The sequence below is a fragment of the Thiohalocapsa halophila genome (assembly GCF_016583825.1).
Classification (GTDB): domain Bacteria; phylum Pseudomonadota; class Gammaproteobacteria; order Chromatiales; family Chromatiaceae; genus Thiohalocapsa; species Thiohalocapsa halophila.
Genome location: NZ_NRRV01000045.1, coordinates 1 through 44,262, shown reverse-complemented (window position 1 = coordinate 44,262; position 44,262 = coordinate 1). Strand labels below are relative to the sequence as shown.

At 65.5% G+C, this 44,262-nt stretch carries 53 protein-coding genes and 1 pseudogene; 40 read left to right on the top strand and 14 right to left on the bottom strand.

Annotation, left to right across the window (positions count from 1 at the left end; genetic code table 11):
- Positions 1–215: 215 nt before the first annotated feature.
- A complete protein-coding gene (gene bioA / locus CKO31_RS17070) occupies positions 216–1,523 on the top strand; it encodes an adenosylmethionine--8-amino-7-oxononanoate transaminase (RefSeq protein ID WP_200239879.1) in 1,308 nt (435 codons plus the stop codon).
- A 112-nt stretch (positions 1,524–1,635) separates the two neighbouring features.
- Positions 1,636–1,791, top strand: a complete 156-nt coding sequence (locus tag CKO31_RS17065; protein WP_200239869.1) for a hypothetical protein — start codon at positions 1,636–1,638, stop codon at positions 1,789–1,791.
- 1,292 nt (positions 1,792–3,083) lie between these two features.
- On the opposite strand, the gene CKO31_RS17060 is transcribed toward CKO31_RS17065, so the two are convergent.
- Complete coding sequence (locus CKO31_RS17060) at positions 3,084–3,611, bottom strand: Uma2 family endonuclease (RefSeq protein ID WP_322789166.1); 528 nt, start codon at positions 3,609–3,611, stop codon at positions 3,084–3,086.
- Between the two features lie 2,146 nt (positions 3,612–5,757).
- Between CKO31_RS17060 and CKO31_RS17055 the strand changes: the two genes are divergently transcribed.
- The 13 genes from CKO31_RS17055 to CKO31_RS16995 all read left to right on the top strand — a co-directional run bounded on the left by CKO31_RS17055 (position 5,758) and on the right by CKO31_RS16995 (position 14,811).
- The gene (locus CKO31_RS17055; protein ID WP_200239865.1) at positions 5,758–5,961 is read left to right on the top strand and encodes a DUF2281 domain-containing protein; all 204 of its coding nucleotides are present in this window, start codon (positions 5,758–5,760) and stop codon (positions 5,959–5,961) included.
- On the top strand, positions 5,945–6,301 hold the full coding sequence (locus CKO31_RS17050) for a type II toxin-antitoxin system PemK/MazF family toxin (RefSeq protein ID WP_200239863.1): 357 nt from the start codon (positions 5,945–5,947) through the stop codon (positions 6,299–6,301). Before CKO31_RS17055 ends, CKO31_RS17050 begins: the two co-directional genes overlap by 17 nt.
- Before the next feature lie 357 nt (positions 6,302–6,658).
- Positions 6,659–7,843 (top strand): DUF2887 domain-containing protein, encoded by a 1,185-nt coding sequence (locus tag CKO31_RS27715; RefSeq protein WP_200239877.1) that lies wholly within the window; start codon positions 6,659–6,661, stop codon positions 7,841–7,843.
- Complete coding sequence (locus CKO31_RS17040; RefSeq protein WP_200239860.1) at positions 7,840–8,667, top strand: RpnC/YadD family protein; 828 nt, start codon at positions 7,840–7,842, stop codon at positions 8,665–8,667. Before CKO31_RS27715 ends, CKO31_RS17040 begins: the two co-directional genes overlap by 4 nt.
- Positions 8,668–9,054: 387 nt before the next feature.
- On the top strand, positions 9,055–9,399 hold the full coding sequence (locus tag CKO31_RS17035; protein ID WP_200239858.1) for a DUF1640 domain-containing protein: 345 nt from the start codon (positions 9,055–9,057) through the stop codon (positions 9,397–9,399).
- A gap of 54 nt (positions 9,400–9,453) precedes the next feature.
- Positions 9,454–9,756, top strand: coding sequence for a hypothetical protein (locus tag CKO31_RS17030; protein ID WP_200239856.1), 303 nt, complete (start codon positions 9,454–9,456; stop codon positions 9,754–9,756).
- Positions 9,757–9,993: 237 nt separating this feature from the next.
- On the top strand, positions 9,994–10,185 hold the full coding sequence (locus CKO31_RS17025) for a hypothetical protein (RefSeq protein ID WP_200239854.1): 192 nt from the start codon (positions 9,994–9,996) through the stop codon (positions 10,183–10,185).
- Entirely contained in the window at positions 10,173–10,394 is a 222-nt protein-coding gene (locus tag CKO31_RS17020) for a DUF4351 domain-containing protein (protein ID WP_322789165.1), read from the top strand. The genes CKO31_RS17025 and CKO31_RS17020 overlap by 13 nt, the downstream gene beginning before the upstream one ends.
- Before the next feature lie 128 nt (positions 10,395–10,522).
- Positions 10,523–10,765 (top strand): hypothetical protein, encoded by a 243-nt coding sequence (locus CKO31_RS17015; RefSeq protein WP_200239852.1) that lies wholly within the window; start codon positions 10,523–10,525, stop codon positions 10,763–10,765.
- An 844-nt stretch (positions 10,766–11,609) separates the two neighbouring features.
- The gene (locus CKO31_RS17010; protein WP_200239851.1) at positions 11,610–12,317 is read left to right on the top strand and encodes a PD-(D/E)XK nuclease family transposase; all 708 of its coding nucleotides are present in this window, start codon (positions 11,610–11,612) and stop codon (positions 12,315–12,317) included.
- Positions 12,318–12,838: 521 nt separating this feature from the next.
- The gene (locus CKO31_RS17005; RefSeq protein ID WP_200239849.1) at positions 12,839–13,120 is read left to right on the top strand and encodes a helix-turn-helix domain-containing protein; all 282 of its coding nucleotides are present in this window, start codon (positions 12,839–12,841) and stop codon (positions 13,118–13,120) included.
- 247 nt (positions 13,121–13,367) lie between these two features.
- A complete protein-coding gene (locus tag CKO31_RS17000; RefSeq protein ID WP_200239848.1) occupies positions 13,368–13,874 on the top strand; it encodes a DUF1640 domain-containing protein in 507 nt (168 codons plus the stop codon).
- Positions 13,875–14,358: 484 nt separating this feature from the next.
- Positions 14,359–14,811 (top strand): hypothetical protein, encoded by a 453-nt coding sequence (locus CKO31_RS16995; RefSeq protein ID WP_242475446.1) that lies wholly within the window; start codon positions 14,359–14,361, stop codon positions 14,809–14,811.
- Positions 14,812–15,031: 220 nt separating this feature from the next.
- Here CKO31_RS16995 and CKO31_RS16990 read toward each other — a convergent pair whose 3' ends face one another.
- Entirely contained in the window at positions 15,032–15,322 is a 291-nt protein-coding gene (locus CKO31_RS16990) for a hypothetical protein (protein ID WP_200239846.1), read from the bottom strand.
- Here CKO31_RS16990 and CKO31_RS27275 point away from each other — a divergent pair.
- The 11 genes from CKO31_RS27275 (at position 15,322) to CKO31_RS16940 (ending at position 21,815) form a co-directional block, all read left to right on the top strand.
- On the top strand, positions 15,322–15,453 hold the full coding sequence (locus CKO31_RS27275; protein WP_274607769.1) for a hypothetical protein: 132 nt from the start codon (positions 15,322–15,324) through the stop codon (positions 15,451–15,453). The genes CKO31_RS16990 and CKO31_RS27275 overlap by 1 nt on opposite strands.
- Positions 15,454–15,816: 363 nt before the next feature.
- Complete coding sequence (locus tag CKO31_RS16985; RefSeq protein WP_200239844.1) at positions 15,817–16,059, top strand: hypothetical protein; 243 nt, start codon at positions 15,817–15,819, stop codon at positions 16,057–16,059.
- A 5-nt stretch (positions 16,060–16,064) separates the two neighbouring features.
- Positions 16,065–16,235, top strand: a complete 171-nt coding sequence (locus tag CKO31_RS16980) for a hypothetical protein (RefSeq protein ID WP_200239843.1) — start codon at positions 16,065–16,067, stop codon at positions 16,233–16,235.
- Positions 16,236–16,443: 208 nt separating this feature from the next.
- Complete coding sequence (locus tag CKO31_RS16975) at positions 16,444–16,767, top strand: DUF2887 domain-containing protein (RefSeq protein WP_200239872.1); 324 nt, start codon at positions 16,444–16,446, stop codon at positions 16,765–16,767.
- The gene (locus CKO31_RS27710; protein WP_369075136.1) at positions 16,749–17,174 is read left to right on the top strand and encodes a DUF4351 domain-containing protein; all 426 of its coding nucleotides are present in this window, start codon (positions 16,749–16,751) and stop codon (positions 17,172–17,174) included. The genes CKO31_RS16975 and CKO31_RS27710 overlap by 19 nt, the downstream gene beginning before the upstream one ends.
- Before the next feature lie 142 nt (positions 17,175–17,316).
- The gene (locus CKO31_RS16965) at positions 17,317–17,568 is read left to right on the top strand and encodes a ribbon-helix-helix domain-containing protein (RefSeq protein WP_200239840.1); all 252 of its coding nucleotides are present in this window, start codon (positions 17,317–17,319) and stop codon (positions 17,566–17,568) included.
- 27 nt (positions 17,569–17,595) lie between these two features.
- Positions 17,596–18,009: a putative toxin-antitoxin system toxin component, PIN family gene (locus CKO31_RS16960; protein ID WP_200239838.1), complete on the top strand. Its 414-nt coding sequence runs from the start codon at positions 17,596–17,598 to the stop codon at positions 18,007–18,009.
- A gap of 1,037 nt (positions 18,010–19,046) precedes the next feature.
- Positions 19,047–19,253, top strand: a complete 207-nt coding sequence (locus tag CKO31_RS16955; protein ID WP_200239836.1) for a 2-oxoisovalerate dehydrogenase — start codon at positions 19,047–19,049, stop codon at positions 19,251–19,253.
- A complete protein-coding gene (locus CKO31_RS16950; RefSeq protein ID WP_200239834.1) occupies positions 19,250–19,492 on the top strand; it encodes a type II toxin-antitoxin system HicA family toxin in 243 nt (80 codons plus the stop codon). Before CKO31_RS16955 ends, CKO31_RS16950 begins: the two co-directional genes overlap by 4 nt.
- 57 nt (positions 19,493–19,549) lie before the next feature.
- Positions 19,550–20,404, top strand: a complete 855-nt coding sequence (locus CKO31_RS16945) for an RpnC/YadD family protein (protein ID WP_200239832.1) — start codon at positions 19,550–19,552, stop codon at positions 20,402–20,404.
- Positions 20,405–20,504: 100 nt separating this feature from the next.
- The gene (locus CKO31_RS16940; RefSeq protein WP_200239830.1) at positions 20,505–21,815 is read left to right on the top strand and encodes a hypothetical protein; all 1,311 of its coding nucleotides are present in this window, start codon (positions 20,505–20,507) and stop codon (positions 21,813–21,815) included.
- 144 nt (positions 21,816–21,959) lie between these two features.
- On the opposite strand, the gene CKO31_RS16935 is transcribed toward CKO31_RS16940, so the two are convergent.
- Positions 21,960–23,576, bottom strand: a complete 1,617-nt coding sequence (locus CKO31_RS16935) for a DUF6399 domain-containing protein (protein WP_322789164.1) — start codon at positions 23,574–23,576, stop codon at positions 21,960–21,962.
- A gap of 249 nt (positions 23,577–23,825) precedes the next feature.
- Between CKO31_RS16935 and CKO31_RS16930 the strand changes: the two genes are divergently transcribed.
- The 10 genes and pseudogenes from CKO31_RS16930 to CKO31_RS16885 all read left to right on the top strand — a co-directional run bounded on the left by CKO31_RS16930 (position 23,826) and on the right by CKO31_RS16885 (position 32,049).
- The gene (locus CKO31_RS16930; RefSeq protein WP_200239826.1) at positions 23,826–24,023 is read left to right on the top strand and encodes a type II toxin-antitoxin system HicB family antitoxin; all 198 of its coding nucleotides are present in this window, start codon (positions 23,826–23,828) and stop codon (positions 24,021–24,023) included.
- 12 nt (positions 24,024–24,035) lie between these two features.
- Positions 24,036–24,167: pseudogene (locus tag CKO31_RS27705) on the top strand (toxin-antitoxin system HicB family antitoxin); the annotation flags it as partial.
- 1,136 nt (positions 24,168–25,303) lie between these two features.
- The gene (locus tag CKO31_RS16920) at positions 25,304–25,507 is read left to right on the top strand and encodes a DUF2281 domain-containing protein (protein ID WP_200239822.1); all 204 of its coding nucleotides are present in this window, start codon (positions 25,304–25,306) and stop codon (positions 25,505–25,507) included.
- Positions 25,508–25,539: 32 nt separating this feature from the next.
- On the top strand, positions 25,540–25,848 hold the full coding sequence (locus CKO31_RS16915; protein WP_274607768.1) for a type II toxin-antitoxin system PemK/MazF family toxin: 309 nt from the start codon (positions 25,540–25,542) through the stop codon (positions 25,846–25,848).
- A complete protein-coding gene (locus tag CKO31_RS16910; RefSeq protein ID WP_200239818.1) occupies positions 25,824–26,222 on the top strand; it encodes an RpnC/YadD family protein in 399 nt (132 codons plus the stop codon). Before CKO31_RS16915 ends, CKO31_RS16910 begins: the two co-directional genes overlap by 25 nt.
- A 974-nt stretch (positions 26,223–27,196) precedes the next feature.
- Positions 27,197–27,619, top strand: a complete 423-nt coding sequence (locus CKO31_RS27270) for a pilin (RefSeq protein WP_200239816.1) — start codon at positions 27,197–27,199, stop codon at positions 27,617–27,619.
- Positions 27,620–27,723: 104 nt separating this feature from the next.
- Positions 27,724–29,718 (top strand): hypothetical protein, encoded by a 1,995-nt coding sequence (locus CKO31_RS16900; protein ID WP_200239814.1) that lies wholly within the window; start codon positions 27,724–27,726, stop codon positions 29,716–29,718.
- Positions 29,719–29,785: 67 nt separating this feature from the next.
- The gene (locus tag CKO31_RS16895) at positions 29,786–30,736 is read left to right on the top strand and encodes a glycosyltransferase family 2 protein (RefSeq protein WP_200239812.1); all 951 of its coding nucleotides are present in this window, start codon (positions 29,786–29,788) and stop codon (positions 30,734–30,736) included.
- 15 nt (positions 30,737–30,751) lie between these two features.
- Positions 30,752–31,282, top strand: coding sequence for a class I SAM-dependent methyltransferase (locus tag CKO31_RS16890; protein ID WP_200239810.1), 531 nt, complete (start codon positions 30,752–30,754; stop codon positions 31,280–31,282).
- The gene (locus tag CKO31_RS16885) at positions 31,279–32,049 is read left to right on the top strand and encodes a sulfotransferase family protein (RefSeq protein ID WP_200239809.1); all 771 of its coding nucleotides are present in this window, start codon (positions 31,279–31,281) and stop codon (positions 32,047–32,049) included. The genes CKO31_RS16890 and CKO31_RS16885 overlap by 4 nt, the downstream gene beginning before the upstream one ends.
- Before the next feature lie 24 nt (positions 32,050–32,073).
- Here the strand turns inward: CKO31_RS16885 and CKO31_RS16880 are convergent, their stop codons facing one another.
- From CKO31_RS16880 to CKO31_RS16870, 3 genes are read right to left on the bottom strand one after another with little or no spacing between them, the layout of a single operon-like run.
- On the bottom strand, positions 32,074–32,976 hold the full coding sequence (locus CKO31_RS16880; RefSeq protein WP_200239807.1) for a sulfotransferase family protein: 903 nt from the start codon (positions 32,974–32,976) through the stop codon (positions 32,074–32,076).
- Positions 32,973–34,154, bottom strand: a complete 1,182-nt coding sequence (locus tag CKO31_RS16875) for a polysaccharide biosynthesis protein (RefSeq protein ID WP_200239805.1) — start codon at positions 34,152–34,154, stop codon at positions 32,973–32,975. The genes CKO31_RS16880 and CKO31_RS16875 overlap by 4 nt, the downstream gene beginning before the upstream one ends.
- Positions 34,124–34,942 carry a polysaccharide deacetylase family protein gene (locus CKO31_RS16870; protein WP_200239803.1) on the bottom strand — a complete coding sequence of 273 codons (819 nt, stop codon included), beginning with the start codon at positions 34,940–34,942 and terminating at the stop codon, positions 34,124–34,126. Before CKO31_RS16870 ends, CKO31_RS16875 begins: the two co-directional genes overlap by 31 nt.
- Positions 34,943–35,256: 314 nt before the next feature.
- Here CKO31_RS16870 and CKO31_RS16865 point away from each other — a divergent pair, with 314 nt between their 5' ends.
- Entirely contained in the window at positions 35,257–36,207 is a 951-nt protein-coding gene (locus tag CKO31_RS16865; protein WP_200239802.1) for a Gfo/Idh/MocA family protein, read from the top strand.
- 14 nt (positions 36,208–36,221) lie between these two features.
- Positions 36,222–36,818, top strand: a complete 597-nt coding sequence (locus CKO31_RS16860) for an acyltransferase (RefSeq protein ID WP_200239800.1) — start codon at positions 36,222–36,224, stop codon at positions 36,816–36,818.
- Between the two features lie 1,223 nt (positions 36,819–38,041).
- On the opposite strand, the gene CKO31_RS16855 is transcribed toward CKO31_RS16860, so the two are convergent.
- From CKO31_RS16855 to CKO31_RS16840, 4 genes are all read right to left on the bottom strand, one after another.
- Positions 38,042–38,446 (bottom strand): cold shock domain-containing protein, encoded by a 405-nt coding sequence (locus CKO31_RS16855; protein WP_200239798.1) that lies wholly within the window; start codon positions 38,444–38,446, stop codon positions 38,042–38,044.
- A 292-nt stretch (positions 38,447–38,738) separates the two neighbouring features.
- Positions 38,739–39,167 (bottom strand): type II toxin-antitoxin system VapC family toxin, encoded by a 429-nt coding sequence (locus CKO31_RS16850; RefSeq protein WP_200239796.1) that lies wholly within the window; start codon positions 39,165–39,167, stop codon positions 38,739–38,741.
- Positions 39,168–39,180: 13 nt separating this feature from the next.
- Entirely contained in the window at positions 39,181–39,474 is a 294-nt protein-coding gene (locus tag CKO31_RS16845) for a hypothetical protein (RefSeq protein WP_200239794.1), read from the bottom strand.
- 310 nt (positions 39,475–39,784) lie between these two features.
- On the bottom strand, positions 39,785–39,982 hold the full coding sequence (locus tag CKO31_RS16840) for a DUF1294 domain-containing protein (protein WP_438874018.1): 198 nt from the start codon (positions 39,980–39,982) through the stop codon (positions 39,785–39,787).
- A gap of 414 nt (positions 39,983–40,396) precedes the next feature.
- On the opposite strand from CKO31_RS16840, the gene CKO31_RS27700 reads away from it, so the two are divergent.
- Positions 40,397–40,633 (top strand): YgiT-type zinc finger protein, encoded by a 237-nt coding sequence (locus CKO31_RS27700; protein ID WP_200239792.1) that lies wholly within the window; start codon positions 40,397–40,399, stop codon positions 40,631–40,633.
- A gap of 23 nt (positions 40,634–40,656) precedes the next feature.
- On the opposite strand, the gene CKO31_RS27695 is transcribed toward CKO31_RS27700, so the two are convergent.
- Entirely contained in the window at positions 40,657–41,058 is a 402-nt protein-coding gene (locus tag CKO31_RS27695) for a DUF433 domain-containing protein (RefSeq protein ID WP_369075135.1), read from the bottom strand.
- Between the two features lie 27 nt (positions 41,059–41,085).
- Here CKO31_RS27695 and CKO31_RS26915 point away from each other — a divergent pair, with 27 nt between their 5' ends.
- On the top strand, positions 41,086–41,322 hold the full coding sequence (locus CKO31_RS26915) for a hypothetical protein (protein ID WP_242475445.1): 237 nt from the start codon (positions 41,086–41,088) through the stop codon (positions 41,320–41,322).
- 510 nt (positions 41,323–41,832) lie between these two features.
- Here CKO31_RS26915 and CKO31_RS16825 read toward each other — a convergent pair.
- The 3 genes from CKO31_RS16825 to CKO31_RS26525 all read right to left on the bottom strand — a co-directional run.
- A complete protein-coding gene (locus tag CKO31_RS16825; RefSeq protein WP_200239789.1) occupies positions 41,833–42,270 on the bottom strand; it encodes a DUF29 domain-containing protein in 438 nt (145 codons plus the stop codon).
- A 217-nt stretch (positions 42,271–42,487) separates the two neighbouring features.
- Complete coding sequence (locus tag CKO31_RS16820) at positions 42,488–43,483, bottom strand: hypothetical protein (protein ID WP_200239787.1); 996 nt, start codon at positions 43,481–43,483, stop codon at positions 42,488–42,490.
- Positions 43,484–43,921: 438 nt separating this feature from the next.
- A partial coding sequence (locus CKO31_RS26525) for a DUF1294 domain-containing protein (protein ID WP_207148041.1) occupies positions 43,922–44,262 on the bottom strand: 341 nt, incomplete at its 5' end.

Genomic DNA, 44,262 nt, shown 5'->3' with positions numbered 1-44,262 from the left:
CCCCGGGAGCACCCGGCCCCCGCCGGCGCCACCGGCTTCATCGCCGAGCTCACCGTCGGCGACGGCCCGACGGTGCGTCATTACCGTTTCTGGGAAGGCGCTCTGGATGACGAGCCGGACATCCGCAACCTGGTGCGGGCGCTGGAGGTGCTGGGGTGAAAGACGCGCCGACGGGCCTGGGCACGGATGCCACGGCCGCCAGCCCCGGGGCGGATATCGAGCAACTGCTGGCCATCGACGCCGCCCACGCCTGGCACCCCTACACCTCCACCATCGACCGCGACCCGGTCTATCCGGTGCGCGCGGCGGCGGGCTGCGAGATCGAGCTCATGGACGGCCGCCGCCTGGTGGACGGCATGGCGTCCTGGTGGTGCGCCATCCACGGCTACAACCACCCGGTGCTGAACGCCGCCGCCACCGAGCAGCTCGGGCGCATGGCGCATGTGATGTTCGGCGGCCTCACGCACGCGCCCGCCGTGGGCCTGGTGGAGCGCCTGGTGCGCCTGACGCCGGCGCCGCTGCAGCATGTCTTTTTGTGCGACTCCGGCTCCGTCGCCGTGGAAGTCGCCATGAAAATGGCGCTGCAATACCAGCAGGCGGCGGGCAATACGGGCCGGGTGCGCTTCCTCACCGTGCGCAGCGGCTACCACGGCGACACCTTCGACGCCATGTCCGTCTGCGACCCGGTCAACGGCATGCACAGCCTATTCGAGCGGGTGCTGCCCAAGCAGGTCTTCGCCGCCCCGCCCGCCCCGCGCTTCGACGCGCCCTGCACGGATGCCGACATCGCCGAGGTCGCCGGCCTCATGGAACGGCATGCCGACGAGCTGGCGGCGGTGATCCTGGAGCCTGTTGTCCAGGGCGCCGGCGGCATGCGCTTCTACTCGCCGGAGTATCTGGCCCGTCTGCGCGCCCTCTGCGATCGCCATGGCCTGCTGCTGATTCTGGACGAGATCGCCACCGGCTTCGGGCGCACTGGCAAGCTCTTCGCCTGCGAGCACGCCGGCATCGCGCCGGACATCCTGTGCCTGGGCAAGGCGCTGACCGGCGGTTATCTCACCGGCGCCGCGACCCTCGCCACCGCGGACGTCGCCGCCACCATCTCCCGCGGCGAGCCCGGGGCCTTCATGCACGGGCCCACCTTCATGGGCAACCCCCTCGCCTGCGCCATCGCCAATGCCAGCATCGACTTGCTGCTGTCGCGGAACTGGCAGGGCGAGGTCGCCGCCATCGAGGCCGGCCTGCGCGCCGGGCTCGCGCCCTGCCGCGAGCTGCCCGGCGTCGCCGACGTGCGCGTGCTCGGGGCCATCGGTGTCGTCGAGCTGACCGAGCCCGTGCCCATGCGTGCGGTGCAGCAGGCCCTGGTGGAGCGCGGCGTTTGGGTACGCCCCTTCGGCCGGCTGGTGTACCTGATGCCGCCCTTCATCATCAGCCCCGAGCAGCTGGCGCAGGTTTGCAGCGCCGTCTGCGAAGTCGTCGCCGACCTCGTCGAGGGCCGCCTCACCGACCCGCCGCGCCGCTAGCCGCGGCCCAATGCGGGCCCGTGGGAGCGGCATCCTTGCCGCGAGAACGCAGCCAACTGGGCGCGCCCGATTCTGGCCCCGGACCAATTCCTCCACCTGTTGGAAGAAGACCATGACAGCGGCCCAAGAGGTGCCCGATTTCGCCGAATTCCTGTTGCGGCGCGAGGCCGCCCGTGAAGACCGTCAGCCCTGCGCGGCGCAGCATCCCGCCATGACGGACTGGGACAATGCAGAAGATGACGGCTGGAACGATGCTCCAGCCGTCTGACATCGCCCTGCTGCCCTGCCCGTTGTCGGATTTGTAGTCGCGTAAACGCTGTCCGGTAACGGTTCATGCTGAACGAGACGCTGATGCTCCACCGCATCGGCAGACTCACACCGGTCGCGACGGCGCGCAGACGCGATGCCAGCTGCGTGGACCTCGGTTGCCCCACCAAGGGGTTTGGCGCTTCGCCGGCCTGATCATCCCAATCCCAAACAAACGCGTCCGTGGGAGCGGCATCCCTGCCGAGACGATGCACCACCGCCGCTGCCCGACTCATCGCGGCCAGAGGCCGCTCCCACAGGCGCCAGTGTGCCCCTGGGAGCGGCATCCTTGCCGCGACGATGCACCACCGGCGCTGCCAGACTCATCGCGGCCAGAGGCCGCTCCCACAGCCGCCCGAGCGGCCCGTGGGAGCGGCATCCTTGCCGCGACGATGCACCGCCGGTGCTGGCTAGAGTCGTCGCGGCCAGAGGCCGCTCCCACAGCAGCCCGAGCGGCCCGTGGGAGCGGCATCCTTGCCGCGACGATGCGCCGCCGGTGCTGGCTAGAGTCATCGCGGCCAGAGGCCGCTCCCACAGCCGCCAGTGCGCCCTGTGGGAGCGGCATCCTTGCCGCGACGATGCACCGCCGGTGCTGCCTAGAGTCATCGCGGCCAGAGGCCGCTCCCGCAGCTGCCAGTGCGCCCTGTGGGAGCGGCATCCTTGCCGCGACGATGCACCACCGGCGCTGCCAGACTCATTGCGGCCAGAGGCCGCTCCCACAGCCGCCCGAGCGGTCCGTGGGAGCGGCATCCTTGCCGCGACGATGCACCACCGGCGCTGCCCGACTCATCGCGGCCAGAAGCCGCTCCCACAGCTGCCAGTGCGCCCTGTGGGAGCGGCATCCCTGCCGCGACGATGCACCGCCGGTGCTGCCAGAGTCATCGCGGCCAGAGGCCGCTCCCACAGCTGCCAGTGCGCCCTGTGGGAGCGGCATCCCTGCCGCGACGATGCACCGCCGGTGGTGCCAGAGTCGTCGCGGCCAGAAGCCGCTCCCGCTCTGGGATAGGCGCGCCCCGTCCATGCACTGACAGCTCGAAGGCGCTCGTCGCCGCGGCAGGCGACCGCTACGGTGCCGGGCCGAATCGCGGTCGGCCTCCACACCGCAAGCGCCTTTGGATCACGAGCCGTGAGGCTCGGTCTTGCCAAGCAACCTTTTCGAAGGCGAAGAAATGTACGACTGCAAGACGTGTCCCTTGCACTCGCAAGGGCAGCCTGCGTGAGGTCAGCTTCGCCGAGCGAGTGTGCGTCTACGACCTAAGCGAAATCCACGCCCTCGTAGATCGTCTCCAGCGGCAACGCCTCGTCGATACAGTCCAACGCCACCGCGCCGTCGCAGAATACCTCCGGCCTCCAGCCGCGCTCGCGATGGAATAACTCCACCTGCCGCAGCTCTTGTGAGATCAACAGGTAGCTGCGCAACGACGGCATCGACGTGTAGGCAAGGAATTTTTCGCGCCGATCGATGCGCCGTGTCTTCGCCGAGAGAATCTCGACCACCAGGCAGGGCGCCCGGCAATAGTCGCTCGCCCGATCGTCCGGATCGCAGGACATCACCAGATCCGGATAGTAGAAGACATCATCGCCAGCGATCTCCAAACGTACCTTCATGTCACTGATAAAGGCTTGGCAGTCGCCGCCCCGCAGCAGGGGGCGCCAAAACGCATGGATATTCCCAGCGATCAGCCCATGCACCCGGCTGGCTCCAGTCATCGCATAGACCTCGCCAGCAATGTACTCGTGTCGGATATCACTGACTTCCTCACCAGCCAGGTAATCTTCCACGGACAACCGCGACGGCATCGCTAACGCGCTCATAGTGCTCACCCTCTCGACATTCCAAACACAGTCCAAGTTTAATCTAGCCAGGCTCCGCGGACCTGGAAGCCTGGCTGCGCGACGGCCCTGAGCCCAAAGTCTGACTGTCCGCATCGGCGGCGCCGCATCGGCCCGTCCATCGCCGCCGGTCAAGTGCTCAACCGCTGCCGGAGGCCGCTCTCACAGCCGCCAGTGGGCCCGTGGGAGCGGCATCCCTGCCGCGACGATGCGCCACCGGCGCTACCAGACTCATCGCGGCCAGAGGCCGCTCCCACAGCCGCCAGTGCGCCCCGTGGGAGCGGCATCCCTGCCGCGACGATGCCCCGCCGGCGCTGCCAGACCCGTCGCGGCCAGAGGCCGCTCCCACAGCTGCCAGAGCGCCCCGTGGGAGCGGCATCCTTGCCGCGACGGGGCGCTCGCATCCAACGCTCGACGCACGGCAAACCGCCCGAAAACCGCATCACCGACAGAATGCTATGACGCCTCGCCGATGACGCCAACCTGGAGCGTACGGCCATGAGCGCCGCCCTCGACCTCTACGCCAAGCTCACCGAAACCACGGACGACAAGGAACGTGCCCGCCTCATCGCCGATGCCTTCGAGGCGCTCGAGGCCCGATTTCCGCAGCTCAATGACCTTGCCACACAGCGCCACGTGCGCGAGTCGGAGCTGCGCTTGCAGAAGGAAATCAAAGCGTCGAGCTTCAGATCCGAGAGGTCGAAGCGCGCCTCCAGGAGCAAATCAAAGGCGTCGAGCTGCAGATCAAGCAGGTGGAGGTCAGCCTGCACAAGGCCATGGCGGCACAAACCCGCTGGCTGCTCGGCGGCCTTGCCGTGCTCGGCGCCGTCTTCAAGCTCGCCGACCTGTTCATCGGCCCCTGATCTTCCAACCCGGCGCCAGACGCACTCAGCCCAGCGACGCCGACGCCAAACCCCAGCCGCCGCCACCCAATCCCCCGCCGATGATCCCGCCGCAAGCGCTGATTGCCTGCTTGTCCAGTGACCTGTGTGTTCTGCTCGCGGCGTGCTGCCGCCCAATCGACGTACCAGTCGATCCCGCGATCGCGGATACCGTCCTCGTGCTCCGACCCACTGGCTGCTCGGCAGCCTCGCCGTGCGCGACGCCGTGTTCAAGCTGGCCGTTCTGCTGATCCCCCGCCCCTTGGCACCGTGGGAGCGGCATCCCTGCCGCGACGAGCCGCCAGCGGCCGCGCCAATCGCATCGCGGCCAGAGGCCGCTCCCCCATCTGGCCAGGCGCGCTCCATCCATGCACTCACCGCGCGAAGGCACTTGTCGCCGCCGCGGGCGAGCGCTACGGTGCCGTGCAGAAACGATGTCGCCTCCGGATTCGGTCTTGCCAAGCAAGATGCTCAAAGCGGCAAAAAATGCGTGATTGAAAGACGTAACCCTTCGCACACAGTACCAAGGCGCGATGCTGAACGGTGTGACACTCCCGCACTCCACCCAGCCCGTCCGTGCGACTTCTGCCCGCCCCGGCCAGTCCTGGCCGCCGGCGGCCAGTTCGTCCCGCACGGCTGCTGCGATAGGGACAAGTATAAGCCGAGCGCGTCCCCCGGCGCCGCCGACTCCAGTCGGCCACTGGAGGCGCCGACTGCATCGCGGGTCGCCGAGCTGCTCGGCCTCGACCTCGCCGAGGTCGAGCGCATCGCCGCCGGCCAAGACGACGATGCCACGCGCAACGACCAACAGACCGGCTGACAGCGCTGCCAAGGCGCCGGAACGCCGCCGGCCAGGGGAAGCGCTGCGGCGCCTCTTCGCCCCTACAGCCAGCGCAACGACCTGCTGCCTGCTGCGCGGACTCGCCGTGCTCGGCGCCGTGTGTTCAAGCTGGCGGACTTGCTGCCCTGCCGCGACGATGCAACACCGGCGCTGCCGGATTCATCGCGGCCGGAGGCTGCTCCCACAGTTGGGCAGGCACGCTCCGTCCATGCACCCACGGCTCGAAGGCGCGTGTCGCCGCCGCGGGCGATCGCTACAGTGCCGGGCAGCGCCGAGCTTACAAAACCTGTCCCCCTTCGTACTGCGAGTCACAGATCGAGCCCGCGCTATTCTGAAGGCCCACACTCCCCACCATTTGCGCTGGAGATCCATCATGTCAGACGTCGCCGAGAAGCTGCTGGAATGTGTCGACCAATTGCCGGAGACAACAGCGCAAGAGGTGTTGGATTTCGCTGAGTTCTTGTTGCAGCGCGAGGCAGTCCGTGAAGACCGCGAGCTCAGCTGGGCACAGCAGCCCTCCATGACGGACTGGGACAACGCCGACGACGACGCCTGGAACCATGCCCCAGCCGTCTGACGTCGTCCTACTGCCCTTCCCGTTTTCTGACTTGTCGGCGCGGAAGCGCCGTCCGGTGCTGGTACTCAAGGCACCGAACGCACAGGGTGATTTCGTTGCCGCCCAAATCACGTCCCAGACACATCATCGCCCCGGTCTCGCCATTAGTGCTGCTGACTTCGACCTTGGCGCGCTCCCTAAGGCAAGCATCGTGCGTCTTGACAAGCTGTTTACGCTGAACGAAACGCTGATTCTCCACCGCGTCGGTCGACTCACGCCGACCTCAATGGCGCGCATACTCGAAGCGATCTGCCTTGAGCTCGGATGTGCCAGCAGGCGGCTTGGCGCGTCGCCGCCCTGATCATCCCAATATCACCAGGCACGGGTCTGTGGCAGCGGCATCCCTGCCGCGACGATGCCGCAACGCCGCCGCCACATGTATCGCGCCCAGAGGCCGCCGCTCCCACAGCTGAACAGGCACGCTCCGTCCATGCACCCACGGCTCGAAGGCGCTTGTCGCCGCCGCGGGCAATCGCTGCCGTGCCGGGCAGCAACGAGGTCGCCTCGGGATTCGGTTGCGCCAAGCAACATGCTCAACGCGGCGAAAGATGCGTGCTGGCAAGACCTGTCCCTCCGCACATGTCCCTTCGCCCAAAGAACACCGCATGGCGACGCTGTGCAAAAATTCGGCGCTCGACATGGTTAATCGAGCCCGCACATACACACGGACGCCCTCTTCTACCGCCTCTTCCAAGAGCGCCCGGCGACGGTCTTCGAGCTCACCGGCCTGGCGTACGATCAAAACGCCGGCTATCGTCTGAGCGCAGTCGAGGTGAAGCAGACAGCATTTCGGCTCGACGGCTTGCTGGCACCTTCGCAAGGGAAGACTGACGCACCACTGATCTTTGTCGAGGCGCAGTTCCAGCCCAAGCCGGACTTCTACGCCCGCTGGTTTGCCGCCATCTTCCTGTACCTGTTTCGCCACGACGTCACCCGGCCCTGGCGCGCCGTCGTTGTGTATCCCGACCGGGGGACAGACCAAGACATCCCGCCCGCCTACGCACCGCTGGCCGACGCCGGCCTGCTGCAACGCGTCTTTCTGACGGATTTCCTCAAGACCGAAGAGACCGCCGTCGGGGTCCGTCTCGCCCGGCTCGTCGTGCTGGACCGCGCAACGGCGGCGGCAGAGGCTCGGGCGCTGGCGACGACCTCACGCCCGAGCTGCTCCATTAGGGCTCGACCTTTACCGGCGCCACACCGACAAGCAGTGGGGACTAGTCGACTGCGTTTCCTTTGTCGTGATGCGTCAGAGGAAATGGACGACCGCGCTTGCTTTCGATCAGCACTTCATTCAAGCCGGTTTCGTCGTGCCGAAGCTGTGACGGCACGGTTCACGAGACCGTCAGCACCGCTCTCCGCCAAGCGTGATCCATACGCTCTGCTCACAATGACACCGACAGAAGCTCGCCCGCGGCCGCGACTGCGCCCCGTGGGAGCGGCATCCCTGCCGCGACTGGTGACGGGCAACCGCCAAGCACGCCGAAACAGCCGCGGCACTGAGTCCAGTGCAGCGCACTGGGAGCGTCGGCTTTCCAGCCGGCTCGCCGCCGTCGCAGCTCGATGCCGCGTCGGCGGCGTCAGCAGCCAGGATATCCGGGCAGACCCCCTGCCCGCTCGGCGGCCTTGCCGTGCTTGGCGCCGTATTCGAGCTGGCGGAGTTGCTGCTCCCCTCGCGCTTGGCACCGTGGGAGCGGCATCCATACCGCGCCGATGCCGCACCACGGTTAGGCCCGTCCTGCGCAACCGCAGCTCCCCCGGTACGCGAAAACGCCCAGACGGCTATGCTGTAGACTCCCCGTGCACGACAAGGATTCGCCGCGCGCTGGCCCAGACGCCGCCATGACCGCCAAAGACATCATCAGCCGCGACACGCTCAAGCGCCTGACCACCGATCTGGCTCAGCAGCTGCTCGGCATCGACGGCGAGGCCATCGAGCTGCTGGAAACCCAAAACCAGCGGGTCGAAGACCGCCGCGCCGACCTCGTCGCCCGTATGCGCGGAGCGAACGGCGAGGAATTTCTGCTGCACACCGAAACCAGCAACAACAACGCGACCGACATGCCGCTGCGCATGCTGCGCTACTACACTGATATCCGCCTGGCCGGACACACGGGACCCCTGCGCCAGTGCCTGATCTACATCGGCAGCGACCGGCTGACCATGCCCGACGGGATCGCTGAGGCGACGTTGCTCGACTATCGCTACCAACTCGTCGACATGCACCAAGTCAACTGCGCCGGACTCCTGGTGCAGGACAACCCCGACGCCCTGGTGCTCGCCGTGCTGTGCGACTTCGGCGACCGCGCCCCCGAGCAAATGGTGCACTATATTGTCAGGCGGCTCAAGGAGCTGCTCCGCCAGGACGACAAACGGTTTCGGGAATACATGTCTATGCTGGAAATCCTGTCGGAGAACCGGAATCTCCAAGCGCAGATCAAAGAGGCAGAAAAGATGCTGACTCAAGTAGACGTCAAGCGGCTTCCGTCGTATCAACTGGGCTACGAGGACGGCGAGGCCAAGAACCAACGCCAAGTCGTCCGCCAACTGCTCTGCCAGCTTGATGCATCCCGGGTCGCCGAGCTGCTCGGCCTCGACATCGCCGAGGTCGAGCGCATCGCCTCCGCCCAAGACGACGATGCCACGCGCGACGACCAACAGACCGATTGACAGCGCTGCCAAGGCGCCGCACCGCCCTCGGGCAGGGACAGCGCTGCGGCGCCTCGTCGCCCCTACAGCCAGCGCAACGAACTGCTGCCTGCTGGGCGGTGTGGTCCATGCTCGGCACCGTATTCAAGCTGGCGGACGTGCTGTTCCCCTGACGCTTGGCACCGTGGGAGCAGCATCCCTGCCGCGACGATGCACCCGCGGTAGTGCCAGTGTCATCGCGGCCAGAGGCCGCTCCCACAGCCGCCAGTGCGACCTGTGTGAGCCACGTCCCCGCCGCGACACGGCGCTCGAACGCCGCGGCCGACGCACAGCAAACCGCCCGAAAACTGCACGCCCGACACGATGCTATGATCCTCGGCCACTGGCGCCAACCTGGAGCGTGCGAGCATGAGCGCCGCCCTCGACCTCTACGCCAAGCTCACCGAAACCTCGGACGACAAGGAACGGGCGCGCCTCATCGCCGATGCCTACGAGGCGCTCGAGGCACGGTTTCCGCAGCTCAACGACCTCGCCACTCAAGGCCACGTGCGCGAGTCCGAGCTGCGGCTGCAGAAGGAAATCAAAGAAGTCGAGGCGCGCCTGCAGAGGGACATCAAAGACGTCGAGCTCCAGATCAAGCAGGTCGAGGTCAACCTCCACAAGGCCATGGCGGCCCAAACCCGCTGGCTCCTCGGCGGCCTCGCCGTCCTCGGCGCCGTCTTCAAGCTCGCGGACCTGCTCATCGGCCCTTGATCTTCAGCCCTGACCTTCAAGCCCTGACCTTCAAGCCCTGACCAGGAGCCCCACATGAGCATCGCCCTCCAAGTCTACATAGCGCTCACCGAGGCCAAGGACGACGACACCCGCGCGCGGATCATCGCCAATGGCTTCGAGGCATTGGAAGCGCGCTTAGCGCAGCTGACTGCGCACAGCACGCAAGCCGAGCCACCCGAGCCCGAGCTCGGCATGCAAAGCGCCAACAGTACGCCGGCGCGCGGCACCGCCCTCACCGGCACCCAGCACGGCGAGCCATCCGAGACCCCGCGCGACGTCGGCAACACGGCAGACCTGCAAGCCTGGCTGCACGAGCACCCTGCGCCCAAAGACTGACTGCCAGCACCGGCAACGCCCCCCCCGCGTCCATCGCTGCCGTCCCGGTCAATGAATGCAGCCGCCGCCGGGTACACCGACTTGGGTCGGCTCCCGGGCAGGCGGCCTTCAGGGCTGCAGCCCAGGCAAAGCCCGTCAACCCGGGCCCATCGGGATGCGAATCGCGGCGAGGGCGCCACTCCTACCAGCGACCTGCCGACCCCGGCGCCATGGACCGACCCGGCGCGATTCTCCGTCGTGCGTCTGGCGCATTATTGCCTCGACATTGCCGAACTGCTGAAGACCCGCCGGGTCGTGCCGATCGTCATCTTCCTGAGCGGCGGCCCAAACGAGCGTCGGCTCAAACTTGGCAGCGAGCAGACCGATTACCTCAACTTCCACTTCATCGCCGTGGCGCTGGCCGCCATGCCCTACAGGTGGAAATTCTGAAGACCTACTCTGAACGCATTCGCGACGAAGGTGTGCACCAAGGCATGCAGCAAGGCGAAGCGGTGTCATTGCTGCGGCTGATGCACCACAAATTCGGCGAGCTTCCGGCGGACATCCGCCACCGCATCGAGTCGGCCGAACCGGACACCCTGAGCCGCTGGTTCGATCAGGCCCTTGCGGCCGACAACCTCGACGAAGTCCTGCATTAAGCCGCCGCCCGCCGGCATCCCACCAGATGCTGGGTGAGTACGACATTGCGTGTGGGCAGATGCGCCTGCCGGAGGATCTGGAGCTGCAATAGACTGATGCCGTGTTTCGGATCGAGGAGCAGTTGAAGATGCCCTACCTCAGTTATGTAGAGCGACGCGGCGAGCGACGCGGTCTGAGCCTCCTCTTGCGGACCCAGCTTGAGCAACGCTTCGCCCCGCTGCCGGCGGCACTGATCGAGCGACTCGAGCAGGCCGACGCCGAGCAGCTCCTGCGCTGGGGCACGCGTCTCAACGACGCCGGCAGCCTCGACGAGGTCTTCGCCGATGGCGACGGACAACCACCAAGCACGCCGGAACAGCCGCGACACTGAGTCCGGTGCAGCGCACTGGGAGCGCCGGCTTTGCAGTCGCGTGCCATCAACGCCTGATCGTCGGGCCTCCTAGCGTCGGCCCGACCTACGCAGGGCATGCATGCAAGCAAGCACCAGCGGTGAATATCTGCCCAGTCTCTCCCGCGGTGTCACGCATCCACCGGCGCTCCGCGCCACGTCGCCGCGGCAACAGTAGCGCAGCTCAACGGGTGAAGTTCTTCAAAGAGGGCGCGGCGCTCGACCCGGAGCATCTGCCGCCCTGGATGAACACCCCCAAGATGAGGCAAGTCATGAGCACCCTGAGCACATTCTCCGAGAAAGACCGCGCCTACCACGCCTATCAAGCGCGGCAAGAATTCCTGCGCGTACAACCAACAGGCCACCGGCCACTGACCCGCCCGAGCCGCCGCGCCCCGTGGGAGCGGCTTCAGCCGCGAAACCCAGCCCGCACGCAACTCGTCGCGGCCAGAGCCCGCTCCCACACCCGCGAAGCTTCTCTCCGCCGCTGTCGACCCCTGCACGCTATCATCGGCGCCCCGGAACAGGAGTTTTCATCGCGTGTGACCCAGTCCAGCCCAGACGAACGCTCCTCGATCAGCGGCAAGAACCTCTTGCTGCTGGCATTCAACACCCTGCTCACCCCCGAGTACACCCATGCCGCAGTAGCGGAGCAGCCCCTGGGTACGCCGACTTCAGTCGGCCCCCTAACGCGGCTGATCTGCAAGCCTGGCTCGAACAACTCACATCCGGGCGCTGACCGCCGCGAGAACTCGCTAGGCGTAGCCATCGCCGCCGGGAGGCCGCTCCCACAGAACCGGCACCCGAAAACTGCTGCATCGACAGCGTGCTATGCTTCGGAAGCAGGGGCGCCGACGCTGAAATTCGCAGCGGGCGCATCGATCCTCGACACCCGCACCCGATCCGCCGCAACCGCATCGAGATGCAGGTGCGCCGCCTGCGGGGCTGGAGCGCGCGCAGCACCTACTACCTGGCAAAAGTCATCTGCGGCCAGCTTGTCGCCGGCGACACCTACGAACAGCTTTGTCCGGTCATCGGTATCCACCTGCTGGACTTCGACCTGTTCAGTGCCGCCGAGCACCGCGACCAGGCGCTCTGGTGCTTCGAGATGCGCGACGCGCAACGCCCGAGCGTGCGGCTCGGATCAGAGCTACAGCTGAACATCGTCGAGCTGAAGAAGGCCGAGCGCCTAGGCAAACTGCCACCCGCCTTGTCCGCCTGGATCACCCTGTTCGAGCATTGGCAAGAGGAAGACAGCATGTCCAACATCACCGACGCCGACACCCGCCGCGCCTACGACAAACTCAAGTCCCTCAGCGCCGACGACGAGGCGCGCCGACTCGCCTTCGTGCGCGAACGCGCCCTGCACGACGAGGCCCAATTACTCCTCGAGGCCCGCGAAGAAGGCCACGACAACGCCCAGCGCCAGATCGCCATCAACATGATCCGCCAGACCAGCCTCGACGACGCCGGCATCAGCGCCATCACCGGCCTGAGCCCCGAGCAGATCGCCGAGCTCCGTCGTCAGCGCTGACAGTCCGCTCGCCTTCGTCGAGGATCAGGGATCGGCAGGCAGCCTCGACGAGGTCTTCGCCGATGGCGACGGACAACCGTCAAGCACGCCGGAACAGCCGCGATACTGAGTCCGGTGCAGCGCACTGGGAGCGCCGGCTTTCCAGCCGGCTCGCCGCCGACGCAGCTCGATACCGCGTCAGCAACAAGGATAGCCGGGCAGACTCGCTGGCTGCTCGGCGGCCTCGCCGTCCTCGGCGCCGTGTTCAAGCTGGCGGACGTGCTGCGTCCCTAACACTTGGCACCGTGGGAGCGGCATCCCTGCCGCGACGATGCACCAGCGGCGCCGTCAGATTCATCGCGGCCAGAGGCCGCTCCTACAGCTGGACAGGCGCGCGCCGCCCATGCACGCACGGCTCCAAGGCACGTGTCGCCGCCACGGGCGATCGCTACGGCGCCGGCCCGCAACAATGTCGCCTCGGGATGCGGTCTTGCCAAGCACCAGGCTCGAAGCGCTGCGAAATGCAATTCGGGAGACGATCGATGCCGAAACAAAATGATGTGATCACGGGCGAGGAGCTTGGCAGCAAGCTGCTCCAGTCCGTTCGCCAGATGAAAGCCGGGCAAGGGACCGTGGTCTATCCGCCCGCGCTGGCCGCACGCGAGCGCACGGGGCTATCGCAAGCGCGCTTTGCTGAGCTATTGGGCGTGTCCGTACGCACCTTGCAGGAATGGGAGCAGGGACGACGCCAGCCAAGCGGCGCCGCGCGAACCTTGTTCAAAGTCGCCGAACGCCATCCGGACGTGCTGCGCGAGCTTGGTTGAGCGGTTTGCATCATGGCACGCACATGCATGGCTCCCGTGATGCTGCGACGCAAGATGTGGCTAAAGTCGCTCCCACAGCGCTCCGCCCGCCCCCCGTGGGAGCGGCTTCAGCCGCGACCGCTCCCGGCACCGCCCCATCGCGGCTAAAGCCGCTCCCACATCGACGCCCGGCAAACCGGCCGAAAACTGCAGCGCCGACAGGATGCTATGATGCCCCGCCACTGGCGCCAACCTGGAGCGTGCGAGCATGAGCGCCGCCCTCGACCTCTACGCCAAGCTCACCGCAACCACCGACGACAAGGAACGCGCGCGCCTCATCGCCGACGCCTTCGCGACGCTCGAGGCCCGGTTTCCGCAGCTCAACGACCTCGCCACGCAAGGCCACGTGCGCGAGTCCGAGCTGCGGCTGCAGAAGGAAATCAAAGAAGTCGAGGGCCGCCTGCAGAAGGAGATCAAACAAGTCGAGCTCCAGATCCGAGAGGTCGAAGCCCGCCTCCAAGAGCAGATCAAAGGCGTCGAGCTCCAGATCCGAGAGGTGGAAGCCCGCCTCCAAGAGCAGATCAAAGGCGTCGAGCTCCAGATCCGAGAGGTGGAAGCCCGCCTCCAAGAGCAGATCAAAGGCGTCGAGCTCCAGATCAAGCAGGTCGAGGTCAGCCTGCACCAGGCCATGGCGGCCCAAACCCGCTGGCTGCTCGGCGGCCTCGCCGTCCTCGGCGCCGTCTTCAAGCTCGCCGACCTGCTCATCGGCCCCTGAACCTCAACCAGCCCCTGACGCGCCGCGCCCGGCGACAGCCCCAAGGTGCGCCGGATTCATCCGGCACCCGGGTACGCCGGATGCATCCGCCCCGGCATCGTGGTGCCGGCTTCCAGCCGGCAACCAAGCCTCCGGCCATCGCTCCCGGTACCGGCCTTTTTCCCCCTCGTGACACCGCTGCCGCGGTGTCACGCAGCCGCCGGCGCTCCGCGCCACATCGCCGCAGCAACAATCTCGCCCGCGACCAGGCCACAACATGGCACTGCCCTCCCCCGTGGGAACGGCTTCAGCTGCGACGGCTACCGCACCGCCCCGTCGCGGCTGCTAAAGCCGCTCCCACAGCGCGTTCCCGCCCGAGAACAGCTATGCTCAAGCCAGCCGAGACCGAACCGCCGCCCACCATCCCGTCGTCGGCATCCACTTCCTCGACTTCGACCTGTTTCAGGATGCCGCGCACGGCCAGCAAGCCGAATGGTGCTTCGCCATGCGCGACGCTAGCACCCCCGGCGTCTGCCTCGGGCAAGAATTGCAGCTCTACGTCATCGAACTGCGCAAAGCCGCGCGCATCCAAACAGACAACGGGCGCCTCGCGGCCTGGGTCGCCCTGTTCCAACACTGGCAAGAGGACGATGTCATGAACCAGATCACCGACGACCCCGTGCGCAGCGCCTACGACAAGCTCAAGGCACTCAGCGCAGACCCCGAAACACGCTGGCTCGCCTTCCAGCGCGAGCGCGCGCTCCTCGAAGAACAGACCCTGCTCTCGGAAGCGCGCGAAGAGGGCATCGGAAAGGGAGTGGAAAAAGGCCGCGCCGAAACCCAGCGCGAGACCGCCGAGCGCATGCTGCGCCTCACCCAGATGGACGACGCCACCATCGCGGCCCTCAGCGGCCTCGATCAAGCCGAGGTCGCCGCACTGCGGCAAGCAGCGCGATGAAACTCCCCTCGTGACACCGCTCCCGCGGTGTCACGCCCCTGCCGGCGCTCCGCGCCACGTCGCCGCGACAACAATCGCACCCGCGACCGCACAACAGCGCACTACTCCTCCCCGTGGGAACGGCTTTAGCCGCGACGGCTGCCGGCACCGCCCCGTCGCGGCTAAAACCGCTGACGGGTGGACAGCGCTCGGCTGGCGGGTGGTGCGCGCGAGGGCCGTTTCAGTTGTTTTTGAACCCTTTCTCGGTGAGCGTGGCCACCTCGACCCGAAGCGTAGCCGCGGCCTGGTCGGCCGCCATGCGGGCCTGGCGCTCCTCATCGAGCACGGTCTCAAGCTTGGCGACCTTCTTGGCGCCGAGGTCGAGCGTGGCCTTCGCCTGCTTGGCGGTCTCCTTGGCGCCGTCGACGTCACGCGACAGCCGTTGGTTGCCCGAGTGCAGGCGCTTCAGCTGCGCTTTAATCTCATCGGCCTCGCGGGTCAGCTTGGTCTGTACTTCCGGTCTGCCAGGCATTGCCGCGTCTGCTCAGCCAGCTCAATGCATCTCGGGTCGCCGAGCTGCTGGGCCTCGATCTCGCCGAGGTCGAGCGCATCGCCTCCGCCCAAGACGAAGATGCAAAGCGCGACGACCAACAGACCGGCTGACAGCGCTGCCAAGGCGCCGCACCGCACGGCGGGACCGCCCTGCGGCGCCTCTTCGCCGCTGAAGCCAGCGCAACGACCCGCTGGCTGCTCGGCCGCCTCGCCGTGCGCGGCACCGTTCTCAAGCTGGCGGACTTGCGGCGCCCCTCACAATTGGCACCGTGGGAGCGGCATCCCTGCCGCGACGATGCCGCCAGCCGCTGCGCCAATCGCATCCCGGCCGGAGGCCGCTCCCACAGCTCGACAGGCGCGCACCGTTCATGCAGTGCGATCGGCAAACCTCTCCCTGACTGGCTGATGCGCCTGCCGGAGGATCTGGAGCTGCAATAGACTGATGCCGTGTTTCGGATCGAGGAGCAGTTGAAGATGCCCTACCTCAGTTATGTAGAACGCCGCGGCGAGCGCCGTGGTCTGAGCCTCCTATTGCGGACTCAGCTCGAGCAACGCTTCGCCCCGCTGCCGGCGGCATTGATCGAGCGCCTCGAGCAGGCCGACGCTGAACAGCTCCTGCGATGGGGCACACGCCTCAAAGACGCCGGCAGCCTCGACGAGGTCTTCGCCGACGGCGACGGACAACCGTCGAGCACGCCGCAACAGCCGCGGCACTGAGTCCGGTGCAGCGCACCGGGAGCGCCGGCTTTCCAGCCGGCTTGCCGCCGACGCGGCTCGATGCGGCGTCGGCGGCGTCAGCAGCAAGGACAGCCGCACAAACCCGCTGGCTGCTCGCCGGCCTGGCCATCCTCGGCGCCGTCTTCAAGCGCGCCGACCTGCTCATCGGTCCCTGATCTTCGCACCCGGCCCCAGACGCACGCAGCCGAGCGACGCCGACGCCACAAACCCGAGCCGCCGCCACTCTCAAGCCCCCGCCGAAAACCTTGCCGTACGCGCTGATTGCCTGCTTGTCCATTGGCCTGTGCGTTCTGCTCGCGGAGCGCTGCGGCCCCATCGACGTTCCGGTCGATCCCGAAATTGAGTATACTGTCACCATGATTCCTGACGGATTTCCTCAAGACCGAAGAGACCGCCGTCGGGGTCCGTCTCGCCCGGCTCGTCGTGCTGGACCGCGCAACGGCGGCGGCAGAGGCTCGGGCGCTGGCGACGACGGCAGGGACGCAGGCCGAGCGCTTTGCAATGCTCGACCTGATCGAGACCATACTGGTATACAAGTTCCCAACGCTCACCTGCGAGGAGATCAAGACCATGCTCCACCTCCCCGACACCGACCTCAAGCAGACCGGCTTCTCCAGGAGGTCTTCGCCGAAGGCCGCGAAGAAGGCGTGCAGCGCGCAGAAACCAGCATGCTCCTCCGTCTGGTGAAACGCCGATTCGACCAAGTCCCAGCCGGCCTGCCGGAGCGCATCACCGCCCTCACCAGCGCCCAGCGCGGCGAGCTGTCCGAAGCCCTGTTCGACTTCAACACCCCGGCAGACCTGGAAGCCTGGCTGCGCGAGCGCCCCGCGCCCAAAGACAGACTGCCCGCACCGGCGACGCCGCATCGGCCCCGTCCCTCGCCGCCGGCAAAGCCATCAACCGCTGCCAGAGGCTGCTCCCACAGCAACCCGTGCGCCCTGTGGGAGCGGCATCCTTGCCGCGACGGCCTTGGCAGAGATGTTGGCACAGCGTCGCGGCCAGCGGCCGCTCCCAGTGCGAGGGCGCCTCATCAGCAACGACCTACTAGCCCTGCGGGTGACACGCAAGCGCTGGGCCATTTCCAAGCAACATAAGCGCTTGCTTGTCACCTTGAGCGGTTAACTGCTCCATCTAGGTTCAAGCGTCGAGGAGTCATAGCGTGGTAGCACGGTGGACAGCCGAGGATCGAACGCCTACTGTTTTCTCTCAACCGTAACAGCCGCGAGGCGAACACCCATGCCAACCGCAATTCGCTGGACCCTGGAAGTCTCCGAGGAAACGGATCAGGCTCTGCGAGAGTTCTTGGACGAGTCCGGTCAGGACCCGCAGTGCTTGGCCGGCTTCGTCGAGGAGGCAGTACGCTGGCGCCTGCTCGACACCACGGTACAGCACCTCAAGGCGCGCAATGCCGACCTCTCCCCCACAGACTTGGAGGCCGCAATCGATGCGGAGGTCGCCTCGGTGCGCGCGGCCCACCGGCGCAGCTGAGTCTTCAGCGCGGCTGTCCGCAAGTCCATGCGCGTCATCCTCGATACCAATGTCCTGCTATCGGCGCTACTGGTGCGCGGGAGCGCACCCGACCAGCTTTATCGGTTCTGGCTAGCTGGGCGCTTCGATCTCGCGACCTGCTCTAGACAACTCGAAGAGCTACGTGAGGTATCGCGTCGCCCCTTCTTTCGTGCCCGGATCAAGCCCAGTGAAGCCGGGCGGCTGGTCAACCAACTACGACGGCTCGCGGTTTATGTCGATCCCTTGCCAGATGTGAGCGCCTCGCCAGACCCGAACGATGATTTCTTGTTGGCATTAGCACAGGCCGCCGATGCTGATCTGCTCGTGAGCGGGGACAAGTCCGACCTACTGGCCCTCCACAGAACCGGATGCACCCGCATCGTGACCGCTCGGCAACTTGTCGACACTTTGTCTCGATGAGAGGACACAGGGCATCCCTGCCGCGAAACCCAGCCCGAGCAGCCCCCATCGCGGCCAGAGGCCGCTCCCACAGCAAACCAAGCGCCCCGTGGGAGCGGCATCCTTGCCGCGACGATGCTCCGCCGGCGCCGCCGGATTCATCGCGGCCAGAGGCCGCTCCCAGTGCGCCCGCGAGGGCGCCTCATCAGCACGGTGAAAGCCCGTGTCTTCGTGGCCCGAAGCGCCCCGTAGCCAATCGTAGCCAATGGTCACTGCGTCGCCGCGAGGCGGGGTGGGGAGCAACAGTCACGCGAACTGTCGGTCGGCAGGATAACGAACCCGTCTCAAAGGGGTGTCGTGGCGAGCCTGCTGGGAGGTGGCGAAGCCTGAAACTCACCGTGGACGCTGGTGTACGGCGTGTAAAGCGATCCACGGGCGGCATCACGTGGTTGGGGGGCGAGAAGCCGAGTGCGTCAGTGCCCGCCAGTAAACGAAGCATGCGAGACCCGCGAGCCACGCGAGTGGCGCCGGGTCGAGCCGCCGGTGTGGACTGAGCGGATGTTGGCGGCCCTGGCAACGGCGTCCACGCGACGCCTGCGGGCGTCCCCTGCGCTGGCCCGGAGTCGATCACCCGACATGCTGCTCCTGCCGGCGAGCCAATCCCGATGAGGAAACAACCGACCGGAGAGCCGTGTGCGGGAGAACTGCACGCACGGTTCGCAAGGAGGGGAGGCGCAAGCCTTCGCTACCACTATCAGCTGGACAGGCGCGCGCCGCCCATGCACTCACGGCTCCAAGGCACGTGTCGCCGCCGCGGGCGATCGCTACAGTGCCGGGCAGCAACGAGGTCGCCTCCGGATTCGGTCTTGCCAAGCAACAGGCTCAAAGCGGCGAAAAATGCGTGATTTCAGGACCCTTCGTATGCTGCCCGCCAAGACGCTGACTCCAAGAACGCCTGCTCCTCCCAGGGGGTGTGTGCAATCGGCGATCTAAGGTCCCTGCTCGCAGATCTGTTATGTTTGTTTAATACTCTCCAGGACTACGGACACGCCAAGAGCATGAGCGACATACACTTTATCGTCGAGGAGTCGCCGGAAGGCGGCTACATTGCCCGTGCCGTGGATGTGGCAATCTTCACCGAAGCGGACGACTTGTCATCATTGCGGGAACTGGTCCGCGACGCCGTCCGCTGTCACTTCGAGGACGACGAGCGTCCCTCACTGATCCGACTCCATATCACCCGTGAAGAAGCCATCGCCGCATGAGGCTGCCGCGCGACCTATCCGGTGCCCAACTGATCAAGGGCCTGCGTAAGCTCGGCTACACGCCGACACGCCGGACTGGCAGCCATGTGCGCCTGACCACGCAGCGCAACGGCGAGCATCACATCACGGTACCTCTGCATGACCCGCTGCGCACAGGCACGCTCGCAGCCATCCTGTCGGAGGTCGCCAATCATCACGCGCTGGACCGCGATGCGTTAATGCGCATAGTGCAGCAATGACGTCGCGCGCCTCAGCGCGAGCATGGCTGACTGCGCAGCGCACCGGCATACCCCACCATGCGCGCCGCCCTGCATCTCTACGAACAGCTCAGCGCCGCCACCGACGATAAGACCCGCACGCGGCTCATCGGCGAGGCCGTCGAGCTGCTGGAGACGCAGAACCAGCGGGTCGAAGACCGCCGCGCCGACCTCGTCGCCCGCATGCGCGGAGCGAACGGCGAGGCATTCCTGCTGCATACCGAGATCAGCAACAACAACGATGCCGACATGCCGCTGCGCATGCTGCGCTACTACACCGATATCCGCCTCGCCGGCCACGCGGGCCCCATGCGCCAGTGCCTGCTCTACATCGGCAGCGAGCGCCTCGCCATGTCCGACGGCATCACGGAGCCGGGGCTGCTCGACTATCACTACCAACTGGTGGACATGCACCAGATCAACTGCGCCGGACTCCTGGTGCAGGACAACCCCGACGCCCTGGTGCTCGCCGTGCTGTGCGACTTCGGCGAGCGCGCCCCCGCGCAGGTGGTGCACTATATTGTCAGACGGCTCAAGGAGCTGCTCGCCGACAACGACAAGCGCTTTCGTGAATACATGGCCATGCTGGAGATCCTCTCCGAGAACCGGAATCTCCAGGCCCAAGTCAAAGAGGCAGAAAAGATGCTGACCCAAGTCGATGTCAAACGGCTTCCATCCTATCAACTGGGCTACGAGGACGGCGAGGCCCGCGGCGCAGCCCGCGGCGAGGCCCGCGGCGCAGCCAAGACCCAACGCCACGTCGTCCGCCAACTGCTCGCCCAGCTTGATGCATCCCGGGTCGCCGAGCTGCTCGGCCTCGACATCGCCGAGGTCGAGCGCATCGCCGCCGCCCAAGACGACGATGCGATCCGCGACGACCAACAGACCGATTGACAGCGCTGCCAAGGCGCCGCACCGCCCTCGGGCAGGGACAGCGCTGCGGCGCCTCGTCGCCCCTACAGCCAGCGCAACGAACTGCTGCCTGCTGGGCAGTGTGGTCCATGCTCGGCACCGTATTCAAGCTGGCGGACGTGCTGTTCCCCTGACGCTTGGCACCGTGGGAGCGGCATCCCTGCCGCGACAGACCCGGCGACGCCACCAGCGCATCGCACCGGCCGAAAGCCGTTCCACAGCCACGACCGCGCCACTCGCAACACTTCAGCCCACTGCCATGTCAACACGCGCCTGGTACGACTACTACGTCATTGCACCGGACACCGGAATGCTGTCCCTCGCCATGCGATTCTACAAATGGGGCGACGGCACGCCGGAGAATGCGCTCGAGGAATATGTTTTGTTGCAGGGCCGGCTGCACCAGCACAGCAATCGCCTGCCCGTCGAATGGCTCGACCGGCTGCTGCGCAAGCAGCTCGGCAACCTGCATGCGTGCCTACCGCCGCATTTCGCAGTCGGCGCCTTCCTCTTCCTGCTGCAACGGGCGTCAGACGAAGCGCAGCGTGAGCGCTGGCGAGGGCTCGGCTCGCAGCGGCAGCGGCCGCACGCCCATGTGCGCTTCGCCCTCGACGAGGCCATGGCCGAGCATCCGTTCGAGATCCCGCCACAGACCGACCCCCTGTTGCAAAGGGTCCGAGGCTTCATCGCCACGGCTGCGTACCTGCGCCCATGGCAAGCCTATGGGCTGCGCCTGGACCTGCTGCATTGGCTGCAGTACCTCACCCAGCCGACGCATGGCGCGGACATGGGCTCGCTCGCTGGCGACTGGGAGCCGCCATGGGATATCGACTACCGCTACCGATGCTTCTTCTGGATCGACCCACAAGACCCGTTCCGGATCGACCAGATGGCCATCGAGCTGTGCGAGCGCGACGAAACCGATGTATTGACAACACTGCCGGATACGACTGCGCATCCGGATGACAACGCATGGCAGCGCAAGCAACTGGAGCAACTGCGCGCCACCATCCGCGAGCACGACATCGGCATCACTTCCCTGGCACTGCTCCAGCACGAATACACAGCCACGCCGGATCGCTTCTTCGGGCTGCGCGAGCAGCCGGACCCGGAAGCGACCGCGCGCCGCGCCCGCCTCGAAGAGCTGCGCTCGAGCTGCAACATGCTGGTCGGCCAGATCCAGAACCGCTTCGGCCCAGAGGTCGCGGCGACGAGCCGAGCCATCATGGAGCAGATCGACGACTTCGACATCTTGCTCGATCTCGCAATCCCCACCATCGACAGCGCCGACAGCACGGCTTGGCTCAACACCTTGCACAAGAAGGTACCGCCAGCTTTGATCGAGGCAGCGCAGCGCACGCGTGAGTTATCGAAGGCAGCGGATCATCCGTAACTTTTGAGAAAGACGGGCATCGGGCAAACTTCCATCGCCCCCACCCGCGCAAGGAAGCGTTGAAATATCGCGTCAAGGATGCCCGAGAGCTCCTGATGAATCTGGAGGTCACACCGGCCTTGATCATAACTCCGTCCACCCCCGTCATGCGGCGAGGGGCGTTAGGTACGCCACCTTTGATCTGCGCGGTCGTCGTCGTCGCGGACGCGGCGGCAGCGGCACGCGCGCGAGGACCTGCTCGAACAGTGGCGGTGGCGCGTGGCCGAACAGGCGCTCGGCGGCGGTGGTGCCATCGGCGCGGCAGATGTGGAAGTTGTGCACGGCGGTGAGCGCGGCGAGCTTGCGATCGCTCAGGCGATGGCGGCCATGGTGATGAAGCGAGAGCTGGCCGTTGCGGCCCTCGACCGCGGAGCTGGAGCGTTGGAACAGATCGGCACAGTCGCCGGCAACCTGCTCGAGGTGGGCGCGCGTGTCGGTGTCGAGCGCCTGGATCGGATGCTCTGGTTTCAGCAGCGGCGCGAGGACCTCGGCGCTCAAGGCGCGCAGGCGGGTGCGCACCTCGGCATGGGTGCTGCGCGCGGCGACGCGCTCGAGGTAGAGCGCCGGGATCAGTTGCTCCAGGACAGCCTGTTCGATGTCCGGCGCCAAGCTCAGGGCCTCGACCCGCTGTTGCACGGTGGCGAAGAAGAAAGTCACCGTCGCCAGCAGCGCGGTGGTCAAGCGCCGGGCTTTGGTCAAATGTGCCTGCGCTCGCGCCGGCAAGTCGGCCGCCCGGGCGAGGCCTGCGAGCTGTTGCCAAATGCCCTCCAGGCGGGTGGCCAGGCGCTCGGGCGGTTGCGCCTCGGCGCGCTCCAGGTCGTAGGGGTGATAGGCCTCACCGAGGGCACGAATCAGCGCACGGGCTTCGCGTTGGCGGGCCTGCGCTTGGTCGCGTGCGACGGTGACGCGGGCCAACGTGGCGAGTGCCTCGCGGATGCGCTGCGCAAACGCCGGCGGGCGCCCCGGGCCGTGGCGCTGCGCGCGATACGCCTGCTCGGCAGCGCGCGCTGCCGCCAGCTGCGCCTCGGCGCTCGCGACCTCGGCGTCGGCGGCGTGCACCGCGCGCGTCAGCGTCAGGCCGGTCGCCTTGGCGACCTCGTGCTGGAGATGGAACAGGTCCGGAGAGTGATGTGCGTCGTAGTCGCCTTCGATATGCCGGCGCAGCGCGCTCGCCTCATCCGCCGTGCCCTGCACGATGGTGATCGGCAAGCCCGCGCAGGCGTCGCGCAGGGCCTGCGTCCAGGTCGCGGCCGTGCGATCCGCGGCGTACTGCTCCAGGAGGATGAAGCCCGACACCGGTTCCAACGCAACCAGGCAAGTCGCCGGATGGAAGGTCTCGTCCTCGCACACCGTCACCGCCCGCGGCGCCATATCGGCGGCCAACGCCGTGCGCTGCTCGGCGGCGATCGCCACCACGGCCTGCTCCAGCGCCGCATTCAACCCCTGCTGACTGCCGTAAGAGGCGCCGACGAACGCCGACAAGCCGCTGAGCTCCAAGCACTCACACACCAAGCGCACACCGCCGCCGGCGCGCAGGGTGATGACAAACTGCAGCGCCAGGACCAGCCGATGCAGCCACTGCACGCCCTCTTCGCAGGCGCAGAACGCGGCCAAGGCCGTCGGCACCTCGGGCGACGCGCCTTGCGTCTGCGCCCAGTCCCGCAAGGTGCTGCGCGGGCGCCCGACGGCGGCCGCCGCAGCACGTTCGCTTTGCCCTGCCACGCGACACGCCGCTGCCGCCTCGAGCGCTTGCGCCCGCTCCAGGCGCGTGGCGGCCCTCATCGGGCTGCCGCTGGCGAAGCGGCTGCGACTCGGCTACAGTCACACTTGGCAGGACCTTCGCGCATCTTTCTCGACCCTCGGTTAGCTTGCACTTCCAAGGGTAGGAAATTTCGGAGGTTCTGCCACCTCCCCTCATGCCTCACTACCGAACTGGGTTTTGGTCGGAGTTATGATCAAGGCCATCACACCATGAGCACGCCCAACACGATGCGCTATCGCGGCTATCACGCCAGCATGACGTTCGACCCCGACGATCGAATCATCGTCGGCCGAGTCATGGATATCGACGACATCATTTCGTTTCACGGTGAATCGATTGCCGCATTCGAGCAGGCTTTTCATGAGGCCATCGACGACTACATCGAAGCTTGCGCCAAGCTGGACTAAGAGCCCGACAAGCCCGCCAGCTGCAAGTTGATGCTGCGTATTGACCCGCCAGTCCATGCCGCCGCGCTAGAGGCCGCTAAGCGCCAAGCAACGAGTCTTAAGAAGTGGGCCGCTAAGGTGCTGGAGGATGCAGCGCGCGGCTGAACCCACGCATCGGTCAGTGCGACTGCCCGCGCACATCCTCGAAGGCTGGAAGCCCCGGCTCCTTGGCCGCGGGAGCAAGCTGCCGGCTCGCCTTCGAGCGCCAGCCGCTCGCCGCGCCCCTCTGGGAACGCCGACTTCAGTCGGCACGCGGGGTGAGCGGCTTTCAGTCCACCGCGATCGCGCACCCGGGCGACTGAAGGCAACGGCTCGCCGCCCATCGCCCTCTCAGGCGGTGCGAGCGACACCCTCGGCACAGCGAAAGAGCCCTGGATACAAGCGCTGCTCGATCCGAAGCACGACTCTGTCTTCAAGTGCCTGTTCGCCGACAGCCCGGCCCTGCTGATCGCGCTCATCAACGCCGTGCGTGCACACCCTTTTTAAGACATTGGCAGGAGGAAGCCATCATGGGTCGAATTGCCGACGGGCCGGTGGGGTGCATACCGCACGCGACAAGCTCGAGACACTGAGCAATGACGACGAAGCGTACAGGCCTGCCTTCGTGCGCGAGCGTGCACTGCTCGACGAGCGCAGCCTGCTCAAAGGATGCTCGTGACGAGGGCTGGGAGGAAGGCAGAATCGAAGCACTGCCCCTGATCGCCAATCCCGCCGGCACAGCCGCAGCACTGAGTCCGGCACAGCGCACTGGGACCGCCGGCTTCCCAGCCGGCTCGCAGCCGACGCGGCTCGAAGCCGCGTCGGCGGCGTCAGCAGCAAGGATAGCCGGGCAGGCCCGCTGCCCGCTCGGCGGCCTTGCCGCGCCCGGCGCCGTCTTCAAGCTCGCCGACCTGCTGATCCCCTGCCCTTTGGCACCGTGGGAGCGGCATCCCTGCCGCGACGATGCAACGCCATCGACAGCTGCTAGAGTCATCGCGGCCAGAGGCCGCTCCCACAGCTGGACAGGCGCGCTCCGCCCATGCACGCACGGCTCCAAGGCACTTGTCGCCGCCGCGGGTGATCGCTACGGTGCCGGGCAGCAACGAGGTCGCACCGGGATTCGGTCTTGCCAAGCAACATGCTCAAAGCGGCAAGCAATGTGCGATTGCAAAACCTGTCCCCCCTTCGCACTGCGAGTCACAGATTGAGCCTGCGCTATGCTGAAGGCCCACCCTCCCCACCATTTGCGCTGGAGATCCATCATGTCAGACGTCGCCGAGAAGCTGCTGGAATGTGTCGACCAATTGCCGGAGACAACAGCGCAAGAGGTGTTGGATTTCGCCGAATTCTTGTTGCAGCGCGAGGCAGTCCGTGAAGACCGCGAGCTCAGCTCGGCACAGCAGCCCTCCATGACGGACTGGGACAACGCCGACGACGACGCCTGGAACCATGCCCCAGCCGTCTGACGTCGTCCTACTGCCCTTCCCCATTTTCTGACTTGTCGGCGCGGAAGCGCCGTCCGGTGCTGGTACTCAAGGCACCGAACGCACAGGGTGATTTCGTTGCCGCCCAAATCACGTCCCAGACACATCATCGCCCCGGTCTCGCCATCAGCGCTGCTGACTTCGACCTTGGCGTGCTCCCTAAGGCAAGCATCGTGCGTCTTGACAAGCTGTTTACGCTGAACGAAACGCTGATTCTCCACCGCGTCGGTCGTGTCACGCCGACCTCAATGGCGCGCATACTCGAAGCGATCTGCCTTGAGGTCGGATGTGCCAGCAGGTGGCTTGGCGCGTCGCCGCCCTGATCATCCCAAATGCCGACATGCCGCTGCGCATGCTGCGCTATTACACCGATATCCGGCTCGCCGGCCATGCGGGGCCCATCCGCCAGTGTCTGCTCTACATCGGCAGCGAGCGCCTGACCATGGACGACGGCATCGCGGAGCCGGGGCTGCTCGACTATCGCTACCAACTGGTGGACATGCACCAGATCAACTGCGCCGGCCTGCTGGTGCAGGACAACCCCGACGCCCTGGTGCTCGCGGTGCTGTGCGACTTCGGCGATCGCGCCCCCGAGGAGGTGGTGCAATATATCGTCCGACGGCTCAAGGAGCTGCTCGCCCGGGACGACAAGCGCTTTCGGGCTGAGAACAGCCCAAGCAGCCGCGCTCGCGGCTGAAGCCGCTCCCACAGCGCAGCGCCCTTCCCCATGGGAGTGCCGTAGGATGGGTAGAGCGAAGCGAAACCCATCCTTCGCACTCAGCGCGGACCCCGCAACACGCTGGCTCGCCTTCCAGCGCGAGCGCCCCGCGCCCAAAGACTGACTGCCCACACCGGCGACGCCGCATCGGCCCCGTCCCTCGCCGCCGGCAAGCCATCAACCGCTGCCAGAGGCCGCTCCCACAGCAACCTGTGCGCCCTGTGGGAGCGGCATCCCTGCCGCGACGGCCTTGGCAGCGATGTCGGCACAGCGTCGCGGCCAGCGGCCGCTCCCAGTGCGAGGGCGCCTCATCAGCACGGTCAAAGCCCGTGTCTTCGTGGCCCGAAGCTCCGTAGCCAAGGGTAACTGCGTCGCCGCGAGGCGGGGTCGGAAGCAACAGTCAAGCGAACTGTCGGTCCGCTCGGTCCGCAGGATAACCAACCGGGCTCAAAGGGGTGTCGTGGCGAGCGCACTGGTGAGGCGGCGCAGCCCGCCGCCGCGGGCGAGCGCTACCGTGCCGAGCAGCAACGCGGCCGCCTCGGGATGCGGTCTTGCCACGCAACCTGCTCAACGCGGCAAAAGATGCGTGATTGCAAGACCTGACCCTGCTGGCTTCCTTGCGCCCCCATACAGGGCATTCCCGAGCAACGGTGACGGGAAACGCCGCCTGCGGTGTGACGAAAATTGTCACTTTCCGCCACCCTCCGCCGATCGTGGCACCCCACCACTAGCATGAAAGCCGTCCCTTTCCTGTCGCCGAAACCAACAGAGTTGAAAAAACAGTCGGTTATGTCAAACGACCAAGGGGGCGCGGTCTGGCCCCTCTTTTGCAGGTCGCTAAAGTGCGGGCATTGGCGCGCGGCTCGCGGACTCTAATGCGACCGGCGCTGAGAGGTCTAGCCACGCGACTGCCTACTCGCCGCCCGCGTCCAAACCGACTTAGGAGCCACACCATGAAGAAACAGCAATCCGGCTTCACGCTCATCGAACTGATGATCGTCGTTGCCATCATCGGCATCCTCGCCGCCATCGCCATTCCATCTTACCTGGACTACGTCCGCAAGGCTCGTGCGACGGAAGTCTTCAACTCCCTCGGGCAGCCCAAGGCTGCGGTGAGCGAGTTCGCGCAGGTCAATAACGCTCTTCCCACTACGACACAACTCGGGCTCAATTTGACTTCCCTTGGCGTAGGGTCCTTCGTCAACACTGTTAGCTACGCGGTTTCAGGGGGTAATGGCGTCATCACTGCCACGGGTGCCCAAGACGTTTCGACTTTGACCCTTCAGCTAACAGGCACCCTCCAGACCGGTGGCGGCGTGAACTGGGAATGTGAGGCGACGAGCGGCACAGAATTGGCGCCCTCCTCCTGCCGCTGAGCCTTACGCTCATTCGTGGGGCGTTGCCGGCACCTTTCCATCGAAAGACTGCCGGCGTACTCGCGTCACACCGCCTCGAATTAGTACGAAATCGGTCGCATCACGTGTCTACGTCGCGCACAAGGTGGGTCAGCAACCTCACGCTCGCGTTCTTCCTACTTGGCATTCTTGGCGCGGCCTGGCTGGCCTACACGCCCAGCCTGGACGGCCCCTTCCTGCTCGATGACGGTCCGAACCTCAACTACCTCGGCGTCGAGCGTCTCGAATGGGACCAGCTCAAGCATCCCCTGCTCTCGGGCAGGTTCAACGGCTTCTCCCGGAGCGTGGGACGTGCGAGTCTGCTCCTGACCAAATTCGTTTCCGGTGAGCACCCGGCGCCCTACAAGCGGGAGAACGTTCTGCTGCATATGGCCAATGGGCTGCTGATTTCTTGGCTCGCCGCCCTGCTGTTCCGCGCCGCCCGGTCGCAGCCGGCGTCAAAGCAATTATCTCCAGCAATGAGTGCGTCCCCGGAGGCGGCAGACTGGTGGCCGGCGCTTCTCGTCGGCTCCCTTTGGCTCTTGCACCCGCTCCTAGTCAGCACCGTGGCCTATGTGGTCCAGCGCTTCGTGATCCTATCCGCTTTCTTCAGCCTATTGACGGCAATCTGCTACTTGAAGGGCAGACTCGCGCTAGCGACTAGGCCCGCCTTGGGCATCGGGCTCATGCTGCTGGGATTCCTCGTCTTGTGGCCTTTGGGCCTGCTCACCAAGGAGAACACGGCGCTTCTGGCCCCGACCCTGTTGGCTGTGGAGTGGCTCATCTTTCGCTCCGCAGCGACTGCGGCATTGCCCCGGCGGGTACACTCGGTCTTGATCGCGCTGTTCCTAGCTTTGCCATGTCTATTGGCGTGCGTGTACATCGCCCTAAGGCACGAAACCCTCTTCGCTGGATACTTGGGCCGGGATTTCGCCATGCACGACCGCCTGCTGTCGGAGATCCACGCGCTATGGCTGTATATCAAGTTGATCTTCGTCCCCATTCCCGGCCAAATGGCCCTATTCCACGACGGATTTCCGGTGCAGCGGGATCTGGACGCAGCCACCATGCTGCGGGCGCTCGGGATCTCGTCGCTACTGCTGGGGGCGCTTGCGCTGCGTCGGCGCTGTCCGCTGGTAGGGCTCGGCATTCTGTGGTTCTTCATTTGGCATGCGATGGAATCTACAATTCTGCCGCTGGAACTGGTATTCGAGCACCGCAATTACCTGGCGCTCTTCGGGCCGGTACTGGCGGCGGTTGCTGTTGTTTCACGATTATCGGCGCACGCGCCCCGGAGACGCCTCATCATCGTATTCTCGGCCGCCCTTGTCCTGCTGCTGACTCTCAACACCGCGTCGCGCGCTTACACCTGGGGCGACATTGATCGACTTGCGGCCCACGAGTACAGCCGGCATCCGGAATCGCCACGTGCCACGAACCTTCTACTCACCAGGGCTCTGTCCCTTGGCAGATTCGACGCCGCCCGCCCCTTGATGTCGGCGTTGCAGGAACGCGCACCGACCGTCGTCTGGCCTTTACTGGTCGAGCTTCATGTTCGTTGCAATCAGCAGGAGCCGCCGCTAAGTCTCCTCGAAAAGGTCCATGCCAAGATCGACGCTGCGGTGGTTCGCCCAGCAGACGTCGAGCTACTACGAAGATTATGGAAGGAGGTTGGTGTTGGACGCTGCCCGGCGGTGACATCCAATGACCTATTGAGCCTTGTGGCACACCTGGCCCAAAATGATAGAGTACACAATAAGGTTACTATTATAGGCGCTCTGAACCTGTACAGCCTCCTAGCCGCGGAGTCGGGCGACTTCGATACCGCGCGCGCCGCGATGCGGCAGTCGATCCAGCACGCCACGACGACCTCGCCCGGCTGGATACAGGCCACGGTGACAGCGGCGGCGGAGGTCGCATCCTATCATAGTACTTATGACGACGCGGTCGCGTTTATCAAGGAAGTGACAAGGGGAAAGGAAACACGCCTGTACGCCGCCGACATCGTGGTCCGCCTCACTCTAAAGGCTAGAGCCGCGGCTCCGCGGGATGAGAACCCCCCGGCAGTGGACCAGGGTTAATGAAGCCCTTTGATTCCGCGGCGATCTGACTTGCGGATGCTCCGCCTGAAGTTGCACCGATACAGCTGTGTTTCTTGATCGAAGCCTCGCTGTCGTCGTCCCCTGTCATAACGAGCAGGTGCTGATCCGCAAGGTTATCGAAACGATGCCGGAGACTGTGGACCGCATCTTTGTCGTGGACGATCAAAGCACCGACAATACGGCCACAGTGGTCCAGGAATGTGTCGATAGGGCGCGAGAGCGGGTAGTGCTGATCCGCCACGAGGAAAACCAGGGCGTCGGTGGCGCGATCGCAACTGGGTACAAGGCGGCGCTGGCAGAACGGTTCGATGTGACCGTGGTGATGGCGGGCGATGCGCAGATGGACCCGGCGGAGCTCCCCGCAATCGTCGGCCCGGTTGCCCGGGGAGAGTGCGACTACACCAAGGGCAACCGGCTTTTCAGCGGAGAGGCGTGGGAGATGATTCCGCGCGTGCGCTACCTCGGCAACGCGATGCTGTCCTTGCTGACCAAGATCGCGTCCGGCTACTGGCACGTCGCGGACTCGCAGAGCGGGTACACGGCCATCAGCCTGAGAGCACTTGAGACCATCGACTGGGACAAAATGTACAAGCGCTACGGCCAGCCCAACGACCTGCTGGTTCGCCTCAACATCCACGGTTTCCGGGTTCAGGACGTGCCCATCCGACCGATCTACGGCATCGGCGAGCAGTCTGGCATACGGCCGCTGCGCATGATTCCACGCCTGTCACTGCTGCTGCATCGGTTGTTCTGGTATCGGATGTTGCAGAAGTACGTGATCAGGGACTTCCACCCGCTGCTCTTCTTCTACACCATTGGGCTCATGCTGTTCACGCCAGGCCTGCTGTTCGGGATCTATCTTTTCCTCAAGCGCGTGGTTGACGGCCCTGTCGTCGCGACGTCAGCCCTGTTTGCTATGTTTCTGTTCATTACCGGACTTCAACTCCTGCTGTTCGCCATGTGGATGGACATGGAGAACAACCGGCACCTGCGGTGAGGAGAGTCCATCGACATGAATCACCACAGCAGCGCCCTGCACCCCAAGAGCTCCCAGGACCGCTTGGGTCGCTTCCTTGCATCCTGGCGCGTAGACTACGTCCGAAGACGTGTCGAGCCACCGGTTCTGGACGTCGCTTGCGGCGACAACCGTCTAGCCGAGTACTTCGCTGACGCTACGGGGGTCGACGTCGTCGACTACGGCGCCGGCGCAATTATCGTCGAACACCTGGATTCACTTACTTTTCCGAGCGATTACTTCGCTACTGTTACAGTCATCGCATCTCTCAACTATTTCTCGCAACCGGAGCGTGTCCTGGCTGAATGTGCTCGTGTGCTCCGGCCGAAAGGTAAGCTGCTCGTTACCCAGACTCGGCCAGCCTTGGCTGCGGTTTGGCACAAGGTTCGCGAGCCGTGGGCAAAAGTCGGAAGCTATTCCCGCTCCGACATCCTTACAATGTGCGACGAGACTGGGCTCCGGCTTGTCAGTTCACACAGCTTCATGTTCGGTATGAACCGTTTGTTCGTTTTCCAGTCCCGACAGTGACTGCCGAGCCGGTCTTCTTGGTTTCAACTGGGCGCACAGGTACTCGATTTCTGGCGGAAGTCTTCGCAAAGTATGGTCGCGCCGTCGCCTCACACCATACGACGACCTTTACCCGCCCGCTCAATATTCTGAACAACCTGGTCGCCCTCGGTGTCTTGCCCCGGGCTTTGCCGAATGCTTGGGCAGATCGCCTATTGATCCCGCGTATCAGTACCGCCCAAGATCGCTGGATCGAATGCAACCCGTACTATGCGGGATCGGTTGCTCTACTCCGTCGCCGGTTCCCGGGCGCATATTTTGTGATGGTTGTGCGGCATCCCCAAGCTTTCTGCAACTCCCACCTGCGCTGGGAGCGCCAGCGGCTGGCAAGCCGGATCGCAAACCAACTCATTCCAGCCTGGGCACCCATCAGCTTTCACGAGCAACTTCTCGGACTAATGCAAAACGAGAACCAGCGCATCCGCTACTATGCCAAAGTCTGGAGTACACGGAACGAAATCATTCTTAACGGCCTATCCGATCATCGACGCTCCCGCATCTTACGATTTGAGGATATATTCGATCGAGATATGGGCGGTCAGGCCATCACTAATCTTTTCGATTGGCTTCGGCTGCCTGTCGTTTCTTATCCGATCAACATTGCGCCAGGAGACAAACCGAACCGAACAGTCAGTGCATCTCACATCGAATGGAACGACCGGCGACGTCAATTGATTTACCGTCATTGCGGGAGTCTCATGCTCAGGCTTGGGTACGAAGTGTATTGACAGACCGAATGCATGAATGACATCTTATTCCTCCCAGCGAAGCCAAGGTAGCTTTCGTTCGAGCAGGCCCTCAAGACGAACGACTTCATCTCGGTAAATCTTTTCTGCGAAAGTCCATTCCTCCCGTGTCATAACTGGCTTTACCGCAGGACGGCCCAGCATTCGTCGAAGCGGTCCCGACCACGAGAGCGGCACCAGTTCCCGCGTCAGCCAACGCAATACCGGATTCCGGATGAGCATTCGACTTACAGCGCTTACGGGCAGATCGAACGTATTGGTGACACGAGGCCAGGAACGGGGCAGGCGACCGGTCATACCCGCGAACTGGCACACTTCGGAAACCGCTGTTTCCTCATCCTTTATGAAGTCCTCATGAATCAGTATCTTTATCTGCGACTTCGGGAACGCGGCCCAGTAGCGCTCTAACTGCAGCGCGTAGAAGCCTGCTTGCGCTATGCGTCCAGTGTAATCATTCGGCCTTCGCAATGCCCACTCCAGGGCCGAAACGAAGTCTCCACTCACATATCCGGCGCCAAGGCCCATCAGATAGTGAGAAAAGGCACGGTGGACAGGGTCTCGTAGAATGGCAACCAGCTTGGCGTCTGGGTTCACCTTGGCAATGTTGGCAGCAGCCTGGGGGTCCCATAAGTAGGTGGGACTTGTCTCGCAGAGTATTTGGTCGGGACGCGCATTGAGAAAAAGTGCTAGATATTTACGCTGGGACTGAATGGGCTTGTTGAGCTTGGCGCGCCTGTTAATTGAAGTCGCAAAGTAGTTCGGCTCTTTCAGGGGGCAGACGAAGAACTCCGGCAAGCTCTTGAAGAGATGATAAAAGAACGTCGTTCCGCTGCGGGGTGCTCCGATTACAAAGAGGTCGGGCCAGCGTGCACGACAGATCCGATAGGTGTCGTGGGTGCGGTTTTTCATAGCGCAGGGGTCGCGGCATTGAATTCCTTGGCGTGGAGTGCGGCCAAGGCTCCGCATTGTATCGCAGCGGCAATCAGGACCGCTGCTGCAAGACCGGTGACGTCGAAAAGCGTGCCGAGGACGAGGAGCAGAAACATGAGAACTAGGCTGCGATAGAGCGACACCCATCCCACGCGCTTCGATGCGGCACGCTGTAGGGCGGAATTGTAGACCGCGGACAGCATCAGGAAGGGTACCGCAAAGATTAGAACCTGTATTGACAGAATTTCGGATGCGTAAGCTGGGAAATAGATAGGTATGGCAGTCGAGAGGGCTGCGAGCGCTGCGAGCGAGAATACGAGCCCGGCTGCGAAAAGGATCAAGGTCCAGCGAATGGACGTGACCCTGATGAAGGTCTTTTCGACCAAGGTAACCTGTTGCATTACTATGGGCACAAGTTCGAGCGCGAAAAGGATATGCATACCGAACTGGAAGTACCCGAGAACTTCCGTGCCGAACGCGATGCCGACCAATAGTTTGTCGAACCGCCTTGAGAGATTGGTCGCGACGTCCACCAGGAAGTTCTGGAGAATCACTGAGCCTCGATCGGAGACGAGCGACTTCGCGGATTGGAGGGTTTCGAGAGTGACGCCGGCGCGGTAGGCCGACCAGCCGGCAGCCAAGTTAGCAGCAGCGGTTGCAAGCAACGCTGCAGAGACTCCGCCAAGACTATAGCCAAGCGGAGCCAGTGCCAGCATCAGGCCGCCTTTCAGAAGCGCAGATTTCGCATAGGCTGCGTAATCGCGCCGCCCCAGGAGGTCATACTGACTGATCGTGAATCCTGTCGTCGCGATAGCGAGTAGAGCAAGAATTGGGCCGTGAGGCAGGACGATCAACAAGGGCGCGGCGGCTCCTGTAGCGAACAGGGCAAGCCATGTCGAGCAGTCCGCGGCGCGGGAGTCACCTTGTGAGCGCCATATCGCGACGCCGTAGTTCAGGCCGAAGCGACCAACAAGCGATACTGTGGCCGCAATCGTAAAGTATAACGCGAACTGACCGAATATCGCGGGCGCCATAGAAGCTGCGAGCAGCAGGAAAGTGGCCGCTTGCAATACGTTGCTCCCAAGTTTCGCGATTGCGACAAGGGATAATTGCCCAAACACGCCTTTCAGGTCGGTGACAAGTTCTGCAGAAAGCAAGATCGCGTGCGAGCGGCTAGGACTTTGGCTATGTTCGCAAGGCCATCCTTCACAACGGCCGTCGCGAGCCCGGCGCCACCCGCTGGCCATCGCTCTGGATGGCAGCTTAGCGTTATCCGAGTGATCACCTGCTCTGCAATCCAGCCTGCGAGCTGTGCCGGCGGCACCGGTTGCGTCAAACACCGGCCTCTGGGTCGGTCGCGCAGGTTGTGCGGGCTGCCGAACGTACCACCGGTGTCGGTGACGTAGAGCATGTCGGTGTAGTCCATGTCCGTGGCATCGCCCAGTAAGTCTAGGTTGGCGGGATCGATGCTGGCAGTGAAATCCATATTGGAGCTCGCCGCCAAGGGTGCGCCATGCGGGGATACGGTGGTCACGGGCAGGATGGCGCGGCAGGCGGCGAGCTCTTCCACGAAGCGCTCGATGGCTGCGGCCCGGTCGCCGCGCGTGCGGGACAGGCTTTCGTAGTGGAAGCCGGTCTCGTGACCCAAGTCCGCGATGCGGCGCATGGCGGTTGCCGGGAAGCGCATGCGGGCGTCGCAGCGGAAGTAGTAGCTGCTGCGGATGCCGCGGGCGGCTTCGGCCTCGGCCATGGTGACGGCGCGGGCGGGCAGGCGGTCCACGTCGTGGCGGAGGTAGACGCAGGGTGTGTCGGGGTCAGCGGCTGCCTGGGCCGTGGTCTGCCCTGCCCCATCTGCGGCGAAGTAGTCGCGGATCGGATGGCAGCGGAAGCCGGCGGCGCGTAGGTCGTCCAGCAGGGCGAGGTAGGCGTGGAGCGGGTGAGCCATTCGGGATGGTCTTGCTGGGCGGTGGGTCGCACCCTGGGCGCTGCATGAGAGGCGGCGCTGTTGGTGGGAGTCTAACGCGCCTTGGCGCCGCGGGTCTTGTGTCGGGCGGTTGGCGGTGCGCAGTGTGACAGTGTTCGCGATTTGCGCGGCTGCACGGCCGCTTGGGCAGCACAATCCTCCGGCGACGCTGAGCAAGGCAGCGGCTGCGCTTGTCGCCGTGCTACGCTCTGGTGCTCTATACGCGGCCGTATTCGCTCACGCTAGGCGGGCGCGTTGAAGCACTGCCGTTGCCAGTCTCACTCCAGCTTTAACCGATGTCTGAACCGTCTTATGCCCTGATCGGCGCCGCCGGGTTCGTCGCACCGCGGCACATGAAGGCGATCCGCGAGACCGGGGGAACCCTGGTCGCGGCGCTGGACCCCAGCGACAGCGTCGGGGTAATCGACAGCTGGTTTCCCGAGGCCGACTTCTTCACGGAGTTCGAGCGCTTCGACCGGCATGTCGACAAGTTGCGCCGTCAGGGGCGCGGCGTCGACTACGTGAGCATCTGCTCGCCGAATTATCTGCACGACGCGCACATCCGCTTCGCGCTGCGCAGCCAGGCGCACGCCATCTGCGAAAAGCCGCTGGTGCTAAACCCCTGGAACATCGACGGCCTGCAGGAGATCGAGGCCGAGAGCGGGCGGCGGGTGCTCAACATCCTGCAGTTGCGTCTGCATCCGGCGATCACGGCCTTGCGCCAGCAGATTGCGGCGGCGCGGACGGACCGGGTCTTCGATGTCGAGCTGACCTACATCACCGCACGCGGCAACTGGTATGCGCGCAGCTGGAAGGGCAACCCGGAGAAGTCCGGCGGCATTGCGACGAACATCGGCGTGCACTTCTTCGACATGCTGCAGTGGCTGTTCGGGCCCGTGCGGGAGAGCCGGGTCCATCATCATCGGCCGGACTGTGCCGCCGGTGCGTTGGACCTGGCACGCGCGCGGGTGCGCTGGTTCCTGTCGGTGAGCGCAGCGCACCTGCCGGCGGCGCAGCGCGCGGCGGGCCAGCGCACCTTCCGCGACATTCGGGTCGACGGCGAGGCGGTGGAGTTCTCGGCCGGCTTTGCCGATCTGCACACCGAGAGCTACCGCGAGATCCTCACCGCTCGCGGCCACGGGCTGGAGGCGGCGCGCCCGGCGGTGGAGATGGTGCACACCATCCGCACCGCGGCGCCGCGGCCGAGCGCGCAGGCGGCGCATCCGTTCTGCCGGCTGCTGGACTGACCAGAGGCGGGCTCATGGGCTTCAGCGCGCATCCCACGGCGATCATCGACGAGGGCGCGCAGATCGGCGACGGCACTCGGATCTGGCACTGGGTGCACGTCTGCGCCGGGGCGCGCATCGGCGCGGGGTGCTCGTTCGGGCAGAACGTGTTCGTCGGCGACCGGGTGGTGATCGGGCGCAAGGTCAAGGTGCAGAACAATGTGTCGATCTACGACGGGGTGACGCTCGAGGAAGAGGTGTTCTGCGGCCCGAGCATGGTGTTCACCAACGTGATCAATCCGCGCGCGGCGGTGCCGCGGCGCGATGAGTACCGGCAGACGCGGGTGCGGCGCGGCGCGACGCTGGGGGCGAACTGTACCGTCGTCTGCGGGGTGACCATCGGCGTTTATGCGTTCGTCGGTGCCGGTGCGGTGGTCACGCGCGACGTGCCGGACTATGCGCTGGTCGTGGGCGTGCCGGCGCGGCAGATCGGCTGGATGAGCGCCCACGGCGAGCGCCTGGCGCTGCCGCTGAGGGGCGATGGAGAGGCGCAGTGCCCGGCGAGCGGCGAACGCTATCAGTTGACGGATGGGGAGGTGCGGCGGATGTCTGCGCCCCCTACCCCGTCTTAGATTGATTTTGAGAAGGCAATTGCGGCAATTGCGTGGACGGTAACCTTAATTGCTGTGGCCACGGGGCGCACGGTTCGCCCTGGGAGCGGCCTCTGGCCGCGATGCGTTTGGCGATGGCGGTGCGGCATCGTCGCGGCAGGGATGCCGCTCCCACGGGGCGCGCGGGTTGCTGTGGGAGCGGCCTCTGGTCGTGATGCGTTTGGCGGTGGCGCTGCGGCATCGTCGCGGCAGGGATGCCGCTCCCACGGGGCGCGCGGGTTGCTGTGGGAGCGGCCTCTGGCCGCGATGCGTTTGGCGGTGGCGGTGATTGCATCGTCGCGGCAGGGATGCCGCTCCCACGGGGCGCGCGGGTTGCTGTGGGAGCGGCCTCTGGCCGCGATGCGATTGGCGGTGGCGGTGATTGCATCGTCGCGGCAGGGATGCCGCTCCCACGGGGCGCGCGGGTTGCTGTGGGAGCGGCCTCTGGCCGCGATGCGATTGGCGGTGGCGCTGCGGCATCGTCGCGGCAGGGATGCCGCTCCCACGGGGCGCGCGGGTTGCTGTGGGAGCGGCCTCTGGTCGTGATGCTTTTGGCGGTGGCGGTGCGGCATCGTCGCGGCAGGGATGCCGCTCCCACGGGGCGCGCGGGTTGCTGTGGGAGCGGCTTCTGGCCGCGATGCGTTTGGCGGTGGCGGTGCGGCATCGTCGCGGCAGGGATGCCGCTCCCACGGGGCGCGCGGGTTGCTGTGGGAGCGACCTCTGGCGGCGATGCGTTTGGCGGTGGCGGTGCGGCATCGTCGCGGCAGGGATGCCGCTCCCACGGGGCGCGCGGGTTGCTGTGGGAGCGGCCTCTGGTCGTGATGCGTTTGGCGGTGGCGCTGCGGCATCGTCGCGGCAGGGATGCCGCTCCCACGGGACGCGCGGGTTGCTGTGGGAGCGGCCTCTGGCCGCGATGCGTTTGGCGATGGCGGTGATTGCATCGTCGCGGCAGGGATGCCGCTCCCTTCGCGGGCAGGCGCGCTCTGGGCACGTCAATCCGGTACGGCCCTAGCTGCACTCGAGGCATACATGCGGGATAGGCAGCGACCTACCGCGGGCTCGTTGCGGGGCAATTGGCCGTCCGCCGGGCTCATTCTTTCGTTGGGGCCGGATTCGGACGCTTGTATGGCCCCTGCGTCGCGGCCCGACTGGCGCTCCCATGCCGTGGGGCCAGTCGGGCAAGAAGCCCGTGGCCAGCATGTCGTCTAGTTCATAGCGGTCGTACGGTTTGGTCGCGCCGGCGTTGCATGTGGGGGCTTGTGCTCGCGTGGCGCGTGCGCCGGGCCGGGCGCCGCGGGGTGAGGGCGCGAGCACGGTGTGGAGCGCGCCGTCGGCCGGCTGCCGCGGGGCCGGGTTGGCGGCGCGGCGCTGCCGGGGAGCGCGTCCGCCGCCGGTACGGCCTTGATGGCGCGCTGGCCGCGGCCGTTGGGGTCGTTGCCGGCGCTGAACACCCAGCGGCTGCCGACCTCCGGCGCGCTGACTTGCGGGAGGGCGCTGACGTGCACGAAGACGTCTTTGCCGCCGTCATCGGGGCGCAGGAAGCCGTAGCCTTTGTCTTGGCTCCAGCGGACGAGGCGGCCTTCTCTCAGGCCGGTTACGTCTTGCGGCATGGGGGTTTCGTTGATTTGTGCGCTGGGCGGATTGTTGCACGTTGCGGCTCTGGTGCGGGCACTGGAGCGGGCGCGGGAGCGCCCGGCGAGGCGTGACACCGCGGGAGCGGTGTCACGAGAGGTTTGGGAGCGGTGTCACGAGGAGGTCTTGTGCGGCGCGACGCGGTTGAGGTTGCTGGCTGGGGGCGGCGCGGGTCTTTGTGGGAGCGGCTTGAGCTGCGCTGCGGTGGTTGCGGGACGCGGGGCCGTCGCGGCTGAAGCCGCTCCCGCGGGGGCTTGGGCTCAGTGCGGTTTAGGCAAGCGGCTCATCGACTGTCCAATCCTGTACTCGCAGGGCCGGGATCGATTGGAAATGCTGCAGGTTCCGGCTCACCAAGATGGCTCGGCGACTCAACGCGATGGCAGCGATCTTGCCGTCTTGCGAGCCGAGTCGCAAATGCCCGGCGGATAGTGCTGAGAATTCCGCCTCCGCCGCGTCATCGAAGGGCAGAATCAGAAGCCCGCTGAGGACTTCAACGGTACGCTGGAGCCAGGCGTACGCGCTGACCCGGTCATGCCCTGTGCGCGCCCGACGTACTTGTGCGAGGCGGCCTTGGAGCATCTCCTGAACGGTGACGATGGTCGTGGTGGGCTGTGCCGTCGGCATGGCACGCAAGCGCAGAAGCAGCCTTCGGTCGCCGCGAAGGTATAAGCTCAGCACGTCTGTGTCGAGAACAAACAAGGGCAGTCCTGTGCTAGTCGGTGGTCTCGTCGCGGGAGCGGCGAAACCGCGCGATTTCCTGTTGCCAGTCGTCGAAGGTCGGGTCCTCGGCGAGTGCGCCGAACCCTTCGGGTGACGCTTCAACGCCGAGCGCTTCGCCCACGTCCATGCGCACCAGCTCGACCCGATCCAAATAAGTGCGCAACCGCTGCTCGACACCACGCAAGACCGCGTCGCGGGATGCGCCCTCGACCCGAATCTCTGGCAGTCCGGCAGCTTGCGCGACATAGCGCTTGCCGCGGCGGCTCAAGACGACATCGATTTTCATGCCGATTCTCGTGCAAATGTGACTCGTTGGCCGGCCTGTTCCGGAATCCTTGCATTTGCGGGCGGGACTGACAAGGTTCGGACGGCTGTGGTCGGATGCGGAGCACAGAACAGGGACACAAATCGAATTACGGGGACGGCAACCTTAATTGCGGTGCCCTTCGGGCTGCAAACGTTCTCCATGTGCGCCTGGGTGTCGCGGCAGGGATGCCGCTCCCCTGGTGGCCCAATGGCTGTGCAAGCGACCTCTGCTGCGTTGCGATCAGCACGACGCTGGTGGTCGATGGCTCTCGACCAGCTCGGGGGCGCGTTCAGCTGGGTATGAGATCCAGCACGAGTCCCGGCACCAGCAACCACAGCGCCGCGACGGCGACGTGCAGCAGCACGATCAGCCAGTAGATGGCTTGATACGGCTGCTTCACGGCCTTGTGCCGCATGGTCTGCTGCGCGACGTAGGCGCCAAGCCAGCCGCCGCAGAGCTCCGCCAGGTGCAGGGAGGACTCCGGCACCCGCCAGGTGCGGCGGATGGCGAGTTTGTCCCGGGCACACGAGATACGCCACCAGGCTTAGAGACATTTGCGCTGTCGCGATTTTCGGCGGTCCGACGACCTGGTACCGCGGCGCTTCGCGGCTGGCGGAGCAGCGCGGAAGGACCCGCAACCGGGGCGGGAGCGCTGCCGCCGGTGGCGCGCTCTTTCCCACCGCCGCCGCCGAAGACCCAGGATCAGGGCCGGGAGGGTCACGGCCGCGGCCTGGAGGGTCATGTCTCGCCTTGCAGCCTCCCTGCCGGTCGACTACCCTCGATCGCATGTCCAGGCCGCTACGATAAGGAGCACGCACCGGCCGAGGGGTGACACCCGCCCCGGCCGAGGGGTCACATGTAACATCCTGCGAGCTTCCGAGTTGGTCTAAGGTAAAACGCGATGTACGGGTACAAGTGCGAATATTGCGAAGGCACCGTTCAGCCTAAAACGGTCGATCGGGAAGCGTTCAAACACAAGAATGTATTCGTAATTCTCGAAGACGTGACAATTGGTGTTTGCGATGCGTGCGGGAATCGCTACTACTCGGCGGATATAGTACGAGCGGCTCACGATATCGCAACTGGCACCAAGGCGCCCGAGAAAGTCGAAAAGGTTCTCGTCGGGCACGCAGCGTAGAGACAATTACGGCGACGGTAACCTTAATTGCGGTGCCCTTCGGGCTGCGGACGCTGCCTCCATGCGCGCATTGGTGTCGCGGCAGGGATGCCGCTCCCCCGGCGGCCCAATGGCTGTGCAAGCGACCTCTGCTGCGTTGCGATGGGCACGGGGGTGCGGCTGTCCTCCGTCGGTGATCCTGGATGTCTTGGCCCTGCTGATGTTCTCGATGCCGCTTCCAGGGCACCTGCCGCGTGTTCCAGTACCGCGCGGGCTTGCTCCAGCGTCACACCCGGAAACCACTCGACGAATTCGGTGACTTGGGCCCCGTCTTCCACGTTCTCGAACAGGGCGGCCACCGGCACAGGGGTTCCGCGGAATACCCAGGCACCGCCGGCCCGCTCGGGGTCGCGCGCCACGGCCGCACATGTGGTCCAGTCGACCATGGCTTTTAACCAAATCCGGTGCACCCCATGGCGACGATGAACTTCAGCATTCCGGACGCCATCCGGGATGCCTTCAACCGGGAATTTTCCGGACAGAACAAGAGTGCTGTGATCGCCCGCCTGATGCAGCAGGCCGTTGCCGAGGCCGAACAGCAGCGTCGGCGCCAAGCCGCCTTCGAGCAGCTCACCGCGGCCCGGCTCAAGCGGCCTGCGCTGACCGCTGCCGCCGCCCGCGCCGCGCGGGAATCGGGCCGGCCCCGATAGGCCCTGATGGGCACTGTTGGGCCCTGATGGCTGCATCGCGCACATGATTTTGGTTGTCGACGCCAGCGTCATCATCAAATGGCTCTTTAACGACCCCGAGCGCGAGGCCGGCACCAAGCAGGCGACAGCATTGATGGCCGCCGTCGTGCGCGGTGAGCACCGCGTTGTTCAGCCGCAGCACGCATGGGCGTTGCTGTCGCTCACGGCACGCAATTACGGGGACGGTATACTTGATTGCGTCTTGCTGCGAAGCTTTGGGCGATCCTGCTGTCCGGCTGAGTGTCGCGGCAGGGATGCCGCTCCCACGGCGGGCAGGCGCGCTCTGGACACATCAATCCGCTACCGGCCCAACTGCACTCGGGGCACACCGGCGGGATCGGCAGTGAGCTACCGCGGGCTCGTGCGCGGGGCAATTGACCGTCCGCCGGGTGGATTCTTGCGTTGGGTCCGAAGTCGGACGCTTGTCGGACCCCTGCGTCGCGGCCCCACTGGCGCTTCCATGCCGGCGCGTCAGTCGGGCAAGAAGCCCGCGGCCAGCATGTCGTCCAGTTCATACGGGCACCCGTGCGGGAAGGCGTCCTCCGCAAGGCCGGTTTCACGCGCGGCGTCGCGAACGGCCTTGGCGTAGATCTGGGCGGAGGCCTCGGCGAGCCTCGGCCGGAGGCTGGGACTGTCGAGCAGCAGCGCTTCGATCTCGTCACGCTGATGGTCGATGGTTCTCAACCAGCTCGGGCCGCGTTTGTCTGGCTGATGCTCCCACTTCAACAGGTGCATGATCAGCACCTGCAGGCGGCTCCGCAGCTGCCTGAGATCCCGCTTGCCCATGCTTTCGAGCTCCTCGGCGACATGCTCCGCATCCAGCTCGGACAAGCGACCGCTGCGCAGCAGTTGCACGTTGTGGGTGATCCAGGCGAAGAAGTCTTGGTCGTAGTCCGCGGAGATTGACATGGGGTGGATGTCGGTCGTTGCGAATCTGCGTGCCCACAGGTTAGCGCGGCGCTTCGACGCATGCCAGCTCCTCGTTGTGGGGCTGATCAGAGGGACGATCAGGGGGACGGTAACCTTAATTGGTGTGCACCTCGGGTTGCAGACGCTGCCTCCGTGTCCGGCTGAGTGTCGCGGCAGGGATGCCGCTCCCACGGGTCCGGGCGCTGTTGCGGCGCGCTCAACTGCTCTTGCCAGGTTCACCCTCTGTCTCATCCCAAGCTCGCCGCAGGCCGCCGATTTGTGCCGCGTGATCAACAGTGGCCGACAGCATCTCCGAGAGGGCATGACTGAACGCCGCGGAGCTGTCGCCACCGAAGCTGTGCCCCAGCTCGTGCAGGTAGGTGCCGACCGCGTCGCCGAAACTGTCTTGGCGCAGCAGCCCTGCTTTGAGTGCCACATACGGGAGGTGATAGCGGATGCGCAGGCCACGCCACCTGGCAGCGGTGCCGTCGTTACGGAGGCATGTGGCCATGCCCTGCCAGGCAGCGCAGGGGTTTTCGATGACCTTGCACGGCGGCAGCGCGATCTGCTCCAGCAGGTCGGAGAAGAGGGTCTTGACCACGGCTTCGAGAATGGCGATGCGCTTGGTCTCGTCCGGATCGGGATCACGGGTGACGGTGAAGCCGCCGGCTTCGGCGCAGGCGTCTTCGAGATCGGGATACCCAAGTGCGCGAAACGCCTCTTGGACCAGTCGGTAGCGCCGCCCGCTGCCCCTGATCCAGGCGAGGGCCTGACGGCGGCGATTGTAGCGCGACAGGTCGGTGCGTCTGACCTGGGCAGCGACCAGGAGGTGCGGATTATCGAGGCGAAATCTCGCGGTTTGCGTCGGACAGGCGGCAATTCGATGTACCAGCCTATCGATGATCGGATACCAGGATTGGAAGTCGTAACGCTTGCGCGGTCGTTCGTACCAGCGCCCCGCCAGGATGCGCAACACGGCATTGGCCGCGTCCGGTGGTAGTTGGGCGGCGACCTGACCGATCAGCTTCACGACGTCCATGCGGAAGAGGTTGTTGCGCTCACGGTCGGTGCCGCGATGATCGTGCAAACAAATAACCAAAGGATGGGAGAAGGACCCGAGCGCCTGAAAACCGGCGAACAGTATGCCGGGGCCGCGGTCGTCGAAAGTGGCGGGATAATCGGCTGGCTTGACTTGCTGCGAGCGGTGGTACACCGCAGCGTTCGGCCCGCTCCAAATGGCTTCACCAAGCAGCGGGTTCTCAGATCAGATTGAGTGGAATACGATACGGCTCACCCTGTGAAGCCTCGCGATGAAGGTGCAGACACGGGGCCGGATCTTGCATTGCAACACCTCCCGCAGAATACGAAGACTGCAGCGTAGCTGATCAGTAACAGACCACGTTTCTCCCGCGAATGACCCCGCGCAGCTTGGTGCGGCACAAGGCCCAGTGATCCGCCACCGCCACCTCGCCTTGGCGCTCACCCGATCCTACCCGCGCCCGAGCGCAAACAGCTCGGCGAGGAGATCCAGCACGACTCCCGGCGCCACCAGCTACAGCGCCGCGACGGCGACGTGCAGCAGCACGATCAGCCAGTAGATGGCTTGATACGGCTGCTTCACGGTCTTGTGCCGCATGGTCTGCTGCGCGACCTAGGCGCCGGGCCAACCGCCGCAGAGCTCCGCCAGATGCAGGGAGGACTCCGGCACCCGCCAGGTGCGGCGGATGGCGGCGAGCTTGTCCCGGGCGTACATGAGATACGCCACCAGGCTCATGAGCGGGTAGACGGCGAGCAGCCAGCCGGTGATGCCGAAGCGGCTGGCGGCGGCGAGGCAGAAGAGCGTCGCGCTAGCCACGAGCCCAGTGCGCCAGTCGAGCGGCAGCGGTCGTAAGGTTTGGTCGCGGCGGCGGGGTGTGAGGGCGGGCTTGCGCTCGCGTGGCGCGTGCGCCGGGCCGGGCGCCGCGGGGTGAGGGCGCGAGCGCGGTGTGGAGC

Bases quoted from the DNA above. Each gene is read 5' to 3' on its own strand.
- CKO31_RS17030 (WP_200239856.1), top strand. From the start codon at position 9,454: ATGAGCATCGCCCTCCAAGTCTACATAGCGCTCACCGAGGCCAAGGAC.
- CKO31_RS16930 (WP_200239826.1), top strand. From the start codon at position 23,826: ATGAGCACGCCCAACACGATGCGCTATCGCGGCTATCACGCCAGCATG.
- CKO31_RS16855 (WP_200239798.1), bottom strand. From the start codon at position 38,446: ATGCCGCAAGACGTAACCGGCCTGAGAGAAGGCCGCCTCGTCCGCTGG.
- CKO31_RS16945 (WP_200239832.1), top strand. From the start codon at position 19,550: ATGCGCGCCGCCCTGCATCTCTACGAACAGCTCAGCGCCGCCACCGAC.
- CKO31_RS27270 (WP_200239816.1), top strand. From the start codon at position 27,197: ATGAAGAAACAGCAATCCGGCTTCACGCTCATCGAACTGATGATCGTC.
- CKO31_RS16965 (WP_200239840.1), top strand. From the start codon at position 17,317: ATGCCAACCGCAATTCGCTGGACCCTGGAAGTCTCCGAGGAAACGGAT.
- CKO31_RS17050 (WP_200239863.1), top strand. From the start codon at position 5,945: ATGCCCCAGCCGTCTGACGTCGTCCTACTGCCCTTCCCGTTTTCTGAC.
- CKO31_RS27695 (WP_369075135.1), bottom strand. From the start codon at position 41,058: ATGGTCGACTGGACCACATGTGCGGCCGTGGCGCGCGACCCCGAGCGG.
- CKO31_RS16890 (WP_200239810.1), top strand. From the start codon at position 30,752: ATGAATCACCACAGCAGCGCCCTGCACCCCAAGAGCTCCCAGGACCGC.
- CKO31_RS16880 (WP_200239807.1), bottom strand. From the start codon at position 32,976: ATGAAAAACCGCACCCACGACACCTATCGGATCTGTCGTGCACGCTGG.
- CKO31_RS17065 (WP_200239869.1), top strand. From the start codon at position 1,636: ATGACAGCGGCCCAAGAGGTGCCCGATTTCGCCGAATTCCTGTTGCGG.
- CKO31_RS17035 (WP_200239858.1), top strand. From the start codon at position 9,055: ATGAGCGCCGCCCTCGACCTCTACGCCAAGCTCACCGAAACCTCGGAC.
- CKO31_RS16870 (WP_200239803.1), bottom strand. From the start codon at position 34,942: ATGGCTCACCCGCTCCACGCCTACCTCGCCCTGCTGGACGACCTACGC.
- CKO31_RS17000 (WP_200239848.1), top strand. From the start codon at position 13,368: ATGAGCGCCGCCCTCGACCTCTACGCCAAGCTCACCGCAACCACCGAC.
- CKO31_RS17005 (WP_200239849.1), top strand. From the start codon at position 12,839: ATGCCGAAACAAAATGATGTGATCACGGGCGAGGAGCTTGGCAGCAAG.
- CKO31_RS16990 (WP_200239846.1), bottom strand. From the start codon at position 15,322: ATGCCTGGCAGACCGGAAGTACAGACCAAGCTGACCCGCGAGGCCGAT.
- CKO31_RS16825 (WP_200239789.1), bottom strand. From the start codon at position 42,270: ATGTCAATCTCCGCGGACTACGACCAAGACTTCTTCGCCTGGATCACC.
- CKO31_RS16865 (WP_200239802.1), top strand. From the start codon at position 35,257: ATGTCTGAACCGTCTTATGCCCTGATCGGCGCCGCCGGGTTCGTCGCA.
- CKO31_RS16845 (WP_200239794.1), bottom strand. From the start codon at position 39,474: ATGAAAATCGATGTCGTCTTGAGCCGCCGCGGCAAGCGCTATGTCGCG.
- CKO31_RS16960 (WP_200239838.1), top strand. From the start codon at position 17,596: ATGCGCGTCATCCTCGATACCAATGTCCTGCTATCGGCGCTACTGGTG.
- CKO31_RS26915 (WP_242475445.1), top strand. From the start codon at position 41,086: ATGGCGACGATGAACTTCAGCATTCCGGACGCCATCCGGGATGCCTTC.
- CKO31_RS27700 (WP_200239792.1), top strand. From the start codon at position 40,397: ATGTACGGGTACAAGTGCGAATATTGCGAAGGCACCGTTCAGCCTAAA.
- CKO31_RS17015 (WP_200239852.1), top strand. From the start codon at position 10,523: ATGCCCTACCTCAGTTATGTAGAGCGACGCGGCGAGCGACGCGGTCTG.
- CKO31_RS16920 (WP_200239822.1), top strand. From the start codon at position 25,304: ATGTCAGACGTCGCCGAGAAGCTGCTGGAATGTGTCGACCAATTGCCG.
- CKO31_RS16985 (WP_200239844.1), top strand. From the start codon at position 15,817: ATGCCCTACCTCAGTTATGTAGAACGCCGCGGCGAGCGCCGTGGTCTG.
- CKO31_RS16860 (WP_200239800.1), top strand. From the start codon at position 36,222: ATGGGCTTCAGCGCGCATCCCACGGCGATCATCGACGAGGGCGCGCAG.
- CKO31_RS16950 (WP_200239834.1), top strand. From the start codon at position 19,250: ATGAGGCTGCCGCGCGACCTATCCGGTGCCCAACTGATCAAGGGCCTG.
- CKO31_RS27710 (WP_369075136.1), top strand. From the start codon at position 16,749: ATGCTCCTCCGTCTGGTGAAACGCCGATTCGACCAAGTCCCAGCCGGC.
- CKO31_RS17040 (WP_200239860.1), top strand. From the start codon at position 7,840: ATGACCGCCAAAGACATCATCAGCCGCGACACGCTCAAGCGCCTGACC.
- CKO31_RS17055 (WP_200239865.1), top strand. From the start codon at position 5,758: ATGTCAGACGTCGCCGAGAAGCTGCTGGAATGTGTCGACCAATTGCCG.
- CKO31_RS16995 (WP_242475446.1), top strand. From the start codon at position 14,359: ATGCGCGACGCTAGCACCCCCGGCGTCTGCCTCGGGCAAGAATTGCAG.
- CKO31_RS16955 (WP_200239836.1), top strand. From the start codon at position 19,047: ATGAGCGACATACACTTTATCGTCGAGGAGTCGCCGGAAGGCGGCTAC.